At 65.5% G+C, this 54,573-nt stretch carries 57 protein-coding genes (2 of these 57 cut by a window edge); 30 read left to right on the forward strand and 27 right to left on the reverse strand.

What is annotated here, in order from left to right:
• Positions 1-85, reverse strand: partial view of a LysR family transcriptional regulator gene (locus tag I4484_RS03700; protein WP_197449676.1) — the start only. Its footprint begins 833 nt before the window's first position; only the first 85 of its 918 coding nucleotides appear in the window; the start codon lies at positions 83-85; its stop codon lies off the left edge, out of view.
• A 186-nt stretch (positions 86-271) separates the two neighbouring features.
• On the opposite strand from I4484_RS03700, the gene I4484_RS03705 reads away from it, so the two are divergent.
• Positions 272-538, forward strand: a complete 267-nt coding sequence (locus tag I4484_RS03705; protein WP_197449677.1) for an EF-hand domain-containing protein — start codon at positions 272-274, stop codon at positions 536-538.
• A gap of 115 nt (positions 539-653) precedes the next feature.
• Here I4484_RS03705 and I4484_RS03710 read toward each other — a convergent pair whose 3' ends face one another.
• Both I4484_RS03710 and I4484_RS03715 read right to left on the reverse strand, forming a co-directional pair.
• Positions 654-1,004: a VOC family protein gene (locus tag I4484_RS03710; RefSeq protein ID WP_197449678.1), complete on the reverse strand. Its 351-nt coding sequence runs from the start codon at positions 1,002-1,004 to the stop codon at positions 654-656.
• 102 nt (positions 1,005-1,106) lie between these two features.
• Positions 1,107-2,603: an SLC13 family permease gene (locus tag I4484_RS03715; RefSeq protein ID WP_254799124.1), complete on the reverse strand. Its 1,497-nt coding sequence runs from the start codon at positions 2,601-2,603 to the stop codon at positions 1,107-1,109.
• 254 nt (positions 2,604-2,857) lie between these two features.
• On the opposite strand from I4484_RS03715, the gene I4484_RS03720 reads away from it, so the two are divergent.
• Complete coding sequence (locus tag I4484_RS03720) at positions 2,858-3,697, forward strand: PhzF family phenazine biosynthesis protein (protein WP_197449679.1); 840 nt, start codon at positions 2,858-2,860, stop codon at positions 3,695-3,697.
• Here I4484_RS03720 and I4484_RS03725 read toward each other — a convergent pair.
• Positions 3,694-4,161 carry a carboxymuconolactone decarboxylase family protein gene (locus I4484_RS03725; RefSeq protein ID WP_197449680.1) on the reverse strand — a complete coding sequence of 156 codons (468 nt, stop codon included), beginning with the start codon at positions 4,159-4,161 and terminating at the stop codon, positions 3,694-3,696. The two genes, I4484_RS03720 and I4484_RS03725, sit on opposite strands and share 4 nt — an antisense overlap.
• Positions 4,162-4,234: 73 nt before the next feature.
• Complete coding sequence (locus I4484_RS03730) at positions 4,235-5,533, reverse strand: NAD(P)/FAD-dependent oxidoreductase (protein WP_197449681.1); 1,299 nt, start codon at positions 5,531-5,533, stop codon at positions 4,235-4,237.
• Positions 5,534-5,698: 165 nt separating this feature from the next.
• Between I4484_RS03730 and I4484_RS03735 the strand changes: the two genes are divergently transcribed.
• From I4484_RS03735 to arsH, 4 genes are read left to right on the forward strand one after another with little or no spacing between them, the layout of a single operon-like run.
• Positions 5,699-6,589: a helix-turn-helix transcriptional regulator gene (locus tag I4484_RS03735; RefSeq protein ID WP_197449682.1), complete on the forward strand. Its 891-nt coding sequence runs from the start codon at positions 5,699-5,701 to the stop codon at positions 6,587-6,589.
• A 31-nt stretch (positions 6,590-6,620) separates the two neighbouring features.
• On the forward strand, positions 6,621-7,040 hold the full coding sequence (locus I4484_RS03740; protein ID WP_197449683.1) for a PadR family transcriptional regulator: 420 nt from the start codon (positions 6,621-6,623) through the stop codon (positions 7,038-7,040).
• A gap of 49 nt (positions 7,041-7,089) precedes the next feature.
• A complete protein-coding gene (locus tag I4484_RS03745; RefSeq protein WP_197449684.1) occupies positions 7,090-8,256 on the forward strand; it encodes an MFS transporter in 1,167 nt (388 codons plus the stop codon).
• The gene (arsH, locus tag I4484_RS03750) at positions 8,253-8,999 is read left to right on the forward strand and encodes an arsenical resistance protein ArsH (RefSeq protein ID WP_197449685.1); all 747 of its coding nucleotides are present in this window, start codon (positions 8,253-8,255) and stop codon (positions 8,997-8,999) included. Before I4484_RS03745 ends, arsH begins: the two co-directional genes overlap by 4 nt.
• Positions 9,000-9,053: 54 nt before the next feature.
• On the opposite strand, the gene I4484_RS03755 is transcribed toward arsH, so the two are convergent.
• Positions 9,054-9,773 carry an FMN-dependent NADH-azoreductase gene (locus I4484_RS03755; protein WP_197449686.1) on the reverse strand — a complete coding sequence of 240 codons (720 nt, stop codon included), beginning with the start codon at positions 9,771-9,773 and terminating at the stop codon, positions 9,054-9,056.
• A gap of 140 nt (positions 9,774-9,913) precedes the next feature.
• On the opposite strand from I4484_RS03755, the gene gcvA reads away from it, so the two are divergent.
• Positions 9,914-10,834 carry a transcriptional regulator GcvA gene (gene gcvA / locus I4484_RS03760; RefSeq protein WP_197449687.1) on the forward strand — a complete coding sequence of 307 codons (921 nt, stop codon included), beginning with the start codon at positions 9,914-9,916 and terminating at the stop codon, positions 10,832-10,834.
• On the opposite strand, the gene sigJ is transcribed toward gcvA, so the two are convergent.
• From sigJ to I4484_RS03785, 5 genes are all read right to left on the reverse strand, one after another.
• On the reverse strand, positions 10,829-11,701 hold the full coding sequence (gene sigJ, locus I4484_RS03765) for an RNA polymerase sigma factor SigJ (protein ID WP_197449688.1): 873 nt from the start codon (positions 11,699-11,701) through the stop codon (positions 10,829-10,831). The two genes, gcvA and sigJ, sit on opposite strands and share 6 nt — an antisense overlap.
• On the reverse strand, positions 11,701-12,033 hold the full coding sequence (locus I4484_RS03770; RefSeq protein WP_197449689.1) for a putative quinol monooxygenase: 333 nt from the start codon (positions 12,031-12,033) through the stop codon (positions 11,701-11,703). The genes sigJ and I4484_RS03770 overlap by 1 nt, the downstream gene beginning before the upstream one ends.
• Before the next feature lie 125 nt (positions 12,034-12,158).
• Positions 12,159-12,596, reverse strand: coding sequence for a VOC family protein (locus tag I4484_RS03775; protein WP_197449690.1), 438 nt, complete (start codon positions 12,594-12,596; stop codon positions 12,159-12,161).
• Between the two features lie 189 nt (positions 12,597-12,785).
• Positions 12,786-13,136, reverse strand: a complete 351-nt coding sequence (locus I4484_RS03780) for an antibiotic biosynthesis monooxygenase (protein WP_197449691.1) — start codon at positions 13,134-13,136, stop codon at positions 12,786-12,788.
• A gap of 13 nt (positions 13,137-13,149) precedes the next feature.
• The gene (locus I4484_RS03785; RefSeq protein ID WP_197449692.1) at positions 13,150-14,346 is read right to left on the reverse strand and encodes a cytochrome P450; all 1,197 of its coding nucleotides are present in this window, start codon (positions 14,344-14,346) and stop codon (positions 13,150-13,152) included.
• An 88-nt stretch (positions 14,347-14,434) separates the two neighbouring features.
• Here I4484_RS03785 and I4484_RS03790 point away from each other — a divergent pair, with 88 nt between their 5' ends.
• Positions 14,435-15,154, forward strand: coding sequence for a helix-turn-helix transcriptional regulator (locus I4484_RS03790; protein ID WP_197449693.1), 720 nt, complete (start codon positions 14,435-14,437; stop codon positions 15,152-15,154).
• Here the strand turns inward: I4484_RS03790 and I4484_RS03795 are convergent.
• Positions 15,130-15,549, reverse strand: a complete 420-nt coding sequence (locus tag I4484_RS03795) for a VOC family protein (RefSeq protein ID WP_197449694.1) — start codon at positions 15,547-15,549, stop codon at positions 15,130-15,132. The genes I4484_RS03790 and I4484_RS03795 overlap by 25 nt on opposite strands.
• A 301-nt stretch (positions 15,550-15,850) precedes the next feature.
• Between I4484_RS03795 and ada the strand changes: the two genes are divergently transcribed.
• Positions 15,851-17,026 (forward strand): bifunctional DNA-binding transcriptional regulator/O6-methylguanine-DNA methyltransferase Ada, encoded by a 1,176-nt coding sequence (gene ada, locus I4484_RS03800; protein ID WP_197449695.1) that lies wholly within the window; start codon positions 15,851-15,853, stop codon positions 17,024-17,026.
• Here the strand turns inward: ada and I4484_RS03805 are convergent.
• On the reverse strand, positions 16,921-17,475 hold the full coding sequence (locus tag I4484_RS03805) for an Lrp/AsnC family transcriptional regulator (RefSeq protein ID WP_197449696.1): 555 nt from the start codon (positions 17,473-17,475) through the stop codon (positions 16,921-16,923). The genes ada and I4484_RS03805 overlap by 106 nt on opposite strands.
• A gap of 67 nt (positions 17,476-17,542) precedes the next feature.
• Here I4484_RS03805 and I4484_RS03810 point away from each other — a divergent pair, with 67 nt between their 5' ends.
• Positions 17,543-18,697, forward strand: coding sequence for an MFS transporter (locus I4484_RS03810; RefSeq protein ID WP_234283605.1), 1,155 nt, complete (start codon positions 17,543-17,545; stop codon positions 18,695-18,697).
• Positions 18,698-18,759: 62 nt separating this feature from the next.
• Here the strand turns inward: I4484_RS03810 and I4484_RS03815 are convergent, their stop codons facing one another.
• The 3 genes from I4484_RS03815 to I4484_RS03825 form a co-directional block, all read right to left on the reverse strand.
• On the reverse strand, positions 18,760-20,730 hold the full coding sequence (locus I4484_RS03815; RefSeq protein WP_197449697.1) for a tripartite tricarboxylate transporter permease: 1,971 nt from the start codon (positions 20,728-20,730) through the stop codon (positions 18,760-18,762).
• Positions 20,731-20,815: 85 nt separating this feature from the next.
• On the reverse strand, positions 20,816-21,940 hold the full coding sequence (locus tag I4484_RS03820; RefSeq protein ID WP_197449698.1) for a tripartite tricarboxylate transporter substrate binding protein: 1,125 nt from the start codon (positions 21,938-21,940) through the stop codon (positions 20,816-20,818).
• 56 nt (positions 21,941-21,996) lie between these two features.
• The gene (locus I4484_RS03825; RefSeq protein WP_197449699.1) at positions 21,997-23,130 is read right to left on the reverse strand and encodes a 4-oxalomesaconate tautomerase; all 1,134 of its coding nucleotides are present in this window, start codon (positions 23,128-23,130) and stop codon (positions 21,997-21,999) included.
• A gap of 143 nt (positions 23,131-23,273) precedes the next feature.
• Here I4484_RS03825 and I4484_RS03830 point away from each other — a divergent pair, with 143 nt between their 5' ends.
• Positions 23,274-24,182 (forward strand): LysR family transcriptional regulator, encoded by a 909-nt coding sequence (locus I4484_RS03830; RefSeq protein ID WP_197449700.1) that lies wholly within the window; start codon positions 23,274-23,276, stop codon positions 24,180-24,182.
• Here the strand turns inward: I4484_RS03830 and I4484_RS03835 are convergent.
• Positions 24,136-24,942: a helix-turn-helix transcriptional regulator gene (locus I4484_RS03835; RefSeq protein WP_197449701.1), complete on the reverse strand. Its 807-nt coding sequence runs from the start codon at positions 24,940-24,942 to the stop codon at positions 24,136-24,138. The two genes, I4484_RS03830 and I4484_RS03835, sit on opposite strands and share 47 nt — an antisense overlap.
• A 108-nt stretch (positions 24,943-25,050) precedes the next feature.
• Between I4484_RS03835 and I4484_RS03840 the strand changes: the two genes are divergently transcribed.
• Positions 25,051-26,637 (forward strand): MFS transporter, encoded by a 1,587-nt coding sequence (locus I4484_RS03840; RefSeq protein ID WP_197449702.1) that lies wholly within the window; start codon positions 25,051-25,053, stop codon positions 26,635-26,637.
• Positions 26,638-26,667: 30 nt separating this feature from the next.
• Here I4484_RS03840 and I4484_RS03845 read toward each other — a convergent pair whose 3' ends face one another.
• A complete protein-coding gene (locus I4484_RS03845) occupies positions 26,668-27,699 on the reverse strand; it encodes an aldo/keto reductase (protein ID WP_197449703.1) in 1,032 nt (343 codons plus the stop codon).
• 99 nt (positions 27,700-27,798) lie between these two features.
• Here I4484_RS03845 and I4484_RS03850 point away from each other — a divergent pair, with 99 nt between their 5' ends.
• Positions 27,799-28,725, forward strand: coding sequence for a LysR family transcriptional regulator (locus tag I4484_RS03850; RefSeq protein ID WP_197449704.1), 927 nt, complete (start codon positions 27,799-27,801; stop codon positions 28,723-28,725).
• A 16-nt stretch (positions 28,726-28,741) separates the two neighbouring features.
• Here I4484_RS03850 and I4484_RS03855 read toward each other — a convergent pair whose 3' ends face one another.
• Positions 28,742-29,359: a TetR/AcrR family transcriptional regulator gene (locus tag I4484_RS03855; RefSeq protein WP_197449705.1), complete on the reverse strand. Its 618-nt coding sequence runs from the start codon at positions 29,357-29,359 to the stop codon at positions 28,742-28,744.
• 104 nt (positions 29,360-29,463) lie between these two features.
• Here I4484_RS03855 and I4484_RS03860 point away from each other — a divergent pair, with 104 nt between their 5' ends.
• A complete protein-coding gene (locus tag I4484_RS03860) occupies positions 29,464-30,204 on the forward strand; it encodes an SDR family NAD(P)-dependent oxidoreductase (RefSeq protein ID WP_197449706.1) in 741 nt (246 codons plus the stop codon).
• Between the two features lie 52 nt (positions 30,205-30,256).
• On the opposite strand, the gene I4484_RS03865 is transcribed toward I4484_RS03860, so the two are convergent.
• Positions 30,257-30,961 carry an FMN-dependent NADH-azoreductase gene (locus I4484_RS03865; protein WP_197449707.1) on the reverse strand — a complete coding sequence of 235 codons (705 nt, stop codon included), beginning with the start codon at positions 30,959-30,961 and terminating at the stop codon, positions 30,257-30,259.
• A 160-nt stretch (positions 30,962-31,121) separates the two neighbouring features.
• Here I4484_RS03865 and I4484_RS03870 point away from each other — a divergent pair, with 160 nt between their 5' ends.
• Both I4484_RS03870 and I4484_RS03875 read left to right on the forward strand, forming a co-directional pair.
• Positions 31,122-32,051 carry a LysR substrate-binding domain-containing protein gene (locus tag I4484_RS03870; RefSeq protein ID WP_197449708.1) on the forward strand — a complete coding sequence of 310 codons (930 nt, stop codon included), beginning with the start codon at positions 31,122-31,124 and terminating at the stop codon, positions 32,049-32,051.
• A 73-nt stretch (positions 32,052-32,124) separates the two neighbouring features.
• Positions 32,125-32,763: a LysE family translocator gene (locus tag I4484_RS03875; RefSeq protein ID WP_197449709.1), complete on the forward strand. Its 639-nt coding sequence runs from the start codon at positions 32,125-32,127 to the stop codon at positions 32,761-32,763.
• Between the two features lie 15 nt (positions 32,764-32,778).
• On the opposite strand, the gene trpA is transcribed toward I4484_RS03875, so the two are convergent.
• Together trpA and trpB are read right to left on the reverse strand one after the other, a co-directional pair.
• Positions 32,779-33,624 (reverse strand): tryptophan synthase subunit alpha, encoded by an 846-nt coding sequence (gene trpA, locus I4484_RS03880; protein ID WP_197449710.1) that lies wholly within the window; start codon positions 33,622-33,624, stop codon positions 32,779-32,781.
• Positions 33,621-34,826: a tryptophan synthase subunit beta gene (trpB, locus tag I4484_RS03885; protein WP_197449711.1), complete on the reverse strand. Its 1,206-nt coding sequence runs from the start codon at positions 34,824-34,826 to the stop codon at positions 33,621-33,623. Before trpB ends, trpA begins: the two co-directional genes overlap by 4 nt.
• Before the next feature lie 113 nt (positions 34,827-34,939).
• On the opposite strand from trpB, the gene I4484_RS03890 reads away from it, so the two are divergent.
• Both I4484_RS03890 and I4484_RS03895 read left to right on the forward strand, forming a co-directional pair.
• Complete coding sequence (locus tag I4484_RS03890; RefSeq protein ID WP_197449712.1) at positions 34,940-35,836, forward strand: LysR family transcriptional regulator; 897 nt, start codon at positions 34,940-34,942, stop codon at positions 35,834-35,836.
• Between the two features lie 77 nt (positions 35,837-35,913).
• Entirely contained in the window at positions 35,914-40,251 is a 4,338-nt protein-coding gene (locus I4484_RS03895) for a DEAD/DEAH box helicase (RefSeq protein ID WP_197449713.1), read from the forward strand.
• Between the two features lie 3 nt (positions 40,252-40,254).
• On the opposite strand, the gene I4484_RS03900 is transcribed toward I4484_RS03895, so the two are convergent.
• A complete protein-coding gene (locus tag I4484_RS03900; RefSeq protein ID WP_162623035.1) occupies positions 40,255-40,413 on the reverse strand; it encodes a hypothetical protein in 159 nt (52 codons plus the stop codon).
• A 520-nt stretch (positions 40,414-40,933) separates the two neighbouring features.
• Here I4484_RS03900 and I4484_RS03905 point away from each other — a divergent pair.
• From I4484_RS03905 to I4484_RS03930, 6 genes are all read left to right on the forward strand, one after another.
• The gene (locus I4484_RS03905) at positions 40,934-42,043 is read left to right on the forward strand and encodes a TRAP transporter substrate-binding protein (RefSeq protein ID WP_197449714.1); all 1,110 of its coding nucleotides are present in this window, start codon (positions 40,934-40,936) and stop codon (positions 42,041-42,043) included.
• A 121-nt stretch (positions 42,044-42,164) separates the two neighbouring features.
• Positions 42,165-42,689 (forward strand): TRAP transporter small permease subunit, encoded by a 525-nt coding sequence (locus I4484_RS03910; RefSeq protein WP_197449715.1) that lies wholly within the window; start codon positions 42,165-42,167, stop codon positions 42,687-42,689.
• 3 nt (positions 42,690-42,692) lie between these two features.
• Complete coding sequence (locus I4484_RS03915; RefSeq protein ID WP_197449716.1) at positions 42,693-44,018, forward strand: TRAP transporter large permease subunit; 1,326 nt, start codon at positions 42,693-42,695, stop codon at positions 44,016-44,018.
• 183 nt (positions 44,019-44,201) lie between these two features.
• On the forward strand, positions 44,202-45,620 hold the full coding sequence (locus tag I4484_RS03920) for a cache domain-containing protein (RefSeq protein WP_217626097.1): 1,419 nt from the start codon (positions 44,202-44,204) through the stop codon (positions 45,618-45,620).
• A complete protein-coding gene (locus I4484_RS03925) occupies positions 45,553-46,152 on the forward strand; it encodes a response regulator transcription factor (RefSeq protein ID WP_197449718.1) in 600 nt (199 codons plus the stop codon). Before I4484_RS03920 ends, I4484_RS03925 begins: the two co-directional genes overlap by 68 nt.
• A gap of 99 nt (positions 46,153-46,251) precedes the next feature.
• Positions 46,252-46,800, forward strand: a complete 549-nt coding sequence (locus I4484_RS03930; protein WP_197449719.1) for an NADPH-dependent FMN reductase — start codon at positions 46,252-46,254, stop codon at positions 46,798-46,800.
• 82 nt (positions 46,801-46,882) lie between these two features.
• Here the strand turns inward: I4484_RS03930 and nfo are convergent, their stop codons facing one another.
• Complete coding sequence (nfo, locus tag I4484_RS03935; protein WP_197449720.1) at positions 46,883-47,731, reverse strand: deoxyribonuclease IV; 849 nt, start codon at positions 47,729-47,731, stop codon at positions 46,883-46,885.
• A gap of 115 nt (positions 47,732-47,846) precedes the next feature.
• Between nfo and I4484_RS03940 the strand changes: the two genes are divergently transcribed.
• From I4484_RS03940 to I4484_RS03955, 4 genes are read left to right on the forward strand one after another with little or no spacing between them, the layout of a single operon-like run.
• A complete protein-coding gene (locus tag I4484_RS03940) occupies positions 47,847-48,470 on the forward strand; it encodes a hypothetical protein (RefSeq protein ID WP_197449721.1) in 624 nt (207 codons plus the stop codon).
• A gap of 17 nt (positions 48,471-48,487) precedes the next feature.
• On the forward strand, positions 48,488-48,994 hold the full coding sequence (locus I4484_RS03945; protein WP_197449722.1) for an SRPBCC family protein: 507 nt from the start codon (positions 48,488-48,490) through the stop codon (positions 48,992-48,994).
• 59 nt (positions 48,995-49,053) lie between these two features.
• Positions 49,054-50,061 carry a sensor domain-containing diguanylate cyclase gene (locus I4484_RS03950; protein ID WP_197449723.1) on the forward strand — a complete coding sequence of 336 codons (1,008 nt, stop codon included), beginning with the start codon at positions 49,054-49,056 and terminating at the stop codon, positions 50,059-50,061.
• Positions 50,045-51,580: a PLP-dependent aminotransferase family protein gene (locus I4484_RS03955; protein WP_197449724.1), complete on the forward strand. Its 1,536-nt coding sequence runs from the start codon at positions 50,045-50,047 to the stop codon at positions 51,578-51,580. Before I4484_RS03950 ends, I4484_RS03955 begins: the two co-directional genes overlap by 17 nt.
• Before the next feature lie 4 nt (positions 51,581-51,584).
• Here the strand turns inward: I4484_RS03955 and I4484_RS03960 are convergent, their stop codons facing one another.
• Genes I4484_RS03960 through I4484_RS03970 form a run of 3 tightly spaced genes read right to left on the reverse strand, consistent with a single transcriptional unit; the run spans position 51,585 to position 53,416 of the window.
• Positions 51,585-52,331 (reverse strand): GNAT family N-acetyltransferase, encoded by a 747-nt coding sequence (locus I4484_RS03960; protein WP_234283602.1) that lies wholly within the window; start codon positions 52,329-52,331, stop codon positions 51,585-51,587.
• The gene (locus I4484_RS03965) at positions 52,328-52,939 is read right to left on the reverse strand and encodes an FMN-binding negative transcriptional regulator (RefSeq protein ID WP_197449725.1); all 612 of its coding nucleotides are present in this window, start codon (positions 52,937-52,939) and stop codon (positions 52,328-52,330) included. The genes I4484_RS03960 and I4484_RS03965 overlap by 4 nt, the downstream gene beginning before the upstream one ends.
• Positions 52,940-52,951: 12 nt before the next feature.
• Positions 52,952-53,416: a GNAT family N-acetyltransferase gene (locus I4484_RS03970; RefSeq protein WP_197449726.1), complete on the reverse strand. Its 465-nt coding sequence runs from the start codon at positions 53,414-53,416 to the stop codon at positions 52,952-52,954.
• A gap of 215 nt (positions 53,417-53,631) precedes the next feature.
• Between I4484_RS03970 and I4484_RS03975 the strand changes: the two genes are divergently transcribed.
• Positions 53,632-54,546, forward strand: a complete 915-nt coding sequence (locus tag I4484_RS03975; RefSeq protein WP_197449727.1) for a DNA-3-methyladenine glycosylase — start codon at positions 53,632-53,634, stop codon at positions 54,544-54,546.
• Positions 54,530-54,573 carry the beginning of a methylated-DNA--[protein]-cysteine S-methyltransferase gene (ogt, locus tag I4484_RS03980; RefSeq protein ID WP_197449728.1) on the forward strand. Its footprint extends 484 nt past the window's final position, so 44 of the gene's 528 nt are visible here — the first part of the coding sequence; its start codon is at positions 54,530-54,532; the stop codon falls past the right edge of the window. Before I4484_RS03975 ends, ogt begins: the two co-directional genes overlap by 17 nt.

Consider the following 54,573-nt stretch of genomic DNA (forward strand, 5'->3'; position numbering starts at 1 on the left):
GCACGCCGATATGACGCGAAGCCGCCGAGAAACCCTGGTACGTGACCACGGCGTGGAAGTAGTAGAGGTCGTTGAGGTCATGCATTGCATCGCTACCCCGTGGGAGCCGGCGGCTTAATGTTCGTTTCCCTGAGGAAACGATGAGTTGGAAAATGTGGGTCTAGTGCAGGAATTGGTGGCCTATAGAATACAACCATCGGTCGGCATTCAGGAACCCGTCGTGACGAGAATGCCGCACTTCACTCCCTGTATTGGAAACGAGAGAGATACCATGAAAGCAAAATCCGCACTGTTCCTCGCCTTGGCCCTGACCTCGGGTGCCGCCCTTGCCGAAATGGGCGCCGAAGAGCTGGTTCCGCCCAGCGCTTCCTCGTCCGCTTCCGGCCAGAACGGCTTCGAGCAGCTGGATCAGGATGGCGATGGCCGCATTTCTCGTGAGGAGGCCCGGGAGGCCGCGCTGCCGGAGGCCTTCATCATTCTGGACCGCGACCATAACGGCGAGATCTCGCGTCAGGAGTTCAACTTCCGTCCGCGCTGATCGATTCGCCCTGTGTGATTGTCGCCAACGCCCGTCTCGATAAAGGGAAGAAGGGAGGCCCGGTGCCTCCCTTCCTTGTTGCTTGTTTTCTTGTGGCTTGTCTTTGGCCGTCCGGTCATTCGTGCTCGAGGATATTGACGAGCTTCCCGAACGGGTCGCGGACGTAGAAGCGCCGCACGCCCCAGGGCTCGCTGGCCGGGCCGTATTCGATGGGGACACCTGCCTTCTCGCAGCGTGCCAGCGCTGCTTCGATATCGTCGACTTCGATGGAGAGATCGGGCACGGGTGTCCCCGAGCCGCCTTCGCTGCCGAAGCTCACCTGGACCCGCATCGTTTCATCCGAACCGTAGGTTCGAAACCAGCCGTGATCCATGAGCAGGTCGAGACCCAGGATGTCTCCATAGAAGGCCGCCGCCTTGCCGAGATCCGATGTCGCCGTGTTGGCCATGATGCGTTTGACTTTCATGTGCCACCCCGATTGTTTTTAGTGGATTCCTTAACGTTGCGGTGCCTCCCCGGGTACGGCTCTACGCTGGAAGCGGCTTCCGCTGTACTCCTGTTACCATGATCAGAACTGCAGCCCCAGCGCAAAGCCGCCGAGCAGATAGCAGAAGGTGGTGATCAATACGATCCCGATCAGGTTGAGAACGACCCCGCCCCGCGCCATCTGGGCGATAGTGACCGCCCCGGTGCCGAACACGATGGCGTTGGGTGGCGTGCCGACCGGCAGCATGAAGGCGCAGGTCGCGGCGAAGGCGGCCGGGATCAGCAGCGTCATCGAGTCGGCGCCGATGCCCACCGCCACGCCCCCGAGCACGGGGATGAAGGTCGCGGCCGTGGCCGTGTTGCTGGTCACTTCCGTGAGGAAGAGCACGATGGTGGCTACGGCGGCCACCAGCAGCAGGATCGGCAGCACCTCGAGCCCGGTGATCTGCTGACCGAACCAGCTGTCCAGGCCGGTGCCCGCGACGGCGCCGGCGAGGCTCAGGCCGCCGCCAAACAGCAGCAGTACCCCCCAGGGCAGCCCGTCCTCGGCATCCTGCCAGCTCAGCACCATCTGGCTGCGGCCTCTCGCGGGCAGCAGGAACAGGACAATGCCGGCGGCGATGGCGATGGCGGTGTCATCGAGATTGCCCAGCGGCCCCAGCCACTGACCCACCCCGGGGATGTTGCCGAGAACGCCGGGTACGACCCACAGGAATGCCGCCGAGCCGAAGACGAGCATCACCATCTTCTCGCCCTGGCTGAGCGCGCCGAGCTTGCGGATTTCCCCCTCGATCATCTCCTTTCCGCCGGGAATCTCCGCAACGCTGAAGCGGTAGAGCACCCGTGTCATCAGCACCCAGCCCACCAGGATGAAGGTGAAGGCCAGCGGCACGCCGAGCATCATCCAGTCGAGAAAGCCGATGCTGCGGCCCAGCTCGTAGGCCGCATAGCCGGCGACGATAGCGTTCGGTGGGCTGCCGAGCAGGGTGCCGAGGCCGCCCATGCTGGCCGACCAGGCGATCGCCAGCAGCAGGCAGGTGCCAAAGCGCTTGATGTTCACGTCCTGGATGAAGTCGACGTGGCCGGCGCGGTGATGGTCGTGGCCGGCGGCGGCCGTCTCGGTCGATTCACCGCTGCGCTCCGCGACCAGGGCCAGCACGGAGAGCCCGATCGGCAGCATCATCAGCGTCGTGGCGGTATTCGAAACCCACATCGACAGAAACCCCGTGGCGAGCATCATGCCGAGCACGATCCGGTGCGGCGAGACCCCGACCCGGGCCAGCGTCAAAAGGGCGATGCGGCGGTGCAGGTTCCACTTCTCCATGGCGATGGCAATCAGGAAGCCGCCGAGGAAGAGAAACACGATGGGGCTGGCGTAGGGCGCCGTGGCCTGGGCGACGGTCCGCTCCGTCAGCATCGGGATCAGCACGATCGGCAGCAGGGCGGTGGCCGAGAGGGGGATCGCTTCCGTCATCCACCAGACCGCCATCAGGGTGGCGATCGTCGCGACCCAGCGTGCATCGGAAGAGAGCCCTTCGGCATTGCCCATGGCGATCCAGACGATCAGTGCCAGGAGCAACCCGAAGGCGCGCAACCCCCATGTCAGCCTGGCCGATCGTCCCCCGGATTCCCTCTCATTGGACGTGTCCCCATTCTCATCGGTTGGTCGACGTTGATCCGCCATGCTAAGTCTCCTTTATTTCACTAATACAGCTCCCTTCCTGGAGCGTAGCCAAGAGTACAGGACACGGCCTGAACAGGTCGCGGTGGGCCATTGTGTTCCCCCCGGTTCGCCCCAAGATGGGAAGAACCCCTTCACACCAGGAGCTTCCCATGAGCGGCACTCTCTTTCGCCTGGCGGCGTTTACCGATGATCCCAGCGGCGGCAACCCCGCCGGGGTGTGGCTTGGCGAGGCGCTGCCCGACCCGGCGGAGATGCAGCGGATCGCCGCCGAGGTGGGCTATTCCGAAACTGCCTTCATTGCCCCGGCCGAGGGCGAGCGGCGCATTGTGCGTTACTACAGCCCCCAAGCGGAAGTCAGCTTTTGCGGCCATGCCACGGTGGCCAGCGGCGTGCAGATGGGACAGCTGAGCGGGGCGGGTACTTACCTGCTGGAGACGGCGGTGGGCGAGGTGATGGTCACCGTCAACCAGGTGGAAGGGGAGTGGCAGGCCTCGCTGGTGTCGGTCACGCCGGAATTCCGCCCCGCCGAGCCGGCGCTGGTCGAGGAGGTGCGTGAACTGCTCGGCTGGCAGGCCGAGGAGCTCGACCTCGAGATCCCGCCTGTGCGGGCCTACGCCGGGGCCTGGCACCTGGTGCTGGCGTGCAAGACAGAGCAGCGCCTCGCGCGGCTCGAATACGATTTCGAGCGGCTCAAGGCGCTGATGCTGCGCGAGGGCCTGACCACGCTGCAACTGGTGTGGCGCGAGAGCGAAGCGCGCTTCCATGCCCGCGATCCGTTCCCGGTGGGCGGCGTGGTGGAGGACCCCGCCACCGGCGCGGCGGCCGCGGCGCTGGGTGGCTACCTGCGCGATGCGGGCCTGCTCCAGGCGCCCGCCCAGTTGACGATCCTGCAAGGCGAAGCGATGGGGCGGCCCAGCCGTCTGCAGGTGGACATTCCCCTCTCGGGCGGCATCGTCGTGACCGGACAGGCGGTGTCGCTCGAAGCCTAATCGTGATCGCCGGCCTGGTAGCTCCCGGCCTCTGCGCCGAAGCTGATCGACAGGCGGTTCCAGGCATTGATGGTGCAGATCGCCAGGGTGAGGTCGGCCAGGCCCTTCGCGGAGAAGTGCTCGCGGGTGGCCGCGTACAGGGCCTCGTCGATGCCGTTGCCGGCGATCAGGGTATTGGCCTCGGCCCAGGCCAGGGCAGCGCGTTCGCGCGGGGAATAGAAGGGCGTTTCGCGCCAGGCGCTCAGGCCGTACAGTCGCTGCTCGGTTTCGCCGGCCTGGCGGGCGTCCTTGGTATGCATGTCGATGCAGTAGGCGCAGCCGTTGATCTGCGACACGCGGGTGTAGACCAGCGCCAGCAGGCCGTCGCCAAGTTCACCCGCTTCCGCTGCCTGGTGAACGTGGTGCTGCAGGCCGAGCATGGCCTTGAGGCCGGCGGGGCTGGCGGCGTAGTAGTTCATGCGCATGGGTGAGGCTCCGTAAGGGTTGGAAGCCCCACCCTAGCGTGGCGGTTATCGCCTCGATTGTAGATTTTCGACCTCAGTGCAGCTTCATGCGCGGACGGATGAAGCGGTTGAGTCCGTCCGAGAGCAGGATCAGCGCGGTCTTGGCCGTGCCATGGATGGCGCGCTGGTGCATGCGGTAGAGCGAGGCATAGAAGAACTTGGCCAGGCGCCCCTCGATGAACAGGCTGCGCGCCGAGGCGCCACGCATCAGGCTGCCGATCGCCTCGAAGTGGGCCAGCGAGATGAGCGAGCCACGATCGCGATAGCGGAACGGCTTGAGCGGGCCGTTATCGAGCCGGGCGAGCAGGTTCTTGTAGAGCCGCTGGGCCTGCTGGTGAGCGGCCTGGGCCCGCGGCGGTACCACGGAGCCGTCCGGCTGCGGGCAGCTGGCACAGTCACCGAAGACGAAGATGTTGGGGTCGTCGACGCTTTGCAGCGTCGGCTCGACCTTGATGCGCTGGTTGCGCTCCAGCGTCAGGCCCAGGCCGCGCAGCATGTCGGGCGCCTTGATCCCGGCGGCCCAGACGTTGAGGTCCGTTTCGATGCGCGCTTCGTCGGCGGTGACGATGGCGTTCTGCTCCACGCATACCACCCGCGTGTCGGTGTGTACCTGCACGCCGAGGCGTTCCAGTTCGGTGCGCACAGCGCTGCGAATGCGTTCGGGCAGGGCCGGCAACACGTCCGGTGCGGCCTCGATCAGGTGGACCTCGAGGTGGCGGCTGTCCATCTCGGTGAAACCGTAGCTGTGCAGCATGCGCGAGGCGTCGTAGAGCTCCGCGGCCAGCTCCACGCCGGTGGCGCCGGCGCCGACGATACCCACGGTCAGGCGCGGGTGATGCCGCCGCTCGGGGTCGCTGTAGCGCAGGAAGGTATTGAGCATGTCGTGGCGGAAGGCTTCCGCCTGGGCCGGGCTGTCGAGGAAGTGGCAGTGCTCGGCGACGCCGGGGGTGCCGAAGTCGTTACTCACGCTGCCGAGCGCCAATACCAGCAGATCGTAGTCCAGGGTGCGGGCAGGCAGCACTTCCTCGCCGTAGTCGTCGAGCACCGGGGCCAGACGTAGCTGGCGGGTGTCGCGGTCGAGCCCTTCGAGCGTGCCGCGCTGGAAGCGATAGCCGTTCAGCTGGGCGTGGCTCTGGTAGGAGATCTCGTCGATGCTGGAGTCGAGCGCCCCGGTGGCGACCTCGTGCAGCAGCGGCTTCCAGATATGGGTCGAGTTGCGATCAATCAGAGTGATGTCGGCCCTGCCGCGCCGCCCCAGGCGCCGGCCGAGGCGCGTGACCAGCTCCAGCCCGCCGGCGCCGCCGCCGACGACCACGATTCGCGTTCTGTCCATTGAGTGCTCCACTAGGATGAAAGATGAGGTAATGGGAAAATGGTCCCCCTACTCTACAACTGGACGATGAGCAGAGTTGGACTTTTTGCTTATCTACCTGCTGGCTCGGTACGCTCCGAAGGGGCCGCCCAGGGCGGCCCTGCCTTCCACTGAGAGGGGGCGAACGTGGATGCAGTCCTTCAGCCTGACCTGGCTGACCGCACCGGGATTGGAGATTTCCGGCCTGTTGCGCCGGCGCTGACTTCCGGCCTGTCGTTCGAGTGCTTCGCGCCCGGCGCGGCGCTGCGCCCCTACGTGCAGTGCTACTGGCGGGCCCGTGGAGTCAACGTCGGCGGGCCGGCAAGCGTGGAGCACCTGCATCCGGATGGCGCCGCGGGGTTGCTGTTCAACTTCGGCGCTGCGCTCGAGCGCGACGGCGAGCGGGTATACGGCGCTTGCTGGATCGACGGCCCCAAGCGGCGCACGGCCAGGCTGGCGGTAGGTGGCGCGCTCGACCTGCTGGGCGTTCGCTTCCTGCCGGGCATGGCATTTCCCTTCCTTGGCGAGTCCCTATCGGCCCTGGCCGGCGGGGAGCTGACGCCTGCCGATTCCCTGCACCGGCTCGAACTCGAGGCGCTGTACGAGCGGCTGCTTGAGACACCTGCTCTGGCGGGGCGTATCGCGCTGCTGGAGAATTATCTTACTGAGGGATTGCAGCGACACGGCGCGCCGGAAGTGTCGGCCCTGATGGCATCGCTTGCCTGGCTGCAACGCCGCCAGGGCCAGGCCAGTATCGCCGCGCTGGTGGGGGAGCTGCCGTTCGGCCAGCGCCGCCTGGAGCGGCTGTTCCAACAACATGTTGGGCTTTCGCCCAAACGCTACGCCCGTCTGCTGCGTGTCGCCCACAGTCGCAAGCTGATCAAGCAGGGTGGGGCGACAATCTCGCTGACCGATACCGCCTTCGCCGCCGGCTACTTCGACCAGGCCCACTTCATCCACGACTTCAAGGCCGTGACCGGCCTGACACCGGGCGGGTACCGCGAGCATGTCAGACGGCGAGGGTACGGTCGCGCTTGACGCCTCGATCATCGAGGTATAGGTTTCCACCATGACCAAAGCGAAACCCGAAGCGGCCACCGGCCGCCGGATTCCCGACTACAGCGACCCTTCCTACTGGCGCGGCACGATCAAGATGTCGCTGTCGAAGTTCTTCGTGCTCAGCGTACTGCACCGCAAGCCGATGCACGGCTACGAGGTGGTGCAAGCGGTGGAGAAGAGCACCAACGGCTGCTGCAGCCCCTCGGAGGGCACGGTCTATCCGGTGCTCAACGAGTTCGAAGCGGGGGGCTATCTCTCCGCGACGAACGAGGTGGTGCAGGGGCGCTCGCGCAAAGTCTACGCGCTTACGGAGAAGGGGCGGGATGCCTTTCAGGTGGCGGTGGACGCCTGGCTGGAGGCCACGGACTGCATCGTCGAGAGCCGTCGCATGGCCGCTGGGGCAGCGAAACGGGAGGAGCGGGAAGCATGAGCGCGGCGCGTTTTCTCAGGCCCATATACCTCGATGATCGAGGTAGGCGGTGAGCTCGCGTACCGGTGTGGTCGTCGCCCTGGGCATTTCCCAAACGCTTGCCTGGGGCTCGACCTACTATCTTCCGGCCATCCTCGCCGTGCCCATGGCGCGAGACCTCGGCCTTGCCACGGGTACGGTATTCGCGGCCTTCTCCTCGGCGCTGGTGGTATCGGCCGTGCTGGGGCCGGCGGTGGGGCGGCGCATCGACCGCTTCGGTGGGCGCGATGTGCTGGCGGCCTCGAGCCTGGTGTTCGCCCTGGGCCTGGTGCTGCTGGGTCTGGCGGATGGAGCCAAGCTGCTGTGGGCGGGATGGCTGGTGATCGGCGTCGGCATGGGCATGGGGCTGTACGAATCGGCCTTCTCGACCCTGGCGGGGCTCTACGGACGCGAGGCGCGTGGCCCCATCACCGGCATCACGCTACTGGCGGGCTTTGCCAGCACCGTGTGCTGGCCGATCACCGGCTGGCTCAACGCCGAATTCGGCTGGCAGAACGCCTGCTTCACCTGGGCGGCCATACACTTGTTGCTAGGCCTGCCGCTCAACCGCCTGTTGATTCCTTTTGGCATCCAGCCACCCGCGCCGCGTGGCGAGACGGCAACGGACGAAGAGGCGAACTCGACCTGGCTGCCCATGGCGCTGCTGGCTTTCGTCTTCGCCGTGACCTGGTTCGTCAGTACCGCCATGGCGGCGCACCTGCCGTGGCTGCTGCAGATCGCCGGCCTCTCGCCCGCCGCCGCCATTGCCGCCGCGGCGCTGGTGGGACCGGCCCAAGTGGCGGCGCGCCTGCTCGAATTCTCGCTGCTGCAGCGCTTTCATCCCTTGCTTTCGGCCAAGCTGGCGGTGGTGGCGCATCCCATTGGCGCGCTCGGCGTGATGACGCTGGGGGCGCCGCTCGCCACGCTGTTCGTGCTGCTGCACGGCGCCGGCAACGGCATTCTCACCATCGCCAAGGGTACGCTGCCCCTGGCCATTTTCGGCCCCCACGGCTATGGCCTGCGCCAAGGGGTGCTGATGGTGCCGGCACGCTTCGGCCAGGCGCTGGCGCCGCTGGCCTTCGCCCTGCTGATCGAGCGCTTCGGCACCCAGGCGCTGCTGTTTTCATCTGCCCTGGGGCTGGCCGCCCTGGTGGCGCTGCTCGTCCTGCAAACCCACGCCCTGAAGGAGGCGACATGAGGCTTCGCACGCTCAACGACCCCGATGTTCTGCCGGCCCTCGACGAGCGCTTCGCTCTGCGGCAGCCCGGCCAGGGCCTGCCCGATCCGCTGGGCCATCCGCCGCGCATCCTGCTGCTCTACGGCTCGCTGCGTGAGCGCTCCTATTCGCGTCTGGCGGTGGAGGAGGCCGCGCGGTTGCTGCGCCATTTCGGCGCCGAGACGCGGATCTTCGATCCTTCCGATCTGCCGCTGCCGGACCAGGTGCCGGGCGACGACCACCCTGCGGTGCGCGAACTGCGCGAGCTGGCCATATGGTCGGAGGGACAGGTGTGGTGCAGCCCCGAACGCCACGGCCAGATCACTGGCGTAATGAAGACCCAGATCGACCACCTGCCGCTGAGCATGGGGGCGGTGCGGCCCACCCAGGGGCGCACCCTGGCGGTGATGCAGATCAGCGGCGGCTCGCAGTCGTTCAACGCGGTGAATACCCTGCGCCTGTTGGGGCGCTGGATGCGCATGTTCACCATCCCCAACCAGTCGAGCGTGCCCAAGGCGTACCAGGAGTTCGACGAAGCCGGGCGCATGCGACCCTCGCCGCTCTACGATCGCATCGTCGACGTGATGGAGGAGCTCGTGCGCTTCACTCTGTTACTGCGCCCCCACGCCGAAACGCTGGTGGACCGCTACTCGGAGCGCCGCGAAGCGGCCGGCGCCAAGGCCGACCCGGTAACCGACAAGGCGGCGGTCAGCCAGGCCTCATAGCGGTGACATGCATAACGGGGCGCTAGGCGCCCCGGTGTTCGGCCATTGAGGCCCTCAGGCCGGCTGTAGCTGGCGCTTGGCCGTAACTTCACTGTGCAATTTCTCGACCAGCCGGTCGATGCGCACCAGGGCGCTTTCGGTCGAGGCCGCCAGCGCCTCGCCGCCTTCCTCCTGGTGCTCGATAGCAATGCTGTGAAAGCCGCCGATGCCGATGAACTGCAGAGCGGTGCGTGCGCCCGGCTCAAGGTGGTTGAAAGCTGCCAAAAGACCTTGTGGGTCGAAGCCGAACCCACCCCGCGATGAGAGCAGCACCGCATGTCTAGGGCGGTCGGCCAGTAGGGGCACGTAGTGTTCCAGCGGGACGTAGGGGTGGGCTCCGTATTGCATGTCGAAATCGACCGTACGGCTGATGCGGACGATATTGTCGATCCAGGCCTTGAACGCGGCCGGAGGACCAAAGTTGTACAGGGGAGCACCAAGCACCAGGATGTCGGCCCGTACGACTTCGTCGACCAAGGCATCGCTTTCGGCAAGCACGGCTTTCATTGCCTCTGTCCTTTGCTCAGCTGGTGTGAATTCCGCCTCGATCCACTCGACGCTGGTCAATGGAGGCGGGTTGGCGCCGATGTCGCGATAGACGACCTCGGCATCCGGCTCCAGAGTGCGCCAGCGGGAAACGAAGTGATGGGTCAGCCGGCGGGTATGCGAGCCGTGGTCTTGGCTGCCGGCACGGCCGGGGCGTGGGCTGGCATCGAGGTGAAGTAGGCGCGTCATGGGCTTTCTCCTTCGCTGGGTGTAGGATCTATTGGATGAATTGTTCTCAGCCTTGCTTGTGGCTCGTTTCATATAAGCCTGAAGCCAGGTAGGGCGACAAACGACGATTCTTTTTCGATATCGGAAAATAAAACTCAGCCATGATGCCGCGACGACTCCCTTCGCTTTCCGCCTTGCGCGCCTTCGAGGCGGCGGCGCGCCACCTCAGTGCCAAGCGCGCCGCCGAGGAACTCTCGGTCACGCCGACGGCGATCAGCCACCAGATTCGCCAGCTCGAGGAGAGCCTGGGCGTGGCCCTGTTCGTGCGGCGGCCGCGGCAGCTGGTGCTGACGACTCAGGGCCAGTCGCTGCTCACGGTGCTGAGCGGCTCCTTCGATGCCATCGCCGAGACGGTGACCAAGCTTCGCCGGCCGCCGTCGCGACAGGCGGTGACGCTCTCGACCACGCCGGCCGTCGCCTCACGCTGGCTGTTGCCCTGGGTCTGCCTGCTGCGCGACGCCCACCCGCAGATCGACCTGAGCATTCAGGTTTCCCACCAAGCAGTTGCCCTGGACGGCGTCGTTGCCGACATGGCGATTCGCTATGGCGAGGGCCCCTGGCCCGGGCTCGTCGCGGAGAAGCTGTTCGACAATGTCTTCGTGCCCGTCTGCAGCCCCATGCTGAAGCTGCGTGAACCGGCTGAACTGGTGCATCACACGCTGCTGCATTTCTCTTCGCCCGCACCGCTGGACTGGGCGGCCTGGCAGCGCCAGGTCCAGGTGCCGGGGCTCGACGTCAGCGCCGGGCTGATGTTCTCCGACGAGACCCATGGCATCACCGCCGCCCTGGACGGTCAGGGCATAGCCCTGATGAGCCGGCACCTGATCGAGGAGGAGCTGCGCCAAGGGCGCCTGGTACAGCCATTCGGCCCCGAGGTTAAGGCCGCTCCCTTCCAGCTCGTCTACCCGCCTGAGCGGCTCGAGGAGCCGGCCATCGCCGCCGTGCGCGAGTGGATCATCGGGTTGCTGGATACCCAAGCCAGAGAGAGCGGCTGCCGTGCGATAGTCGAGCGCCAGTCATGACGTCAGCCGCGCCAGCTTGTCGGGATTGCGCACGATGAAGATATCCGTCGCCTGGCCTGAGCGGTCGTAGCCGAAGGTCACCGTCGCGACGACATTTCCCTCTCTGCGCATCATGAAGCCGCAGCCCCCGTTGATGTCGGCCTCGCGCCATTCATAGTCGGCCCAGTACTGGCTCAGGCGGCTGGCCAGGAAGCCGAGTACCGCTGTCTGGCCGAGCAGCGGTTCGAGCAGGGTGGGCACCTTGCCGCCGCCGTCGGCACTCAGGCGAATATCGGCCGAGAGCAGATTCGCGAGCCGTGCCGTGGCGCCTTCGGTGATGGCGAGCCGGAAGGCCTCCAGCAGTGCCTGCTGGCGTTCCCGCGGTGGGGTGTGCCGTTCCTCGGCGGTTTGGAGGTTGCTTCGTGCCCGGGATACCAGCTTGCGGCAGGCCGGCTCCTTGATCTCGAGCATGGCGGCGATCTCGGTGTAGGGCGTGTCGAAGATCTCGTGCAGCAGATAGGCCGCCCGCTCCTTGGGCGAGAGGCGTTCCAGCAGCAGCAGGAAGGCGGTGGATAGAGAGTCGGCCAGCTGCATGCTGCGTTCCGCATCGGATACGGCAGCGGTCGGGATGGGCTCGGGCAGCCAGGCGCCGACGTACTCGACCCGAGCCCGGTGGGCGCTGCCCAGCAGATCGAGGCAGCGTCGCGTGCAGGCCGTGGTCAGCCAGGCGTGGGGCGTATCGATAGCCTCACGATCCGCTGCCTGCCACTTGAGAAAGGTGTCCTGCACCGCATCCTCGGCGTCGGCGCGCGAGCCGAGAATGCGATAGGCCAGCCCCAGCAGCATGGGGCGGGCCTCTTCGAAGTGAAGCAAATCGGCGGAAGGCATCAGGCTGTCTCGGAAACCGGAGCCGCCTTGTCCTTGGCCCAGGCCACGGTGGCAGCATGAATCTCGGGCGGATGAGCCAGCAGGGGCGTTACCGCGGCGACATAGGCTTCGTATGCCGGCCCCTGCATGAAGGCCTGTGCATCCGCACCATCGGCGTAGCGCTGGAAGACACGGATCGTGTTGGGATCGCCATCATCGTAGCAATAGAAGTAGGCGTCGTGGACCTGGCGCTCCTGGATGCTCGGCATCAGGTGAGTCTCCCACACGCGCCGTACCTCTTCGCGCTTGCCGGGGAGTACCTTGTGCTTGATGAAAAGCGTGCTCTGGCTCATGTGTCGCTCCTGAATCGGTCGAGAGATGAAGGCCGAGTGGCCGTCACTGTCATGACGATTCAGGAGCGGGACTTGTGACAGGGCAGGCTAATCCATCGCTTCCTCTTGCTGCGGATGGAGCGGCCTTAGGCGGCGGCCTGCTGTTCCTTCTCGTAGTTGATCATCCAGGCAACGCCGAACCGATCCACCAGCATGCCGAAGCGGTGCGCCCAGAAGGTCTCCTCTAGCGGCATCTGCACGGTGCCGTTGTCGGCCAGCGCATTGAAGAGGCGTTCGGCCTCCTGCACGGAGTCGACGCCGATCGCAATGCTCGCCCCCTTGATGCCTTCGTAGGGCGCAGGGCTGCAGGGGGAGTTGTCCGACGCCATCAACAACTGGTCGCCAATACGCAGTCGTGCATGCATGACAAGATTGCCGGCTTCTTCGGGTATCTCCATGCCTTCGCTGGCAGGCATTTCGGCATAGGTCGCCATAGCCTCGAGCTTGGCGTCGAAGCAGCGCTGGTAGAACTCGAAGGCTTCGCGACAGTTGTCGTTGAAGATCAGGTAGGTGGAAAGCTGCATGGTGGGTCTCCAGGAGAGTTATTTGTTGGTGATACTCCCTTCGTCGATTCAACGTAGACGATTTCGACACGCACCGATCATTTTCTTTCTGCCAGACGTTGGAGGCGGGCGGCCTGCTGGTCCTAGCTCAAGAATGAGCGCAGCTACCCGGTAAGTAAGGGCTTACCGGGGCGCTGTCATTTCTAGCCGTCAGGCCCTGTCATGACGCTCGCGGCTATCGGCCGGCGCCTGGTCGCGTTCGTGCATGCCGTAGTCGCGCAGCACCGTAGCCACGCGCAGGCGATAGTCGTCGAAGACCACTTCGCGGCCCTGTGTCTGGGCCGTGCGGTGGCGCTCGAGCTGGCGCCACTGGGCGACGGCCTGCTCATCGCGCCAGAAGGAGAGCGAGAGGATCTTGCCCGGTTGGGTGAGGCTCTCGAAGCGTTCGATGGAGATGAATCCGTCGATCTCATCGAGCAACGGACGCAGGCTGGCGGCGATATCGAGGTAGTGGTCTCGGCGGCCGGACTTGGGGATGACTTCGAAGATAACGGCGATCATGACGGCTCCTGATTCAGGCAGTTGAGGATAACGTTACATGGGACGAGCGAAACAGCGGGATGCGGGCATTGAGCGATTCGCGATACATCACCTCGCCGGCCAGCGCCTCGAGCGAGACACCCGAGCGCAGCAGCTCTGCTACACCCGCCTCGGCGATGGCCAGGGCAAGCGTTTCACCGGGGCATGCGTGGCGCCCCAGGCCAAAGGTAAAGCAGTGCTGCGACTGGCGGGCCGGATCGAATCGCTCGGGGTCGACATGACGGGCTGAATCGCGGTTGGCCGCAGCAAGCAACACCAGGATCGTGTCGCCTGCTTGCATCGACTCGCCGGCGATGATTTCGTCGTAAGCGACAAAGCGTCGCGTGTTCTGAATCGGTGCGTCGTGGCGCAGCACCTCCCGCAGCACGGCAGGCAGCAGCGTTGGCTCTTCGCGGACTCGATGATGAAGATGCGGCTCGCGTCCCAGCGCCATCAGCGTATTGCCGATCAGCCCCGCTGTGGCGTCATGGGCCTGTAGCAGGAAGCCGATGACGTTGGCCGCGATCACTGCGCTGTCGATGCCTCGCGCTCTGGCCTGGGCAGTGAGCTGCGTCAGGAGACTGGGCGATGCCGCAGAATGGGTCTCGAGGAGCCGTGCTGTCATGGCTTGCAGTTCGCGTGCGGCGTGCTGGCCCCTCTCCATCTGGGTAATTGTGGTGCCAGGTGCGATGCAGCGCGCCAAATCTCCTGTCCAGCGCGCCAGCGCCGGCCACTGGTCGGACGAGAAGCCAAGCAGGGCCGCGACGCTGTATGCGGGCAGGCGCAGGGTGAACTCTGTCAGGCCAGCGGGCTCGAGCGGAGCGATTTCCTCGAGCAGATAGGACGCGCAGCCCCTGCTCTGGTCTGCTATGTGGTCCTCTTCGAGCGTGGCGAGCGTCGTCGTAACGACCTGCTTGAGCGGGCAGTGCGACTCGCCATCGGTCATCCTGACCAGACTGCCGAAGAGTTTACCCGCCGGCGTGCCCTGCAGTGCCGTTGGCACCGGCTCGTTGGCTGGGCGCACGCGACAGCCGTGATGTTCCAGCACGGCGGCAACAGACTTGGCGGACGAGGCGATCCACATGTTGAGCCCGCTGTCCCAATAGAGCGGATGCTTCTTCACCAGTTTGGCGTAATAGGAGTAAGGGTCATGATGCGTGACGGCCGTCAGTGGGTTGTCTGGCGTAGTCATGGGTGGCTCCGAGCCGTTGTCTGATCGCTCGATTGTGCTGCGTTGGCCTATGCTTGTCAGACAGAAACAGTTAGGTGGAGAGCTAACGATGGTTGAGCCGGATCTGTCACGCCTAGCCCGCACCATTGGCGACCCGACCCGCATGGGTATGCTCGCCTTGCTGATGGAAGGGCGGGCATTGACCGCCAAGGAGCTGGCCTACGGCTGCGGCGTGCAGCCGGGCACGGCGACTGAGCATCTCAAGCGACTGCAGTGCGATAGCCTGATCGAGTCGACGACCCAAGGGCGGCACAAGTACTACCGGCTGGCGTCGGCTGAAGTGGCGCATGCCGTCGAGGCGCTGATGGTGGTGGCCAAACCGATGAGAGTGGTGCCGCCCTGCAGGCGACCGGCCGGCGCGCTGGGGGCTGCGCGATTCTGCTACGACCACCTGGCCGGGGAGTTGGGCACACGGCTGACGGCAGTACTGCTCGAAAGGGAGTACTTGGTCAAAAATGGCGAGGCCATGGACGTGACGGAGCGAGGCAAGGCCTGGTTTGCCGACTTCGGTATCGATGTCGCTACTCTGCGCAAGCGCCGTCGACGTTTCGCCTACCCCTGCCTCGACTGGAGCGAGCGGCGCGATCATCTTGGTGGTGCGTTGGGGGCCGCCATGACCGAGCGCATGCTGGAACTGGGCTGGATCGGCCGGCAGAAGCACTCGCGGGTGGTGAGCATCAGCGAGCTGGGACATCGGGCGCTGACGAGTGAGTTCGGGTTCGTGATCGATGCGTCGCCGACTGATCAAGCGGTCGCGATCTCGTCGTAACCTCTGTTGAGGAATTGCACGAAACAAAAACCGTGGCCGAAAGGGTCGGCCATCAGCGCCAGCTTGCCCCAGCGATCGGTGACGATGGGCTGCTCCTGGGTGGCGCCGGCGGCGATGGCGCGCTCCACTGCAGCCTCGATATCCTCCACCACCACGTCCAGATGTACCGGCGTCCAGTGACGCGTGTAGTGGCGCTGCGCGCCGGGCACGGGCTCTCCTGCGGCATAGGCCGCTGAGCCGGTGGCCTTGGCCAGCAGGTAGATCGGCGCCGGGCCGCCGATCAGTTCGGCACCGTCATCGCCGAAACGGCGGCCGACCTCGAGGCCAAAGGCGTGAACGTAGAAGTCGATTCCACGCTCCAGGTCGTCGACGTCCAGGTTGACGAGAAAATCCATGCTCTCTCCTCCCAACGTGCCAGGTCGAACTGGCAGCCAAGGATTAAGCCCTACCCAGTGAGTAAGTGCTTACCGGGGCGGTGGCTGTGCCTGACAGGGTAGCAGTGCGTTTGAGGATAAGCCCTCACTCCGCTTATTGCCGCCAACAATCCTGATGCGCTGACGGTGCTATGCTGCGAATGTTGCGGAAATGCTTCGAAGCGTCGGGCCTGTTTTGAAAGCAAGAGACGGAGTGTGCCAGGCGGCTACCGGGCTCATCCTGAACTCACGGAAAACGCTGAGCCCACCGTGGAGGTCCGCCATGATCGAGACAACCAGCGACTCACTTGCTCCCTTCGATTCCGATGAGGCGAAATGGACGGCGGTGCTGGCCCGCGACACGTCGGCGGATGGCGCTTTCGTCTACGCGGTGCGTACCACCGGCATCTATTGCCGTCCCACCTGCCCGTCGCGCCGGCCACGCCGCGAGAACGCCGAATTCCATGCCGATGCGACGGTGGCGGAGCGAGCCGGCTACCGGCCTTGCCAGCGCTGCCGCCCTCAGGATGTCTCGTTGGCTCAGCATCATGCCGAGAGCGTCGCCCGCGCGTGTCGGCTCATCGAAGCCGCCGAGGATCTGCCTTCTCTCGACGTACTGGCACAGGCCGCGGGGTTGAGCCGCTTCCATTTTCACCGTGTGTTCAAGTCGGTCACTGGCCTCACGCCCAGGGCCTACGCCGTCGCCCGGCGGGCGGAGCGCGTACGCGAAGAACTCGCCAGTTGCGAAACGGTCACCGAGGCGATGTACGAGGCGGGCTTCAACTCCAGCGGACGCTTCTATGCCGGTACCGATCGCATGCTCGGCATGACGCCCAAGCGTTACCGTTCAGGAGGGAAAGACATGGAGATCCGCTTCGCCCTGGGGGAGTGCTCATTGGGCACCATACTAGTGGCGAGCAGCGAGAAGGGCATCTGCGCCATTTCCCTGGGCAGCGATCCGGAGCAACTGCTGCAGGAGTTCCAGGATCGTTTCGCCAATGCCACCCTCATTCCCGGAGGGAAGGATTTCGATGCCTGGGTGGCCCAAGTGGTGGGTTTCGTCGAAGCGCCGGGCCTTGGGCTTTCGCTGCCGCTGGACATTCGTGGCACTGCCTTTCAGCAACGGGTCTGGCAGGCGCTGACCGAGATTCCCGTGGGCACCACGATCAGCTATGCAGAGTTGGCGGAACGTATCGGTTCTCCCAAGTCGGTGCGTGCCGTGGCCAGGGCCTGCGCCTCCAACCCCGTTGCGCTTGCCATTCCCTGCCATCGGGTCGTACGCAGCGATGGGGCGCTTTCCGGGTATCGCTGGGGCGTGGAGAGAAAACGCACGCTGCTCGGGCGGGAGTCGGTTCAGCCCGACACGTCCCCGGGTGGCGCCACGAGCGGAGCCTCCTCCAGTGCCGAGGTGATCCCCGCCTGCGGAGTGCGCTCGAGAAAGGTCGATAGCACCACATAGCTGCGCGTGGCTTTCACGCACGGCAGGGCATAGAGTCGGGCAAGCAGTCCCTCCAGCGCGCGACTGCTGGCGCAACGTACCTTGAGCAGCATGCAGGCGTCGCCAGCGACCGAATGAATCTCCTCGACCTCAGGCAGCGCCGAGATCGCCAGCAGTTCCTTGGTCTTGCCCCATCCCGTGGAGTCGACATGCACGAAGGCGAGAAACGGCTTGCCGGTGGCGGGGCCATCCAGTACCGACACCGTGCTGCGGATGCGACCCGACGCGCGCAGCCGCTTCACCCGTTCATGCACCGCCGGCGCCGAAAGGCCGGCGCGATGACCCAGCTCGGCATAGCTAAGCCCGGCATCCACGGCCAGCTCACCTAATATTTTCCGGTCGAAGGCGTCCAGGGGGCGGGGCTCCTGGCCCTTGTCCCGAACGGCTTCTGTATTTTCAAGGTTAGGCATTTCTGCAATTGCTCCGAATGAGATTCCTTTCTTCAATACTAGTGTCGAATTTCATCTGGAGCTAGCCGTGATCAGTCGCCGTCTGTTACTCCTGACCTCCGCCATCGCCGTGATCGGTGCCAACTCGCTGGCGCTGAGCCCCATTGCCGCCACGGTGGCGACATCCTTTCCGGGGCGCAGCGCCGCCGACGTGGTAACGGCCGCGGCCCTCTATGGCCTGGCCACGGCATGCAGTGCGCTGCTGCTGGCGTCGCTGAGCGATCGCATCGGTGCCGAGCGTGCCTTGGTGCGAGCGCTGCTCGGGCTGTCGGCTTCCCTGGGCGTCGCTGCGCTCTCGCCGGCACTGTGGACGCTGGTTGCTGCCCAGGCGCTGGCCGGCCTGGCGGCGGGCGTGGCGTTGCCGGCGATCTATACCCTCACCGCTCAGGTGGCCGAAAAGGGGCGCGAGAGCCAGACCTTGAGCTTCGTGCTGACGGGATGGACGCTGAGTCTGGTGGTCGGCGTCGGCCTGGCGGCGCTATTGGCCGACCTGCTGCACTGGCGTGCCGTCTTCTCTCTATTGGCACTGGCTGCCATCGGGTTGGCACTGGGGGTTTCTCGCTGCCACGATTGGGGGGCGAGAACGGTCGGTGAGGCGCCGAGCTCCACCCTGAAGGCCCTGCGTATTCCCGGCATTCACTCGGTATTGCTGAACGTCGCGGCCTACATGACGGCGTTCTACGGCTTGTACACCTATCTTGGCCCGTACCTGGGTGAGGTGCTGCAACTCCCCGCATCCTTCGCGGGGCTGGCCATCGCCGTCTATGGACTGGGCTTTGGCGCCGCCGCGCCGTTGGGTCGGCTGGTCGACCGCTACGGCGCCACTGCTGCCGCTTGTGTGACCTTTGCCGGCCTGATGCTCGTCTACCTGGGCTTGATGGCGGCTGCCGCACTTCCGCCGGTACTGCTGGGGCTCTGTCTTGCCTGGGGCGTGGCCAATCATCTCGGCTTGAACCTGCTAATGCGCCAGCTTGCCGAGATCGATCCGGCGCAGCGGGGTGCCATCATGGGGCTGTATAGCGCCATCACGTATTTGTGCGTGTTTGCCGGCGCGCTGCTCTATCGGCCGCTCTTCACTCACTTCGGCTTTGCCGCCTGCGCCTGGGCCTCGGCAATGCTGGTGCTGCCGGCCCTGGGCTGGGCGCTGGGGCAGTGGCGCAGGAAACAGGCGGCATTGGAGTAGCGTTGGAGGACAAAGAACGAACCGGCGCTCTTGGAGCGGCGGTTCGTTCGTGGGCAGACCTTTCAGCCGAACAGCAAGGGATCGACCAGTCCACTCGGGTAGGTCAGGGTCAGTAGCTTCGCCATGCTGACCAGAAAGACCGTCACTCCGGCAGCCATGGTGAGGGTCACCCAGGGCTTGAGACGTGCGATGAACATCAGGAAGGTCAAACAGAACAGCGTTGCGGTGGTAATGAGGCCGAACATCAGGATCGCGCCAACCAGGGCGAAGAAACCTGACAACCAGACGGCTTGCTGAAGCAGAGGCTGGTGTTGCCAGATTGGCTTACGGACCAGGCTGCGCACGATCTCCAGCAGACAGGCGATGCCCATGATCGCCAGCGCCAGGCGGGGCATGAGGCCACCGAGCAGGCTGAGAACGGCAAGGTGGAACCAGCCAAAGATGGCCATGCCCAGCAGAGCGGCAAAGATCACCAGGTCGATGCCACCAATTCTGATAGGCCTGCTGCCAGCCGCAGGGGCGGCTCCGGCACCAGCCGCAGGCGCTTGCTCGGTATCGGTCGACCGGAGCTTGCGCCACAGCTGCCGAAACATGGGCAACAACAGGGCGGCGAGGATCATGGCGCCGATGATCAGTACACCCGGGCGCATGAAGGCAGCGCTACCCTGGAACTGCACGGCCTGATAGAAGTAGGTTTCAGCACCAGGAGCCAGCACGAAGCCGATCAGGAAAGCGGGACGTGACCAGCCGGCCTGCTTGAACAGCACGCCGAGGACCCCGGTCGCACCGAGGGCCAGGAGGTCTCCCGGGGAGCGTGTGGCCTGGAAGGCCGCGAACATGATCAACACCGTGATCAGGGGCGCCAGGATGACGAAGGGCACGCGGGTCAGGCTGGCGACCGGGCGGGCCAGGCCCAGGCAGAGCGCCGCACCGATGATGTTGGCCAGGGCCAGCGACCAGATGATGGTATAGGTCAGGTCGAGATTGGTCTCGATCATGCTGACGCCGGGCTGCAGGCCTAGCAGCAGCAGGCCGCCGAGGAAGACGGCAGCGGTGCCCGAACCGGGCACGCCGAACAGCAGGGTGGGCACCATGGCGCCACAGGCGCAGGCATTGTTGGCGGATTCCGGTGCGATGACGCCGCGGATGTCGCCCTGGCCAAACTGGGACTTGTCCTTGGCGCTCTGCACGGCATGGCCATAGGTCATCCAGTCCACCACCGAGCCGGCGAGGCCGGGGATCGTGCCCAGCAGACTACCGATGCCCGCGCAGCGCGCCACGAGTCCACGATTCTTGCCGACATCCTGGATGCCCTGCCGCCAGCCCTTGCCGAGCCGAGCGGGCTCTCCGGCGATGGCGCCGCGCTTGACCAGCAGATCGATAATCTCGGGCAGCGCGAAGATGCCCAGGCCGATGACCACCAGCGGTATGCCGTCGTAGAGATAGTCGATCTCGAAATTGAGACGGAACTCCCCGGTGGCGGGCGCCATGCCGATGGTGCCGACCAGCAGACCCAGGCCGCAGGCAGCGAGTCCCTTGAGCAGGTCGCGTCCGGAGAGTACCGCCACCATCGACAGCCCGAGCAGGGTCAGCATGAAAAGCTCGGAGGAGGAGAACGACAGCACCACCGGCCGGGCGATGAGAATGAACCCCGTCAGCACGGCGGCGCCGATCAGGCCGCCGATCATCGAGGCGAGGAAGGCACTGGACAGGGCCCGTGCGGCCTGGCCGCGCTTGGCCAGGGAGAAGCCGTCGATGACGGTGGCCTGGGAGGCGCTGGAGCCGGGAATGCCCAGCAGCACCGAGGCGAAGGTATCGCCGGTGGGGATCACAGCGACCAGGCCCATCAGCATGCCGAGGGCGACGCTCGGTTCCATGCCATAGAGGAAGGGCAGCAGCAACGCCATTCCCGCGATGCCGCCGAGACCGGGAATGATCCCGACCACCAGACCGACCAGCACGCCGACGACCATGTAGAGCAGGTGGTGCAGGGTGAACAGCTGCTCCAGGCTGGAGAGAAGGATATCGAACATGGAGTGGCTCTCGTGTTATTCGATGAGTGAGCCCGGGCATTGGCTCTGGACCCTGGGGCCAAAGATCAATGCCCGATGTCTCGCGTCAGATACTGGCGCCGTGCTTCGTTTTCAGCCAGTCCGAGAGCCACTCGCGGGTAGCGTCATCCAGGGACATGGCGTCCTCGAGATGTCGCTTGACGATGTCGCCGACGATCGGGGCGTAGGGCCCCAGTTGGGCATCGGCCTCCTGCTTGAACTCTTCGGTATCGATGAACTCGAGGGCTGCCTCCCGGTAGGTCTCGACGAGTGCCTCGGGGGTATCCTTGGGCACCATGATCAGCTTCTGCAGGGTGAAGCCCGAAGCGAAGAACTTCTCGTAGGCGTCGTTGGCGGTACCGTTCGGGACCTCGCCATGCACCTCTTCATAAACCTCGCTGAAGGTGGGCAGGTCGGGAAAGGCCGGGTCGCGCACGATCTCGCCGGCGTCATTCATCACGCCGAGCGAGAAGAGCGGGACGGCGCGGCCCGACTCCACTAGGGGGGCCACACTGCTCAGGTAGGCGGAGGTGGTCTGAAAATCGATGTCCGCTTCGCCACGCTCAAAGGCCAGGCGGCCTTCGCCACGGCTCTGCATGCCGGAGACGGCCTGAACCTCGACACCCAGCATGTCGAGGGCGATCAGTACCGGCAGTTCGAGCCCGGTGTGACTTTGCACGGCTAGCTTGACCTGCTTTTCCAGCAGGGCGGCAAGTGCGTTCTCGCTGTCCTCACCCAGGCTGGCCTGGGCGTAGACGACACCACCGGTTGGGGTCGCCAGGATCGGTGTCCAGGCGGAGTAGTCGTAACGTACCCGCTTGTCTCCCAGCATCGCGGGATACTGAGTCGAAGCGGAAGCGCCCAGCCAATCGCTACCGTCGCTCTTGGCACGCATGGCAAAGAGGTTGGAGCCGTTGATGGAGCCGCCGCCCGGCACGTTGTCGATCATGATGGTGGGCTGGCCGGGAATGTGCTCACTGAGCCAGGGTGCGAAGAAGCGGGCCCAGACATCGGTGCCGCCGCCGACGCCGAAGGGAATGGTCCACTTGATGGTTCCTGGCACCTCCACGTTCTGTGCTTGTACGGATGCGGAGGCCGTCAGACCGAGCCCGGCGATTGCCAGGCCCAGGGCGGCGACTCTTTTCAGGCGATCGAGCGAAGTGCGAGCTGTCGTGGTCTTGTGGAGGGTCATGGCATGCTCCTGGTTGTTGTCGTTAGCGGGTGGCAAGACACCCGGGGTCGTGATGATCAATTGGCCTGCATAGCAGGGATTGTCTCACCGGGTGGCGTGGAATCGGTGTAGAAGATCGTGCCACTCATGATCTTTCTGGCGGTACGAATCAGCGACACGCGCGCGATATCGCTGGCATTACCTTGGCGGTGCTCGACGTCGAGGTCGATGAAGCCCGAGGGATGCTCCAGTCGCACCTGGGCCAGACACTCTCCTGCGGACATTCGCCCGCTTTCTACTGCGATGCGGTGGGCGATGGTGCCGGGAACACTGACCGCCGAGGCAACGGCAATGGCACCGGTGACGGCGATGGCCTTGTGGCAGCGGTGGGGTACGAAGTATCTCGTGCGCAGGGTACTGGCGCTGTCACGCGCTGCACAGACCAGCACCGGCTTGGGCAAGACACTCTGGCTGACATCGCCCAGACCCATGCTGGGTCCTGCCTTGCGACGAATGCTTTCGAGCCGTTCGAGAAGGGCGCTATTGCCATCCAGTTCGGCGGGGGACTCATCTCCGCTCAGGCCAAGATCCGCAGCGTCGAGCATGATGATCGGCGTCGCTGCGTCGAGGCAGGTAACGTCGATACCTTCGATCGAGTCGCACACCTTTCCGGTCGGCAGCAACGCGCCGGTCTTGGAGCCCATGATGTCGAGGAAGCTGAGTTGAATGCCGGCGGCACTCCCGGGCACGCCGCTGATGGACGTACTGCCCTCATAGCAGACCTGGCGGCCCGGTGTGGGGACGTGACACTCGATCAGGCGCTGGGTATTGAGGTTGCGTACCCGCACGACGGTCTTGCCGTCCTGGGGTTCCACCAGGCCCGTCTCGATTGCGTAGGGGCCGACCGCCGAGAGCATATTGCCGCAGTTCGGGGTGAAGTCGACGCGGCGATTGAGAATATCGACCTGGGCAAACAGGTAGTCGACATCGGCACCCGCAAGGGAGGAGCGTTCCACGATGGCGATCTTGCTGGTCAGGGGGTCCCCGCCGCCGATGCCGTCGATCTGCAGGGCGTGGCCCGAGCCCATCAGGCTGAGCAGGATCTCGGCTTGGGCGTCCTGGCCGCTGGGAAGATCGCTCATGCGCAGGAAAGGGCCTCGGGAGGTGCCGCCGCGCATGATCATGCAGGGAATGCTGTTTATCATCGTCATGCCACATCGCGTTGGGAAGTCGTGATGTGAGCATGTCAGTGGGCAACTGATGCTTCAAATGCAAATAAATACCATGATTGATGCGTTTTTAGGATTAATGCGCTAAGCTTATCAATGCCAACGTGTCATGCAAGAGTGCATCAATGCTACATCGCCTCGAGTTCCTTGATCTTCAAGCGTTTATCCTGGTCGCCGAGCTGGGTTCTTTCCATGAGGCGGCGCAGCGCCTGCATCTTTCACAGCCGGCGCTATCGCGACGCATTCAGAAGCTCGAGGAGCTTTTGGAAGTCGAGTTGCTCGAGCGGACCACTCGAAGGACGCAGTTGACACCTATCGGGGCGGATTTCCTGCCACGCGCCAGGCGTATGATCGAGGAATACGAGTCATCGATTCTGAACATACGAGAGCTGGCGACGCATCAAAAGGGGACGGTCACGATCGCCTGCCTGCCCACCGCCGCCTTTTACTTCCTGCCGAGCGTGATTCGTGGGTTCAGCGAGGCCTGGCCGGGTATCCGCATTCGCATTCTCGACGTCAGCGCCAACGAGGGTCTGCAGCGGGTCATCAATGGTGAGGCCGACTTCGGCATCAACATGTTCAGCGCCCAGAGCCCCGAGGTCTCCTTTACACCACTATTGCGAGATCCCTTCGTGCTGGCCCTGAGGTCGGACCATCCACTGGCGGTAAAGGAGAGTATCGAATGGGCGGATCTCGAACAGGTCAGGCTGATCACCGTCAGTCGCGATAGCGGCAATCGCACCTTGCTGGACAATGCCCTCTCTGCCGAAGGCATCCGGCTGAACAGCTTCTACGAAGTTCAGCACCTTTCCACCTCGCTTGGCCTGGTCGAATCCGGGCTGGGCGTGGCGATCCTGCCCAAGATGACGATGCCCGGCCCGGACCATGACACGCTCTGTTCGCGTGAGCTTCCCGAACCCCGCATCCAGCGAACCATCGGTCTGGTCAGAAGCAGTTCCCACAGTATTTCCAGCACGGCCCAGTTGTTCATCGACATGCTGCTCGAGCATTGGGGAAGTACACCACCATCCTGAGATGCCGGTGCTCGTCCACCAGCAGTGTGGTGTGTTGATACTCCCTCTGATTCGAGTCGGCGTCGAGAAGCGTGCCGATGCCGTAGCGATAGGCTTCATGATTGGGCTGCTCCCACCAGCGGCGAAAATCCGGCGACAGCTTGGCGAGCGCTTCTGTCAGCTCCTGCATAGCGGGGTCTTCGGGGGCGGCGGCCGAGTCGCAGCGGAACTGGGCCAGCAGGCGGGAGGCGTCCTGGCGCCAGTCGGGGAGGCGCCTGCGCAGCGCCGGGTCGGCGAACAGCAGGCGCATCATGTTGCGCTCACCGGGCTCCCTGTCGCTGAAGCCGAGCAGGACATCGGCGATGGCGTTCCAGGCGATGATGTCCCAGCGCAGGTTCATCACATAGGCGGGCCTTGGCATGTCGTCCATCAGCGTCTGCACCAGGGGCGGAATTTCCTGCCACTGGTAGGCCTCCACCGGCGGTGGGCGGCGATGGGCAAGCAGGAACAGGTGGCAGCATTCGGCGTCGTCGAGCTTGAGCGCCTTGGAGACTCGCAGCACAAAGCTCTCCGAGACGTTGATATCGCGCCCCTGCTCGAACCAGGTGTACCAGGTCAGTCCCACCCCGGCGAGGGTGGCCACTTCCTCCCGCCGCAGTCCGGGGGTACGCCGGCGCCCGGTGGAAGGCAGGCCAACGTCGGCCGGTGTCAGCTTGTTGCGATGATGGATCAGAAAGTCGGTGAGTTCGCTGCGGGTTCTGTCGAGGCTGCGCCCGGCCATGGCAGTGCTCCAGGTAGTTACCTGTAGTAATAGGATAACTGGCTATATTGTAACCCTATCAGAATGCACCAAGACTACCATGCCAACCCTATGGAAAGGAGGCATGGCATGGTTTCCCTCAGTGAAGCGCAAGACTCACGTATCGCCCGGCAGCGTGCGGGCTTCAAGGAGTGGGCCGGCTTGGCGGTATTGGCGTTGCCTACCGTGCTGCTCGGTCTCGATGTCACCATTCTCTATCTGGCCTTACCCGCCCTGGCGGCGGATCTGCAGCCGAGCAGTACCCAGGCGCTGTGGATCATGGATGCCTACGGCTTCATGATTGCCGGTTTTCTGATCACCATGGGCACCTTGGGCGACCGCATCGGCCGTCGCCGGCTGTTGATGATCGGCGCCGTGGCCTTTGGCATCACCTCGGTGATCGCGGCCTACTCCACCAGTGCGGCCATGCTGATTGCGGCCCGCGCGGTGCTTGGTGTCGCCGGCGCGACGCTGATGCCATCGACCCTGGCACTGATCAGCAACATGTTCGGTGACGTGCGCCAGCGCGCCCTGGCCATCGGTGTGTGGGCCACCATGTTCGCCCTGGGCATGGCGCTGGGCCCGGTGGTGGGCGGCCTGCTGCTGGAACGCTTCTGGTGGGGCTCGGCCTTCCTGGTGGCGGTGCCCGTGGTGGCCGTACTGCTGATTGCGGTGCCGATCCTGCTGCCGGAGTATCGTGCGAAGCGCAGTGGGCGACTGGATCTCACCAGCGTAGCGCTCTCGCTGGCGGCCGTGCTGCCGGTGGTCTATGGCGTGAAAGAGCTCGCCAAGTTAGGACTCGAACCGATTCCGGTACTGGCCCTGGTGCTGGGTGTGCTGATGGCGCTGATTTTCGTACACCGCCAGCAGCGCCTGACCGACCCGCTGCTCGATATGCGACTGTTCGGCAGCCGAACCTTCAGTGCCGCGTTGGTCGTGCTGCTGGTGGGCCTGGTCGGTGTATCAGGCGTGATGCTGCTGGTGTCTCAGTATCTGCAACTGGTGGCAGGGCTCACACCGCTGGCGGCGGGGCTCTGGATGGGGCCGCCGGCGCTTGCCATGGTGCTGGCGGGCATCATGGCGCCGCTGGTAGCTCGCCGCATTCGTCCCGGTTACGTGGTGGGCGCGGCCCTGGCGCTCTCCACGCTGGGCTACTGGCTGCTGGCCGCCGTCGAAGTGAACGCCAACGGGGTGGGCATGGCGATCGCCGGGTTCTCGCTGGTCTATCTTGGCCTGGGCACTATCGCCGCACTGGGTACGGACCTGGTAGTGGGTGCGGCGCCGGCGGAAAAGGCCGGTTCGGCCTCGGCCATGTCGGAGATGGTGCAGGAGCTGGGCGTGGCGCTGGGTGTGGCGCTGCTGGGCAGCCTGGCCACCTTCGTCTATCGTGCCCAGGTCAGCGCGACGATAGCCGATGGCGAAGCTGCCGAGGCGGCGGGCATCGTGGAGGAGAGCCTGTGGGCCACCGTGTCGGCCGGCGAGCGCCTGCCCGCAGGCGTACTGCTGGAAGCCCAGCAAGCCTTCACCGCCGGGCTGAACGTGACCGCCACGGTGGGCGGCATTGCCATCCTGGCGCTGGCGGTGGTCTCCATCGTCAGCCTGCGCCATGTCGGCGCGATAGGTGAGAGCACACTCAGAGAATCCGCGGATGGGTGTGGCTCTTGTTCCACACTTTAGTGGCCGCTTGGTCGAGCGATTCGAACAGGCCTATACGGGAGGTGGATTGCGCTCGGCGAACTGGCCATTCCAGTAAGGGTAGTAAGGATAAGACGGCGTCACGCGGCTGGCTTCGTCGAGCCGCCTTGTCTGCTCCTCGTCGAGCCGCCATCCGCTGGCACCCAGGTTCTCGCGCAGTTGGGCTTCGTTGCGCGCACCGATCAGCACGCTGGAAACCGTGGGGCGGCCGAGCAGCCAGTTGATGGCTACCTGCGGGATCGACTTGCCCGTCTCCTCGGCGATGCCGTCGAGCGCATCGACGATCCGGTACAGGCGTTCGTCGTCCACTGGGGGCGCGAAGCTGGCGGTTTCATGTAGCCGGCTGCGGTCGGGAAGCGCCTGACCGCGTCGAATCCTGCCGGTCAAACGCCCCCAGCCGAGCGGGCTCCAGACGATCGCTCCCAGGCCCTGGTCCTGCCCCAGCGGCATCAGCTCCCACTCGTAATCGCGCCCGACCAGCGAGTAGTAGGCCTGGTTGGCGACGAAGCGGGAGTAGCCGTAGCGTTCGGCCACCGCCTGGGACTTCATGATCTGCCAGCCGGAGAAGTTCGAGACGCCGAGGTAGCGCACCTTGCCGGCGCGCACCAGGTCGTCCAGCGTCGCCATCACGCTCTCCACCGGCGTCATCGCATCGAAGTGGTGAAGTTGAAGGATGTCGATATGGTCGGTATCGAGCCGCTTCAGCGCTTGGTCCGTCGCCTTGAGCAGATGATGACGAGAAGCGCCGACGTCATTCGGCTCGTCGCTCATGCGCAGCGTCAGTTTGGTGGAGAGAACGACACGATCGCGCCTGCCCTTGATGGCGGCCCCGAGAATCGACTCGGACGCTCCCTCGGAGTAGACGTCGGCGGTATCGAACAGGTTGATTCCGGCGTCGAGACAGATATCGATGAGGCGGGTCGCCTCCTTGACATCGGTGTTGCCCCAGGCGCTGAACAGCGGCCCTGTGCCGCCGAAAGTTCCTGCGCCCAGCCCGAGTGACGAAACCTTGAAGCCCGATTGGCCAAGATAGCGATATTCCATGGTTCGACTCCTGTCGGTGGATTGCCGAAGGAGCATAGAACGTTGCGCTTTCAAGATAATCGGCTTAAAACAATAGAGACATTCAACAAGACATTGATAATGAGCCGAGTCGACGACCTCTCATTGTTCCTGCGTATCCTCGACCTGGGGTCGATCAGTGAAGCGGCGCGCAGCCTGGACCTATCCGTGGCCGTCGCCAGCCAGCGCTTGAAGCGCCTCGAACGCGAGCTCGGCGTGCGCCTGCTGCAACGCACCACCCGGCAGCTACGGCCGACGCCGGAGGGCAGGAGCCTGGCCGAACAGGGGCGCGAGGCGGTGGAGGATCTCGAGGCACTGATGAGCGGGTTGCACCAGTCGACGCGCGAGGTCACGGGCACGCTTCGCCTGACCCTGCCGCCGACGTTTGGCCGACTCTATGTTTCCCCGCTGCTGCCCCGATTCTTGCGCCGGTATCCTCGGCTGCGCCTCGATCTCGACCTGTCCGATCAGCGTAGGGACATCGTGGGGTCGGGGTTCGACCTGGCCATTCGCATCGGCTCGCTAGCGGATTCCAGCCTGGTGGCACGCCGGCTGGCCACGAATCGCCGGGTGCTATGCGCCTCTCCCGCCTATCTGAAGCGCCACGGCATTCCACGCACCCCCGAGGAGCTGACCCGGCATGAGTGTCTGGTATTGACCGGTGGGGAGGTGGGGGCCGGCACTTGGCGCCTTCGGGACATCAACGGTGAGTGGTTCGCTGTCAAAGTGGATGGACGCATCCGTAGCAGCCAGGGCGAACTCCTGCGCGACGCCGCGGTGGCGGGGTTGGGCATCGTGCAGCACTCCACCTGGCATGTATGCGACGACCTGCAAGCCGGCCGATTGCAGCAGGTTCTCTCGGACTACGCATTGCCCGAGACGGGCATTCATGCGGTCATGCCGCAGCGTCGCCTTGCGCCGCCGAGGGTGCGCGCCTTTATCGACTTCCTCGTCGAGCAATGGGAGCCTGTGCCGCCCTGGGAACGGCATAAAGAAGACACCAGATAACCGGGGCGCTGATGCTCTAGGCTTGCTGTGCGGAGCCGGTGAGTGCGTCCCAGCCCGCCATGGCGCAGTCGGCGATCGCCAGCAGCGTTTCGCGCGAGGCGCCGTCGCGGGCCTGGATCGACATGCCGTGTTGCAGGGTGACGACGTAGTTGGCCAGTGCGCGGCAGTCCGTCGAGGCGGGCAGCTCGCCTTCCTCGACAGCTCGCTGCAGGCGCCGTTCCAGCAGGTAACCGTTCGACTGTCGGTAGGCTTTCAAGGCATCGCAGACCTGGGCGTTGGCACCCTGCATCTGCGGCGCGGCAAGCACGATCATGCAGCCACGTGGAGAGGGGCCGCGGGTGAAAGCCACGGCCGTGGTGCGCAGTACCTGTTCGATGGCGGCGCGCGCCGTCGGTGCCGTTTCCACCTGCTCCCAGATACCGCTGCCTTCCGTGCGTACGTAGAGTTCCACCGCTTCCTGGAACAGCACCTCCTTGCTGCCGAAGGTGGCGTAGAGGCTGGGTGCGTTGATGCCCATGGCACGGGTCAGATCGGCAAGCGAGGCGTTGTCGTAACCCTGGACCCAGAACACTTCCATGGCCCGGCGCAGGGCCTCTTCCCTGTCGAAGCGGCGGGGTCTACCACGCTGGGGCATGTCTTACTCCTTTTTGTATCGATGACTACAAAATATCTTGACAGTTGCGTGCATGTCTAGCCATCTTGATTTTTGTATCGATCACTATTTAAATGGAGTAAAGCATGCAGCGACTGAACGGAAAGACAGCGATGATCACCGGTGGCAGCCGCGGCATCGGTGCCGCCATCGCCCGGCGTCTGGCGGCGGAAGGGGCTGGCGTGGCGGTCACTTACGTCAACGGCGAGGCTCAGGCGCAGTCGGTCGTGGATGGGATCACGTCCGCAGGCGGCCGGGCGGTGGCCATCCGCGCGGATAACGTCGATGCCGCAGCGATCGAGGCGGCCGTGGAGCGCACGGTAGCCGAGCTGGGCGGGCTCGATATCCTGATCAACAATGCGGGAATCTTCCTGACTGGAACGATCGAAGAGGCCACGCTGGAGGAGCTGGACCGCACCATCGCGGTCAACCTGCGTGCCCCGGTCGTGGCGGTGATGGCGGCGGCGGCCCATCTTCCGGAGGGCGGACGCATCATCACCATCGGCAGCAACCTCGCGGTTCGAGTGCCCTGGCCCGGCATCAGCCTTTACGCCATGAGCAAGGCGGGCCTGGTGGGGCTGACCAAGGGCATGGCCAGGGATCTTGGAACGCGTGGCATCAACGTCAACATCGTGCACCCAGGCTCTACCGATACCGATATGAACCCCGCCGACGGCGAACTCTCCGACCCCCAGCGTAGCTTGATGGCCATCCCTCGATATAACGAGGCCGACGACGTGGCCGGCCTGGTGGCTTGGCTGGCCGGCCCCGAGGGCCGATCGATAACCGGGGCGGAGTTTACCATTGATGGTGGTGCCAATATCTAAGAACACTCGACTCTGACTAGCGTGCCGGCTTGCCGCCGGCACGTAGGGTTCATCATGCCGGGTTGAAAATTCGGCTGGTCGTATCCAGCTTTTCCGTTAGCTCTGCCACCAGTGCCTCGATGTCTTGCTCGGCCTGGGCCAGCGAGGCCTGCAGGTGCTCGCCGCCGAACTCGTCGTATTCCACGGCGACAGTGTGCACGTCGTCGATACCCAGGTAGCCGAATACGGTGCGGATATGCGGCTCGACGTGGTTGGCCTGGGCCATGCGCTCGCCTGGCGCGTAGCCGTAGTCGCCCCGGGCGCTCAGCACCACCAGGCGCTTGCTCATCTCGGTTAGCATCGGCCAGTAGGGCAGCCCCTGGCGCGAGCGATCGAAGCCGAAGGTGCGCCCCACCCGCACGATGTTGTCGATATAGGCCTTGAAGCCGGCGGGCACGCCGAAGTTGTACATCGGCACGCCAGCAACGATTACATCGGCCTCCAGCAGTTCGTCGACCAGCGCGTCGCTCTCGGCCAGGACGTCGTGCATCCAGGGCTCGCGCGTCTCCGGCTTGGTGAAGGCGGCATGGATCCACTCTCCGCTGACGGGGTGAGGCGGGTGTTGGCCCACGTCGCGATAGAGAATGCGATCGCCGGGGCGGGCCTTTTGCCATTGCTCGACGAAGCGGGCGCTGAGACGACGGGAATGGGAGCCGTGGGGGTCGATCCCGGAACGACCGGGACGGGCACTGGCATCGATGTGAAGTAGCGTGGTCATGAGCGTCTCCTGACAAGTAGAATTCAACTTGGTTGGTGCGTGGAAGACAGCATCAACCCATGATAAATGGCTGACAAACGACCATTTCTTGTGGGATGGAATAGATGAACTTGTCTATGATGGACTTGGCCCTGGCTGGGTTCGCAACGAGGAGACGCCAGTGAATCGACGCACGCTGCCGCTATCGCAACTGCGCGCCTTCGAGGCGGCGGCGCGCCACCGTAGCTTCAAGCAGGCCGCCGAGGAACTGGCCGTGACACCGGCGGCCATTAGCCACCAAGTGCGCGAATTGGAGGCGTTGCTGGGTGTGGCGCTATTCGAGCGGCGTATTCGCCAGGTGGTGCCGACAGCAGCCGCAGAGCATCTGTTCCCGGTACTGCGCCGTGGTTTCGACTCCTTCGCAGAGACCTTGGAAGCGCTGCGTGAGCAGGGCAACAGCGGCAGCGTGACGCTCTCCTGCACGCCGGCCTTCGCCAGCCAGTGGCTGTTGCCGCGGCTGGCCGATTTCAATGCCCGACACCCCGATATCGACTTGCGCATTAACGCCAGCGAAGCGCCTCTGGACCTGTCGCGCAGTGCATCGCTGGCGATTCGCTACGGCATGGGACCCTACCTGGGGCACGAGGCCGAGGTGTTGGCCGAGGATACCTTTGCCCTGGTGGCCAGCCCGCGGCTGGCGCTGGCGGGGTATGGGGATCTGCAGACGGTGCGGCATATCGTCTTCGACTGGTACAGCTCGTCGCTGGGGCTGCCCTCGTGGCAGCACTGGTGCCAAGCGGTGGGCGGCACCACTGCCGACTTAGGGGCGAGCTTGACCTTTTCCGACGAGAGCCATGCCATCCAGGCCGCCATCGCCGGCCAGGGAGTGGCGCTGCTGAGCCTCACGCTGGTGAAGGCGGAACTCGAGAGAGGCGTACTACAGGTGCCCTTCGGGCCGAGGTTGCCGGGACTGCGCTATCAGCTGGTTCGGCATCGGCGTTTTGCCGGACATGCCGAGCTGGAGCAGGTCGCGGCGTGGCTGCGAGGTGCTTTTGCCGGGATGGCCAGCGAGCAGAGCGATGCTGCAAAGAGGGGGCCTGCCCATCATTGATTTTTCTTGTCGGGTGCCGAGGTGCGGCGCATCCTGACATGCGTCGATGACAAGAGATGACGAGGAGAAAGCCGTGCTGCCGTTGTCCGATCTGCTGCTTTTCGCCCTGGCCGCCTTGGTCGTGGTGCTGACCCCCGGGCCGAACATGATCTACCTGATCTCGCGCTCGATCTGTCAGGGGCGGGCCGCGGGCGTGATCTCGCTGTTCGGCGTGCTGGCCGGTTTCCTGGTGCACATGCTGGCGGCGGCCGTTGGCTTGACCGCGCTATTTCTCGCCATACCGCTGGCCTACGAGGTCCTCAAGTGGGCTGGCGCGCTGTACCTGCTCTTCCTGGCCTGGCAGGCGGTCAGGCCAGGCGCGCGCTCGCCCTTCGAGGCGCGCGCGCTCCCTGCGGATCGGCCTCGCAAGCTGTTCCTGATGGGCTTTTTGACCAACCTGCTCAACCCCAAGATCGCCGTGTTCTACCTGGCGATCTTCCCGCAGTTCGTCTCGCCCGAGCATGGCCCCGTCTTTCTCCAGAGCCTGGTGCTGGGCTTCACCCAGATCGGGGTGAGCTTCACCGTCAATCTGGCGATTGCCCTGTCGGCGGCGGGTATCGCCGGCTGGTTTCAGCAGCGTCCCACCTGGCTGGCCGTGCAGCGTTACGTCATGGGCGGCGTGCTGGCCGGCATGGCGGCCAAGCTGGCTGCGGAGCCGCGGCAGGGCGTCTAGGTTCCCAAGCCAGCATTACGCGTTGGCAGCCCGGCGCACGCCTGCGGCCAGGTCACGCACCAGGCCATGAACCGCCTCGACGGCGCCGCGCCGTGTACCGGCGCTTTCGATACCTTCCACCAGCGCCGAGCCGACCACCACGGCATCGCTGAATCGGCCAATCGCTTGCGCCTGTGCGGCAGTGCGAATGCCGAAACCGACCGCAATCGGCAGGTGGCTCTGCTCGCGCAGCCGGCCCACCATACGTTCGACATCCTGTAGCGGCGGGGCGCTACCACCCGTGATGCCATTCACCGAGACGCAATAGAGGAAGCCTGAGGTGTTATCCAGCACCCGGGGCAGCCGCTTGGCGTCGGTGGTCGGGGTGGCGAGGCGGATGTAGGCAATACCGTGCTCCCTGGCGGGCAGGCACAGCTCGTCGTCATGCTCGGGCGGCAGGTCGACCACGATCAAGCCATCGACACCGGCACGGGCCGCATCGGCCAGGAATCGCGCCACGCCGTAGCGGTGGATGGGGTTGTAATAGCCCATCAGCACCAGTGGCGTTTGCGAATCCCGTTGGCGGAAGGCGTGCACCAACTCGAGCGTCCGGGTCATGGTCTGTCCGCCCTCCAGGGCGCGTAGCGCTGCCTTCTGGATCGTGGGGCCGTCGGCCATGGGATCGCTGAACGGCATGCCGATCTCGATCACGTCGGCGCCTGCCGCGGGCAGCCCCTGGAGGATTTCCAGTGAGGTCTCGAAGTCGGGGTCGCCGGCAGTGACGTAGGTTACCAGGGCCGGCCTTTGTTCCGCCTTGAGCGCGGTAAAGCATGCATCGAGGCGAGTGGCGGCGTTCACGGGGTTCTCCTTGGCGGCGTTCATTGGAAGTTCTCTCCCAGGTGTTGGGCGACGCTCATCATGTCCTTGTCGCCGCGTCCGCTCAGGTTGACCACCATGAGGTGGTCGCGGGGTAGCGTCGGCGCGCGCTTGGCGACCTCGGCCAGGGCGTGGGCCGACTCGAGCGCGGGAATGATCCCTTCCTGACGGCAGCAGCACTGGAACGCCGCGAGCGCCTCGTCGTCGGTGATCGAGACGTACTCGACGCGCCCCTGCTCATGCAGCCAGGCATGCTCCGGGCCGATGCCGGGATAATCGAGCCCGGCCGATATCGAGTGGGCATCGATGATCTGGCCATCCCCGTCCTGCAGCAGGTAGGTGCGGTTGCCGTGCAATACGCCGGGCGCACCGCCGATGAGGCTCGCCGCGTGCATGCCGGTCTCGATGCCCTTGCCACCGGCCTCGACGCCGATCATCTGGACCGACTCATCAGCGAGGAAAGGGTGGAACAGCCCCATCGCATTCGAGCCGCCGCCGATGCAGGCGACGAGAGAGTCGGGTAGGCGTCCTTCCTTCTTGAGGATCTGCGTGCGGGTCTCGCGTCCTATCACCGCCTGGAAGTCACGCACCATGGCGGGGTAGGGGTGCGGTCCGGCCACGGTGCCGATGATGTAGAAGGTGTCATCGACGTTGGTCACCCAGTCGCGCAGTGCCTCGTTCATCGCATCCTTGAGCGTGCCGGTACCCGTCGTGACCGGAATGACCTCGGCGCCGAGCAGCTTCATGCGAAACACGTTGGGCTGCTGGCGTTCGATATCGGCCGAACCCATGTAGACGACACAGGGCATGCCGAAGCGTGCCGCGACGGTGGCAGTGGCGACGCCATGCATGCCGGCGCCCGTTTCGGCGATGATGCGGGTCTTGCCCATCCGCTTGGCGAGCAGGATCTGGCCGATGCAATTGTTGATCTTGTGAGCTCCAGTGTGATTGAGCTCCTCGCGCTTGAGATAGATCCTGGCGCCGCCAAAGTGCTCGGTAAGACGCTCGGCAAGGTAGAGCGGGCTGGGCCGGCCAACGTAATCGCGCTGGAAGTAGGCGAGCTGGCGCTGGAATTCGGTGTCCTGCCGGGCCGCATCGTATTCGCTCTGAAGCTCACTAATCAGCGGCATCAACGTCTCGGGGACGAAGCGTCCGCCGAAGCGGCCGAACATGCCATGAGCATCGGGCTGCATCGAAAGATCGGTCATGGAGTACCTCGAAGGGTCAGGGAGCTTTCGATGAAGCTAGCGCAGGCAGGCGGGGCAAAAAATCGATAAGATGGCTGCTATATGTGAGCCAGGATCACAGAACGATGCACTCCATGCCTTCTCTCAGCGCCCTGCGCGCCTTCGAGGCCACCGCGCGGTTGGGTAGCGTCACGGCCGCGGCGAATGAACTCAGCGTGACTCACGGTGCGGTCAGCCGTCAGCTGCGGAGCCTGGAAGAGCATTTCGGCGTGGCGCTGTTCACCAAGGCGGGCCGCGGCCTGCAGCTCACGAGTCACGGGGAGCGGCTGCAGCACGGCGTTGGCGAGGCGTTCCTGCGCCTGCGAGACAGCTGCGCGCAGTTGAAGCGTGACGTCGAGGCGGCGCCGTTCATCCTGGCCTGTCCGGGTAGCCTGCTGGCACGCTGGCTCATTCCGCGCCTCGACCAGCTTCATCGTGCGCTGCCGGAACTCAAGCTGCATGTCGTCGCCAGCGAGAGCGAAGCGACCCCGGGAAGGGACGAGGTCAGCGCAACGCTGACATTTGCTGAACCGCCATGGCCGGCCGACCTGGAGGTGATCGAGTTGGCCGCGGAACACATCGGCGCAGTGGTGAGCCCGCAGCTGGCCGCCCGGTTCGATCCCCAGCGGCCGGCGACACTGTTTGACGCCAAGCTGCTGCACACAGCCTCGCGGCCTCAGGCCTGGCCGCACTGGGCGCGTGCACATGCGCTCGATTCGGCGCGTCTCGACCGGGCGCTGGCCGAAGGGCAGGGCTTCGATCATCTCTATTATCTGATCGAGGCGGCAGTGGCCGGATTGGGGGTGGCGATAGCGCCCCGGCTGTTGGTCGAGGACGAGCTGCGTCAGGGGCGGCTGATCGCACCGTGGGGCTTCGTCGAGACGCCCGCCCGGCTATGCCTGTGGCTTTCACCCACTGACAATCGAGGGTACAGCGCTCGGCTCATCGAATGGCTCGAGCGTGAGCTGAACGACATGCTCTCTTCGCGGTAACCGGCGACTGCTCCGGGAACATCGCGTATCTCCCCGCACTCGATTACGTTGTAGGAAAGCGATTTCCCGGAGCGCCCATGCCGCTCGACGTCTTCCATCCCGCTGTCAGCCAGTGGTTCACACGCGCCCTCGGTGTGCCCACCGAGGTGCAGGCGCGCGCCTGGCCGGCCATCGGCGCGGGCGGCCATGTGCTGATCGCCGCCCCCACCGGCTCGGGCAAGACCCTGGCGGCCTTCCTTGCCGCCATCGATGGCCTGGTGCGCCGTGGGCTCGACAGTGAGCTGCCCGACGAAACCGTGGTGCTCTACGTCTCGCCGCTGCGCGCGCTCTCCAACGACATCCAGCGCAACCTGCAGGCGCCGATTCGCGGCATCGCCGAGGGGCTTGAGGCAGACGGCCGGGAGTCGCCGGAGATACGCGCCTGGGTGCGCACCGGCGACACCACCTCGTCGGAGCGCGAGCGCATGCGCAAGCGCCCGCCGCATATCGTGGTCACCACGCCGGAGTCGCTCTACGTGCTGCTGACGTCCGACTCGGGGCGGCGGATGCTCTCCAGCGTGCGCACGGTGATCGTCGACGAGATTCATGCGGTGGCCGGCACCAAGCGCGGCTCGCACCTGGCGCTGTCGCTGGAGCGGCTGGCCGGGCTCACCGCGCGCCCGCCGCAGCGCATCGGGCTCTCGGCGACGCAGAAGCCGGTGGAGGCGGTGGCGGCGTTCCTTACCGGCGGCAGTGAGTGCACCATCGTCGACACCGGGCACGTGCGCCGGCGCGACCTGGCCATCGAAGTGAGCGGTTCGCCGCTTACCGCGATAATGGCCAACGAGGTGTGGGAAGAGGTCTATGACCGCCTGGCAGAACTGGTGAGAGAACATCGCACCACGCTGATCTTCGCCAATACCCGGCGGGTCTGCGAACGGGTGGCACGTCACCTGGCCGACAGGCTGGGGGATGAGTGGGTAACCTCGCACCACGGCAGCCTGGCCCGCGAACACCGCCTGGACGCCGAACAGCGCCTCAAGCAGGGCACGCTGCGTGCGCTGGTGGCCACCGCTTCGCTGGAACTGGGCATCGACATCGGCGAGGTGGACCTGGTCTGCCAGCTCGGCTCGCCGCGTTCCATGTCGGCCTTCCTGCAGCGGGTGGGTCGCTCCGGCCATGGGGTGGGGCGCGTGCCCAAGGGGCGGCTGTTCCCGCTGACCCGCGACGATCTGGTGGAGTGCACGGCGCTGATGGGCGCGGTGCAGGCCGGCGAGCTCGATCGGCTGCACATTCCCGAGGGGCCGCTCGACGTGCTGGCGCAGCAGATCGTCGCCGAGGTCGCCGGAGCGGGCGAGACCGACGAGGCAGAACTGCTCGAGCGTATCCGCGCCGCCTGGCCCTACCGCGCGCTGACGCAGGAGCGCTTCGACGCGGTGGTGCAGATGCTCGCCGATGGCTACACCACCCGGCGCGGGCGGCGCGGTGCCTACCTGCACCGCGACCGGGTCAACGGCCGCCTGCGCCCGCGGCGCAATGCGCGGCTCGTCGCCCTGACCAACGGCGGGGCGATTCCCGACCACTTCGACTACGACGTGATCCTGCAGCCCGAGGAGATTCGCGTCGGCACCGTCAACGAGGATTTTGCCTTCGAGAGCATGCCGGGCGATATCTTCCAGCTCGGCAACCAGGCCTATCGCATCCTCAAGCTCGCCACCGGCAAGCTCTACGTCGAGGACGCCCGCGGCGCACCGCCCAGCATCCCGTTCTGGTTCGGCGAGGCGCCGGCGCGTACGGAAGAGCTCTCGCAGGCGGTGTCGCGGCTGCGCGAGGGGATCGACCGGCGGCTGGCCGAAAGCGACGAGGCCGAGGCCCAAGCGTGGCTGGAAGCCGAGTACGGCCTGGCGCCGGCCGCCGCCGAGCAGTTGGTGCGCTACCTGGCCGTGGCGCGGGCGGCGCTGGGTGTGATTCCCAGCCAGCGCCACCTGGTGCTGGAACGCTTCTTCGACGAGGCCGGCGACATGCACCTGGTGCTGCACTCACCGTTCGGCTCCAAGCTCAACCGTGCCTGGGGCCTGGCGCTGCGCAAGCGCTTCTGCCGCAAGTTCAACTTCGAGCTGCAGGCGGCAGCACTGGAGGACAGCATCGTGCTGTCGCTGGGGCCGACCCACAGCTTCCCCCTCGACGAGGTGTGGGGTTATCTCAACGCCAGGACGGTGCGCGAGGTGCTGATCCAGGCGCTGCTCGATGCGCCGATGTTCGGCCTGCGCTGGCGCTGGAACGCCTCGGTGGGGCTCGCCGTGCCGCGTACCCGCAACGGCAAGCGGCGCCCGCCGCAGCTGCAGCGCCAGGACTCCGAGGACCTGCTCTCGGTGGTGTTTCCCGACCAGCTCGCCTGCGCCGAGAACCTGGCGGGGGCGCGGGAGCTGCCCGATCATCCGCTGGTCGACCAGACCCTGCACGACTGTCTGACCGAGGCCATGGACATCGACGGCCTCGAGCGCCTGTTGGCGCGCCTCGAAGCCGGCGAGATCGCCGTCAGCGGGCGCGACCTGGCGGTGCCCTCGCCGCTGTCGGAAGAGGTGGTCAACGCGCGCCCCTACGCCTTCCTCGACGACGGCGCCCAGGAGGAGCGGCGCACCCTCAGCGTGCGCACCGGCGGCGCGCTCGACGTGGCCGAGGCTGCCGCCTCGGCGCGCTACGCTCCCGAGGTGGTCGCCCGGGTGCGCGAGGAGGCCTGGCCCGCCCCCCGCGATGCCGACGAGCTGCACGACGCGCTGGTCGTGAGCGGCTTCATCGCCGGGCGCGAAGCCGCAGAGGAGTGGCGGCCGTGGTTCGACACGCTCGCCCGGGACAGGCGTGCCGCGGTCGTCGCGCCACCCGACGGCGAGCCGCTGTGGACGGCAGCGGAACGCCTCGGCGAGCTGCTGGCGCTCCATCCCGGTGCCAGCGTCGAGCCGCCCATCGAGGCGGCGGGCGAGGCGCCGGAAACCCCCGACGAGGCACTGACCGAGCTGCTGCGCTCGCGGCTCGAGACGCTGGGGCCGGTCACCGCGGCCAGTCTCTCCACGCCGCTCGCCATTTCGCTCGAACGCACCATGGCGGCGCTGGCACGTCTGGAGGTCGAAGGCTTCGTGCTGCAGGGAAATTTCCTAGGTGGCAGCGAGGTGGCCTGGTGCGAGCGGCGCCTGCTGGCGCGCCTGCATCGCTATGCCATCGACCGCCGTCGCGCCGAGATCGAGCCGGTGAGCATCCAGCACTACCTGCGTTTCCTGCTCGACTGGCACGGCCTGACCGAGCCCCCGCAGGGGCCGGAGGCGCTGGCCGCGGCGGTGGAGCGGCTGGAGGGCTTTCCCGTGGCGGCAGGCGCCTGGGAGAGCGACGTGCTGCCGGCGCGGGTGGCCGATTTCTCGCCGCACATGCTCGACCAGCTGCTCGCCAGCGGACGCTTCATCTGGCTGCGCCTGCTGCCACCCAGAATCGCCGAGGGTGACGAACGCCAGCGTCCCGGTCCGCTGCGCAACACGCCGGTCGCGCTCATCGATCGCCAGGCATTGCACGACTGGCGTCAGGCGGTGCCGGCCCCCGAGCTGGAGGAACTTCCGCTCTCCGGCGGGGCCCGCCGGGTGCTCGAGGCGCTGCAGGGCGGCGGGGCCATGTTCTTCGCCGACCTGCTCGGCCCCGCCCACATGCTGCGCACCCAGGTGGAGGAGGCGCTGGGCGAGCTGGCCTCCTGGGGGCTGGTCACCTCCGACAGTTTCACCGGCCTGCGGGCGCTGATCGCCCCGGCCAGCAAGCGTCCGCCCATCGCCGCGGGCGGGCGTCGGCGCAGGCGCTATGCGCCGGGAGTGGACGCCGCCGGGCGCTGGTCGTGGCTGCCGGCACCCGAGCGTGAGTCGCCCATCGGGAAGCGTCGCATCACTACCGACATGGAGAGCCTGGAGCATATCGCCTGGGTGCTGCTGGAGCGCTACGGCGTGGTGTTTCGCCGTGTGATCGAGCGTGAGCCGGCATTGCCGCCCTGGCGCGAGCTGCTGTATGTCTACCGCCGCCTGGAGGCGCGCGGCGAGATCCGCGGCGGGCGGTTCGTGCAGCAGTTTGCCGGTGAGCAGTTCGCCCTGGCCGAGGCGGTGGGAGGGCTCAAGGCCATGCGCCGCCGGGAGCCGGACGGCACCCGCGTGGTGGTGGCTGCCGCCGACCCGCTCAACCTGGTGGGCATTCTCACGCCCGGCACGCGGTTGCCGGCGGTGTCGGGCAATCGCCTGCTCTATCGCGACGGTGTGCCGGAGGCAGTGCTGCAGAATGGCGAAGTGCACTTTTTCGAGACGCTGCCCTCCGAGGCGAAGTGGCAGGTGCAGCAGCTGCTGCGGCGCGGGCCGGGGCATGAAAAACCCCCGACACCAGAGGTGCCGGGGGCTGCGATATCGATGCGGTGACGTTCAGTCGTGCCGCGAGCGATTCCGGTAAGAATCGCGTTCATGCTCCTCGATACGCACTTCCTTGCGGATGGGGTGCCTCTGCTTCTCGCTCGCAGCGTAGGCCAGAGCCAATAGCGCCACGGCGGCCACGCTCACGGTCAGCATTTCGATGATACCCATGTGCATGTCCTCCTGCGGGTGAATGGGGCGACCCTCGGGACCTCACTGTCCCTACGAGAGGCGTGCCTGTCACTTGAGGGTGGCAGTTTTCTCGCCGGCCGACAAATGCTTTGACCCGAAGGAGTGGACTAAGTTTTAACGCTTCGCTGGTTGGTCGCCGAACCCTTGCGCTCTGGCGCTCCGAGCGCCTCCTCTCGCTCGACGCTTCGTTCGGCCCCTGGCTTGGAGCCGCATCGCTATTGCTTTTTTGACGGCTTTGGTGAAATATATTTCCAAATATATACTTCTGGCTAATACCCTGGCGGTTTTACGTAATTCTACGGATGCAATATCCGTATGGATAACTAAGGGATAACTGCAGGAAAATTTACGCAAGCCTCCGGATTTATTTTATTTCCCTCCGTTTTATTCTCCCCAGGTCAGTTCGCTGACCAGCTCAAGTTTCACTTATTAAAATAAACAAGGGCGTGGATCGATCGCTCCTTGAACGTCATCGAGCCCGCCGGGAGAACGTATTTCCATGAGCGTCAACAGGCGTAATTTCCTCAAGTACGGAGGTGCTGCCGCGGTGGGTACCGTGATGGCGCCGAGCATCGTCAAGTCCCAGGAAACCTTCAACTGGCGCATGACCACCAGTTGGCCCTCCGGTTTTCCGTTCTTTCAATCGGGACCGGGTTCCGCCACGGATTTCGCCAAGCGGGTCGAAGAGATGTCCGGTGGGCGTATCCGCATCCGGGTCTACGGCGCCGGTGAACTCATCCCTGCCTTCGACGGTTTCGATGCGGTATCGCGCGGGCAGCAGGTGCAGCTGAACCATGCCTGCTCCTACTACTGGGCGGGGGAGTCGTTTGCCGCCCAGTACTTCACCACCGTGCCGTTCGGCATGACCTTCCAGGGCTTCAATGCCTGGCTGGCCCACGGCGGCGGCTACGAGCTGTGGAAGGAAACCTACGAGCCCTACAACCTGATCCCGCTGGCCGTGGGGTGTACCGGGGCACAGCCGGTGGGCTGGTTCCGCGAGCCGGTCACCAGCGTGGCGGATTTCCGTGGCCTGAACATCCGCATGCCGGGGCTGGCCGGGGACGTCTACAACGCCATCGGCGCCAATGCCCGCCTGCTGCCCGGCGGCGAAATCTTCTCGGCGCTCGAGCGCGGCGCCATCGATGCCGCGGAGTGGGTGGGCCCCTACCTGGATCGTGCGCTGGGACTGCACAACGCGGCCAAGCACTACTATTCCTCGGGCTGGCACGAGCCTTCCACCACCACCGAGGTCATCGTCAACAAGGAGGCCTACGAGTCCCTGCCCAGCGACCTGCAGGCCGTGCTTCACAACGCGGCAGCGGCCTGCAACGTCACCTCCCACACCTGGCTCGAGGCGCAGAACGGCGAGGCTCTGGACGACCTGGTCAACAACCACGGGGTGCGCTTCGAGACGCTGCCCGACGACGTCATCCGGGCCCTGTTCGAGGCCACCCGAGACATTCTGGCGACCGAGGCCGACAAGGACCCGCTGGTCAAGCGGATCAATGACAGCTTCTGGGAATTCAAGAAGAAGCACGACGGCTGGCAGATCAACAGCGAGGCCGTGTTCGCCAACACCATCAGTCGTTACGGCCAGGGCATGATCTGACCCGGCCCGACCCTCGGCTCCGGTTCTCGTAGCCGAGGGGCTTTCCCGACCCGCCTTGCAAAGGCGACCTCTACCTCGCTTCAGACGTCCACCGGGGGCCAGCCCGGGGGAGGGAGATTGCATGCTGCGTTTCTGTATTTCGCTCGAGCGGCTGCTCGAGCGCATCACCGGTCTGGCCGGCTTCATCGGCTGCATGGCCATGGTCATCATGGTTGCCCTGATCTTCGGCAACATGCTGAGTCGTTATGCCCTGGGCCTGGGCGCGGTATGGGCCCAGGAGCTGGAGTGGTACCTGCTGTCGGTCATGGCGATGATGGGCATCGCCTACGCCATGAAATTCGACGATCACGTGCGCGTGGACATCCTGTCGAGCCGCTTCAGCCCCGTCGGCACGATGTGGCTGAACCTCATGACCGCACTCCTGGTGGCGCTGCCGTGCGCGCTGCTCATCATCCATTACAGCCTTCCCTTCGCCGAGACCGCGTTCCTCCGCGGTGAGCGCTCGCCCAACTCGTCCGGCCTTCCCTGGCGCTGGATACCCAAGGCGCTGGTGATCGTCGGCTTCGTCTTCGTGGCGACCGAGTCGGTTCGCCAGGCGCTGGAGAACGGCAGGCGCCTCGTCCAACACTACGCTGGGAGAGCCTGACCCATGCCCCTGGAATATTACGCGCTGGCCATGATCGTCGCCTTCTTCGTGCTGGTGATGACCGGCATCCCGGTGGGCTTCGTGGTCGCGTTCGTCGGCTTCGTATTCGGCTTCATCGGCTTCGATGGCTGGCTGTTCGAGCTGCTGCCGTCGCGGATCTACGGCGTCGTGGCCAACTACACCCTGCTGGCCATACCGCTGTTCGTGTTCATGGGCGTGATGCTGGAACGCTCGAAGATCGCCGAGCGCATGCTCGACGTGATCGGCCACCTGTGCGGGGGCCTGCCGGGCGGCATGGCGTTGGCGGTGATCATCGTGGGCGTGCTGCTGGGCGCGGCGACCGGCATCGTCGGCGCGGCCATCGTCACCCTGACGCTGATGGCGCTGCCCACCCTGGTGCGCCGCGGCTACAAGAAGACGGTGGCGTGCGGCACCATCTGCGCCGCCGGCACCCTGGGGCAGATCATCCCGCCCAGCCTGGTGCTGCTGGTGCTGGCCGATATCATGAACCTTTCCGTCGGCAGCCTGTTCGCCGCGGCGCTGGTGCCCGGCCTGCTGCTGGCCGGCATGTACCTGGCTTACCTGCTGCTGCTGGCCTTCTTCTTCTCCGCCGACGTGCCTGCCATCGACGAGCAGGAGCGTGCCGCGGTCTCCAAGAGGGAGCTGGGCATGGATTTCCTCAAGGTCGTGGTGCCGCCACTGCTGCTGATCTTCGCCGTGCTGGGCTCGATCATCGGTGGCGTGGCCGCGCCCACGGAGGCGGCCTCGGTGGGGGCCGTGGGGGCCCTGCTGCTGACGCTCGTTTCCGGGCGCATGACGCTGCCGGTGCTCTCCGAGACCGTGAAGACCTCCCTGCGCATCAGCTGCATGATCTTCTTCGTGCTGATCGCCTCGCAGGTCTTCGCCCTGGCGTTCCGCGGGCTGGACGGGGAGTTCCTGATCGAAGCAATGTTCGAATGGGTGCCGGGCGGCATGTACGGCACGCTGATCTTCATGCTGCTGCTGATCTTCTTCCTGGGCTTCTTCCTCGAGTGGATCCAGATCTCCTACATCGCCGTGCCGCTGTTCCTGCCCTTCCTGGCAAGCCAGGGAGACATGTCCATGGTCTGGGTGGCGATCCTGATCGCCATGAACCTGCAGACGTCGTTCCTGACGCCGCCCTTCGGCTGGTCGCTGCTGTTCATGAAGGGGGTCGCCCCGCCGGGGATTACCACGGCAGATATCTACAAGGGCGCCGTGCCTTTCGTGCTGATCCAGATCCTTACCCTGGCGTTGATCATCGTCTTCCCCGACGTGGTGCTGTGGTTGCCGGCGGTGGTAGGATGGTAAATCACCCCGAGAGTTGTACTCGAGTTTGAATCAGGCCCTGCCAAATCTCGTTCGTATCGGGGTCGGCGGGGCTTTCGGGGCACAAAATAATAATGCATCAGGTAGACGCCAGTGTTCACTTTCAGAACCAAGTTGACACTGCTTACCTTGCTCCCTCTGTTGGTTCTCATCGCCGGTGTGACGGTGTTTGCCATCCATCAGAGTGCGCGTTTGAGTGGGGTGCAGTCGGAAATACTCAAGGAGGGGTTGCTAGAAGCCAAGAAGGCGGAACTGAAGAACTACATGGAGCTCGCCTATACGGCGATCCGAGATATCTACGAAGACCCTTCCTTACCCCGAGACGTGGCGCAACGCCGCGTGGCGGAGGCGTTTCATCGGATGGAGTATGGCTCCGATGGCTACTTCTTCGTTTATGACTACGACGGCCTGAGCATCGTCCATCCACGGCTGGATCACCTGGTGGGGCAGAATCTGTGGAACTTCCGCGACGAGGACGGAAAGCTGCTGATCCAGAGTCTCGTCCAGCGCGCCCGGGAGGGCGGGGGCTATACCGAATACCGCTGGGACAAGCCTTCAGGCGGCGAGTCGTTGCTCAAGCTGGGCTACTCCATCGGCATGGACGAGTGGGGCTGGATGGTCGGCACCGGCCTCTACCTGGATGACATCGAGCAGGTGGTCGGCCAGATGGAGCGGCACATGGTGGGAAACGCGCGCAAGACCATCCTGCTGATGGCGTTCTTTACCGTCTCCTGCCTGCTGGTCATCGCCGTGATCGGGCTTGCGGTCAACCTGAGCGAAGCGCGGGTGGCCAATCGCAAGCTGGTCAGGATGGCCCAGAAGACCTTCAGCTTCCTGGAGAAGGAGCGGCGGCGGATCTCCCGCGAGCTGCACGACGGGATCAACCAACTGCTGGTGTCGGCACGTTTCAAGCTGGAGCGCATCGATGACGCCCTGGGCCGTGGCGACCACCTGGATGCCTCCTCTTCCCTGGCCGCGGCCGATCGCATCCTCGAGACGGGGATCCAGGACCTCCGCCGGCTGGCCTATGACCTGCGCCCGAGCGTGCTCGACGATCTGGGATTGGTCGCGGCGCTGGAGAGTCTCTGTTCGGGCCTGGTGGAACGCAAGCCGCTGCAGCTTCATTTCGAGTCGAACATTGACAGTGGTGAGTGCCAGCCGGTGCTGGCAACGGCGCTGTATCGCATCACGCAGGAGAGCCTGCACAACATCGAGAAGCACGCCGGCGGGGTTCGCCTGGTCAGGGTGAAGGTATTGCGGCGTCGCGGCTGGGTGTATCTGGAGATCGCGGACGATGGCGAAGGCTTCGCCTGGCATCCCGATCAACGCCGCGAGCAGGATGGCACCGGCATGGGGCTGCGCAACATTCAGGATCGGGTCGACCTGCTGGGGGGACGCCTGACCATCGAGGCGGCACCCGGCAAGGGCGTGCGTATCAGGCTCAAGGTGCCGTTCCAGCGTGTTGCCGGCAAGACGAGCGGAGAGAGAATCGATGGGAAGGTCTATACGCGTACTTTTGGCGGACGACCATCCGCTGGTGCTGGAGGGGCTGCGCTACCGGTTGGAGGCGCAGCAGGGCGTTGATCTGGTCGGGGTGGCCAATTCAGGCCAGGAGCTGCTGGCACTCGCCCAGACGCTGCGGCCGGACGTGGTGGTCACCGACATCACCATGCCCGGCCTGTCCGGCCTCGAAGCGTGCAAGATCCTGGGCGAGACCTGCCCGGACATCCGCGTGCTGGTGCTGACCATGCATGACAACGAAGAGTACATCCGGCGCGCGGTGGCCTGCGGGGCCGCCGGCTATGTGCTGAAGGACGCTTCTGCCGAGCAGATGGTGTTTGCCCTGCGCGAGGTGGCGAGCGGGCGCAGCCACTTCGGTTCCAGCGTTTCCCGGGTGCTGCTCGAGGAGAAGGAGGGAAGGCTGACCCAGCGCGAGACCGACATCCTCAAGCTGATGTTCGAAGGCATGAGCAGTCGCGACATCGGTGAGGCGCTGGCCATCAGTACCCGCACGGTGGAGTCGCATCGCAGCAATATCTACCGCAAGCTCAACACCAACTCGCTGGCGGGCCTGTTTCGCTACGCGATGCGCCATGGGCTGATCGAACTGGAATAGCCAAACCCTATCGAAACCATTGATACGTTGGTCTTTGACCTCAACTTTGCTTGAGGTCGTATCGTTCATCGCATCTTCATCCAGCCAGGAGAACCAGCAATGAACGATGCGATCAAGGTGGCCGTGATCTATGGCAGCGTGAGGGAAGGGCGCTTCGGCGACACCGTGAGTCGTTGGGTCGTGAAGCAGATCCAGCGCCGTGAGGCGTTCGCCCCCGTAGTGATCGACCCTGCCGCCGAGCCTGCTTCAGCGTTCGCCGAGCGTCTCGACGAAGCGGATGCCTTCGTCGTGGTCACGCCGGAATACAACCACTCCTACCCCGCCGCGCTCAAGGCGCTGATCGACGCCTACAAGGCGGAGTGGCAGGCCAAGCCCGTGGCCTTCGTTTCCTACGGCGGCGCTTCGGGAGGGCTGCGTGCGGTGGAGCACCTGCGCCATGTCTTCGCCGAGCTGCATGCGGTGGGCATTCGCGATGGCGTGATGTTTCCCAACGCCTGGGAGCAGTTCGACGAGCAGGGGCAGCCGTTGCAGGCCCAGCGTTATGAGCGCGGCATGCAGACCGTACTGGCGCGGCTCGCCTGGTGGGCCGAGACCCTGCGTCAGGGCCGGGCGGAACGCGACTATGCCCAGGCAGTCATGCTGGATTGAGCGGCGCGAGGAGAGCCGGCGCGCCATGCGCGAGCGCGCCGTGGCAGCCGGCCGGGAGCCCACCTAGCCGGGGGGCAGCACCTCAGCCGTCTGTCACCTGGGCGCGTAGCCAGGCGATTTCCTCGGCCCAGATCTCGGGCTCGATGGTTTCCAGCACCAGCGGGATCTCGTCGATACGCGGGTCGCGCATGATGGTGGTGAAGGCATCGAGGCCAATGTTGCCCTGCCCCAGGCTGTGGTGGCGGTCGACGCGGCTGGCGTATTCGCTCTTGGCGTCGTTGAGGTGCATGCCGCGCAGATACTCGAAGCCCACCACCTTGCCGAACTCGTCGAGGGTGGCCGTGCAGGCCTCGGGCGTGCGCAGGTCGTAGCCGGCGGCGAAGGCGTGGCAGGTGTCGATGCATACGCCGACCCGCGACTTGTCGTCGACCTGTTCGATGATGTCGGCCAGGTGCTCGAAGCGCCAGCCCAGGTTGGTGCCCTGGCCGGCGGTGTTCTCGATCACCGCGACGACGCCGCGGGTCTCGGCCAGGGCATGGTTGATCGAGTCGGCGATGCGGGTCAGGCACTCGCTCTCGCTGATTTTCTTGAGATGACTGCCGGGGTGGAAGTTGAGCAGGGTGAGACCGAGCTGCTCGCAGCGCTGCATCTCGTCGAGGAAGGCGGCCCGCGACTTCTCGAGCCCCGCCTTGTCCGGGTGCCCCAGGTTGATCAGATAACTGTCATGGGGGAGGATCTGCCCGGGACCGAAGCCGTGCTCCTCGCAGGCGGCGCGAAAGGCCTCGACGGTGGCCTCGTCGAGGGGCTTGGCCCGCCACTGACGCTGGTTCTTGGTGAACAGGGCGAAGGCGTCGGCACCGATCTCGACGGCACGCACGACGGCCTGGTCGGGTCCGCCGGCGGCGCTGACATGGGCTCCGAGGTATTTCATCTGGCCTCTCCATGGTTGGCGTGCCACAACGATAGCATGCGCGGCCAATCCGTGTGCCGCCTCGCAGATGCCTGGGCCCTGCTAATCTCAAGGGCATGAGGCCGAGGAGAACCGTATGCTGATGCTCATGCTGGTGGCATTGAGCGCCCCCATCGAGGAGGATCCGATCGCCGCGGCGCTGGCGCGCATCGAGGCGCTGGCGGGGTATCGCCTGACGTTGCGCAGCCAGGGCAGCGGCGGCGAGGAGGTCATTCGCTACAGCTACCAGCGGCCCGGCTATGTGCGCATGGACATGGAGACGCCCTATCGCGGGGCGGTGCTGATCTACCGCCCCGATACGGGCAAGGTCCAGCTCTGGCCCTTCGGTTCGCCCGGCAGGCGCCCGGGGCTCTCGCTGCGTCCCACCAACCGCATGGTGCGCAGCTCGCGCGGGCATCGCGTGGATCAGTCGGACGTCGGCACGCTGCTGCGCAACGTTCAGCGATTGCAGCAGCACGGCAGTGCACGCCTGCTCGGGCCGACGGAACTCGAGGGGCACCCGGTGCAGCACGTGGTGGTGGAGGCCGAGCCCGGCCGGGCCGTGCACGAGGTGGCGCGCTACGATCTGTGGCTGGATGGCGAGACGCTGTTCCCACGCCGCGTGATCAGCTACGACCGGCGGGGCGAGCGCCTCGAGAGCGTGCACCTGGAGGATGTCGAACTCGAGCCGACCTTCCCGCCCGATCACTTCGCGCCCTAGACCCCGGCTGTGCAATCATGGCGAAATTCGCGTTCGACACCACCTGGGCCCTCGATGCCCCGGTCGAGGCCGTGTTCGATGCCCTGGCCGACCCGCTGCACTGGCCCGACTGGTGGCCCGGGCTAGTGGAAGCTCGCCAACTCGAGGCCGGCAACGAGCAGGGCATCGGGCGTATCCAGCACTTTGTCTGGAAGAGCCGGCTGGGGTACTACCTGCGCTTCGACATTCGCATTACGCAAGTATGCGAACCCAGCCTGATCGAGGGTGAAGCCAGTGGCGACGTGACCGGTTTCGGCCGCTGGCAGCTGCACGGCGAGAAGGCGGGCACTCGGGTTCGCTATCTCTGGCAGGTTCGCACGGTACCGACCCGCCTGGGCTTGCTGTCCTGCATGGCGCGCCCTCTGGTGGTCTGGAACCATCACGCCATGATGCGCGATGGCCAAGCGGGGCTGGCGCGGTATTTGGCAAGTCTTGCTCCATCCAGATGCAAGAGTGGGCGGTTAGCGTCGAGAGAGCGTTGGTAGAGACACGAGAGTAGCGGTATGCTGCATCCAACTTGTCTCGAAAGTGTCGCAGAGATGCCATGAAGGGCTCGCAGGGCAGAATCGATCATGAGCGGCTATCCGGGGAGGCGCATGGCTGCTTTCCCGTCGATCCCTGTGCCGAGGTCCGCCGCGAGCTCGAAGAGGCTCGCGAGGAGATCGCGAACCTGAAGCGTACTCTGCAGCGCATCCAGCATATCGCCCGGCTGGGCTACTGGCGGGCCAGCCTCAAGGCCAACGAACTGTTCTGGTCGGAGGTGATCTACGACATCTTCGGCGTCGATCCCGACACCTTCACCCCCAGCATCCGTGCGTTCAAGGCCATGGTGCATCCCGAGGACCTGGAAAGCGTCGAGGCGAGCATGCTCCGCGCTCAGGAGCAGGGGCAGCACGACGTCGTGCATCGCATCGTGCGGCCCGACGGTGAGATTCGCTGGGTCCACGAACTCGCCGATTACGCTCCCGAGGGTGATGACCAGATCCTGATCGGCACCGTGCGCGATATCACCGAACAGAAGAAGCTCGAGCTGCGCCTGCGCCAGCTGTCGCGCACCGATGAACTCACGGCGCTGTTCAACCGCCGCTACTTCATGCAGCGGTTGGTTCAGGAACTGGCCCGCTACCGTCGTTACGGCAGGCCCACCTCGGTGGTGCTGTTCGACTTCGACCACTTCAAGCGCATCAACGATACGCATGGCCACCCCGCCGGCGACCAGGCGCTGGTGAGCGTGGGCAAGTTGCTGCGCGAAAAGCTGCGTACGAACGATATCCCGGCGCGTCTCGGCGGGGAGGAGTTTGCGCTTCTTCTGCCCGAAACCAGCCTCGAGGAAGCCGTGGGCGTGGCGGAGAAGGTGCGCCAACTGGTAGAGAAGCAGGAGTTCGAGTCGGAGCAGGGCCACCGCTTCGGCGCGTCGATTACCTGTGGTGTGTCGGCTTTCCAAGGCGCCGAGGAGACGGTGGAAGCTATCCTTCATCGCGCTGACCATAACCTTTACAAAGGCAAGCGAGCCGGGCGCAATCGGGTCGTGGCGGATGAACCGGGTCGCTGAGGGCGCGGCGCCACGAGCAAGGCCCCGCCTGGAACGCGCCGACTGGCTGGCCGATGCGCTGGGCCTGGCGCTGGGGGAGCCGTCGAGCCAACCCTTGTCCAGCCGTCTCTATCACACCCTGCGCGAGTGGATCCAGGCGGGTCGGCTGACCAGCGGCCAGCGGCTGCCTTCGACCCGGCAGCTGGCCCGCGAGCTGGGTCTGGGGCGCAACACGCTGCTGGCCGCCTTCGATCAGCTGCTGGCCGAGGGGTTTCTTGCCACCCGCCATGGCGCGGGCACCTTCGTTGCCGACCTGCCGTTCCATCACGTGCAGACGGCCGCGACGAACGGTGCCACTCCAGCGTCTTCCTCGCGCGCTGGTCCCCCGCGGCTCTCTTCACGCGGCACGGCACTGCTCGCCTTCTGCCACTCCCGAGAGGGGCGCTATTCCGCCTTCGTTCCCGGCGTGCCCGCGCTGGATCGCTTCCCCCATGCCGAGTGGCAGCGGCTGCTGCGGCATCACCAGCGGCGCATGCCGTTGGACTGGCTCGACTACCAGGCCCAGGGGGGGGTGCCGGCACTGCGCGAGGCGCTGGCCGACTACCTGTCGCTCGCCCGCTCGGTGCGCTGCCGCCCCGAACAGATCCTCATCGTGCAGGGCGCCCAGCAGGGCTTCGAGCTGATCGTGCGGCTGCTGAGCGACAGCGGCGACGAGGTGTGGATCGAGGAACCAGGCTATCACGGTGCCCAGGCCTGCTTCATGGCGGCCGGGCTCGCCATGACGCCGGTGCCGGTGGATGGCGAGGGCATGTGCATCGAGGGGCTGCCCGGCTCCCGTGACCCGCGACTGATCTACGTCACGCCTTCGCATCAGTATCCCAGTGGCGCAACCATGAGCCTGGCCAGGCGGCTGGCGCTGCTCGAAGTCGCCGAACGATACGGCGCCTGGATCGTGGAAGACGACTACGACAGCGAGTTCCGCTACGGGCAGCGGCCCGTTGCCGCCCTGCAGGGGTTGGTGGATGACTCGCGGGTGATCTACGTGGGCACCTTCAGCAAGGTCATGTACCCCGGCCTGCGGCTGGGCTACCTGGTGCTGCCCGAGGCGCTGGTGGGGCCCTTTCGCCGTGCCAATGCCCGGCTTCATCGCGAAGGCCAGTACGCCGTGCAGGCCGCCGTGGCGGAGTTCATTGTCCGCGGCCATTTCTCGCACCATATCCGCCGCATGCGTGACTGCTACCGCCGGCGTCAGGCGCTGCTGCGCAAGGCGCTGGCGCCGGCGGTGGCCCGTGGCCTGCGGCTATCCGACGGGCAGGCCGGCATGCACCTGGTCGCCTGGCTCGACGAGCCCGAGCACGAACGCATCCTGATGGAGCGGGCTGCGGGGCAGAGGATCTTGCTGTCCCCATTGTCGAGTTACTATCTCAACGCCCCCGGCCACCCCGGCCTGGTACTGGGCTATGCCGGCAGCGTCGAAGCCGAGATCGAAAGGGCAGGCCACTGGCTGGCTCAGGCGTGGTGTGAATTGGCAGACGCCTAGTCGTTCAGCGGCACGTCTGCGTCGACAGTGAGCTTATCTGTCTGCCCTCTCCATCGAAGTTTTCCGGCGCAAGCCAGCGTTCCAGGCGTGTCTCGACGGAAGGCCACTCGCCGTCCAGCAGCGAAAACCAGGCGGTGTCGCGACTGTGTCCATTCTCCACTCGGTGCTGACGGAACACTCCCTCGAAGCGAAAGCCCAGCCGCTCGGCGGCACGCCGCGAGGCGGCGTTGAACGCATCGCACTTCCACTCATAGCGCCGGTAGCCCAGCGCGAAGGCGTGGCGCATCAGCAGCAGCATGGCTTCGGTGGCTGCCGGCGTGCGCCGCAGCGCTGGGGTGAAGTGGATGTGGCCGACCTCGATGCTGCCGTGCTCCGGCACGATATTGAGGTAACTGGCCAGCCCCAGTGCCCGCTCGTCAGCCACCGTGACGATGGCGTAGAACAGCGGGTCGTTGCTTTCCGACCGTGCCTTCAGCCAGGCGCGGTACTGCTCGGCATCGGCGAACGGCATGCCGCCGGAGTAGGTCCAGCGTGCCGCCGGGCCATCGTGCAAGCCCTCGCCCGGCATCATGAAGGCGGCGTGCAGCGCATCGGCATGGCGTTCGGCCGCGAGCGGCTCGAGGCGAACCCTGCGGCCCAGCAGCGGTATTCGATCCGGCCGGCGTGCCGGCTGCCAGTCGGGCAGGGCGGCGCCGACCGGTTGGCCAAAGTCGTTGTGGCTCATGTTGTGGCTCACGTCGGCCAGGGTCATGACATGCTCTCCTCATTGGCCAGTTGTTGCATGTAACGCCACAACTGGCGTGCCTGCGGGTCGCGGCTCTCGGCCAGGGCTGCCTCGACGCCGGCCTGGTCAGCCTCAGAGCGCTGACGGCCTAGCTTGGCCTTGCCCACCAGCGTCTCGATGGGCAGGCGAAAGCCGACCACGCCGGTCTGCATCTTCTCCAGGTAGCCTGGCTCACGGGACAACGAATCGAGCAGGGCGGGCTCAAAGTGCGCCAGGCTGCGATCGAGCAGTTCACGCGTGGCCTCTGTCCCCAGCAATTCGAGGGTACCCGTGGCGTGTACGGCCAGGTAATTCCAGGTGGGCACGGCTGGCTGACTGGCGTACCAGGCCGGTGAGACATAGGCATGGGGGCCGCTGAAGATCGCCAGCGCCCGATTGCCATCGAGCGTTCGCCAGTGCGGGTTGGCTCGGGCGAAGTGGCCGTAGAGCGTGCCCTGCTCGCCTTCGCTGCGTTCCAGCAACAGGGGCAGGTGGGTGGCCTGCAGGTCGGCGCCGACCAGGACGGCGAAGCCGTGGCGCTCGATCAATTCCCAGGCCTGATTGCGCCCGAGCTGCATTGAAGGGGGAGCGTACATGGTGCCTCCGGGTCAGCCTTGGCTCGCTTGCGAATCGAACAGCAGTCCGTAGTGGTAGAAGGTGGTGTCGCGCTGCCAGCCGAGCGATTCGTAGAGTGCCTGGGCGGTGCGATTGGTGATTTCGGTGGCGAGCTTGAGGTGAGCAACGCCATGGCTTTCGGCCAGTTCCCTGGCGGCCTGCATCAGGGCGCGGCCGACACCGCTGCGGCGCGCCTCGGGCGAGACGAACAGATCGTTGAGTAGCCATAACGGCGCCAGGCGCACAGTGGAGAGCAGGGGATAGAGCTGAACGAAGCCCTGCAATTCTCCTTGCGGCCCTTCGTGCACCAGGACATGCGAGTCGCCGCGCGACAGGCGTGCCTGCAGGAAGCGCCGGGCGCCTTCGAGATTTGGCTCCTGGCGATAAAATTGGCGGTAGCCATCGAGCAGCGCGCTGAGCGGCTCCAGGTCGTCGAGGGTGGCAGGGCGGACGGGCATGGTGGGCACCTCGCGTTGGCGGTAGGGGGTAACCCAGTGTGAAGCGAGGATGGTTCCTTGCTAAGAGCCATTTCAAGGGTGTTTTGGAGAGCCACTTTTTCTGCCATTCAGGTCCGAAAACCGGCAGACAATGGCTGCGCCCAGGCTAGAATGGAGCCATGGACCTCTCGACCGAAACCAACCGCGCCAATGATGCGACTCGAATGACCGAGTCAATGTTGCGCTTGTCTTACCGCCCCCCCTATGACTGGCACGCGGTGCTGGCCTTCCTGGCCCGGCGGACGATCCCGGGGCTCGAGCGCATCGACAGCGAGGGGTATCACCGAATCTTCCGTCTGGGCGGAGCGCTAGGTCGCGTCACGGTGCGCCACGCGCCTGAAGAGAATGCGCTGCGGGCGTCGGTCCGGCTCTCTTCGCGTGAGGCCCTCCCGGAGGTGGGTGAACGACTGCGGCGGCTCTTCGATCTCGAGGCCGATCCTGTGGCGATAGGCCGTAAGCTCAGTCGCGACGCCACGCTGGCGCCACTGGTGGCGCAGCGCCCGGGGCTTCGCGTGCCGGGCGGATGGGATTCGTTCGAGGTCGCCGTGCGCGCCATCCTCGGTCAGCAGGTCAGCGTCGATGCGGCCACGCGGCTGGCCGGCCGGCTGGTCGAGCGGCTGGGGGAACGCTTGGAGGGGCAGGCTGGAGTCGGCCTGGAGCGGCTATTCCCTGCGCCCGAGCGGTTCACTTTCGATGAGATCAAGGCGCTCGGCATGCCCGGCGCACGCGCCACCGCCCTGGTGCGGCTGGCAGACACCTACCGCGAGCAGCCACGGTTGTTCGAACGGCGCCAGGATCTCGACGAGACCGTGGCCCACCTTTGCGCCCTGCCAGGTATCGGCGAGTGGACGGCGCACTACATCGCCATGCGCGGCCTGCAGGAGAGTGACGCCTTCCTGCCGAGAGACGTGGCGCTGCAGCGGGCGCTGGCACAGCAAGGTCGGCGCCCCACGCCGCGCGAACTGCTGGCGCGCGCCGAGGCCTGGCGGCCCTGGCGCGCCTATGCCGTGATGCACCTGTGGCAAGCCGATGCGGCCACCACGACGGCAGCAAAACCGCAACGGGAGAAACGCAATGCGACTCTGGCTTGATCGACTGCCGTCCCCCGTGGGCGAGCT

This window comes from Halomonas sp. SS10-MC5 (assembly GCF_015992245.1).
Lineage (GTDB): Bacteria > Pseudomonadota > Gammaproteobacteria > Pseudomonadales > Halomonadaceae > Halomonas > Halomonas sulfidoxydans.

Coding starts and splice junctions, on each gene's coding strand:
- I4484_RS03860 (WP_197449706.1), top strand. CDS start 29,464: ATGCAGCGACTGAACGGAAAGACAGCGATGATCACCGGTGGCAGCCGC.
- I4484_RS03865 (WP_197449707.1), bottom strand. CDS start 30,961: ATGACCACGCTACTTCACATCGATGCCAGTGCCCGTCCCGGTCGTTCC.
- I4484_RS03835 (WP_197449701.1), bottom strand. CDS start 24,942: ATGGCCGGGCGCAGCCTCGACAGAACCCGCAGCGAACTCACCGACTTT.
- I4484_RS03780 (WP_197449691.1), bottom strand. CDS start 13,136: ATGATCGCCGTTATCTTCGAAGTCATCCCCAAGTCCGGCCGCCGAGAC.
- I4484_RS03805 (WP_197449696.1), bottom strand. CDS start 17,475: ATGCCTAACCTTGAAAATACAGAAGCCGTTCGGGACAAGGGCCAGGAG.
- nfo (WP_197449720.1), bottom strand. CDS start 47,731: ATGAAATACCTCGGAGCCCATGTCAGCGCCGCCGGCGGACCCGACCAG.
- I4484_RS03900 (WP_162623035.1), bottom strand. CDS start 40,413: ATGGGTATCATCGAAATGCTGACCGTGAGCGTGGCCGCCGTGGCGCTA.
- sigJ (WP_197449688.1), bottom strand. CDS start 11,701: ATGCCTTCCGCCGATTTGCTTCACTTCGAAGAGGCCCGCCCCATGCTG.
- I4484_RS03850 (WP_197449704.1), top strand. CDS start 27,799: ATGAGCCGAGTCGACGACCTCTCATTGTTCCTGCGTATCCTCGACCTG.
- I4484_RS03940 (WP_197449721.1), top strand. CDS start 47,847: ATGCTGATGCTCATGCTGGTGGCATTGAGCGCCCCCATCGAGGAGGAT.
- trpA (WP_197449710.1), bottom strand. CDS start 33,624: ATGAACGCCGCCAAGGAGAACCCCGTGAACGCCGCCACTCGCCTCGAT.
- gcvA (WP_197449687.1), top strand. CDS start 9,914: ATGATGCCGCGACGACTCCCTTCGCTTTCCGCCTTGCGCGCCTTCGAG.
- I4484_RS03790 (WP_197449693.1), top strand. CDS start 14,435: ATGGTTGAGCCGGATCTGTCACGCCTAGCCCGCACCATTGGCGACCCG.
- I4484_RS03820 (WP_197449698.1), bottom strand. CDS start 21,940: ATGACCCTCCACAAGACCACGACAGCTCGCACTTCGCTCGATCGCCTG.
- I4484_RS03975 (WP_197449727.1), top strand. CDS start 53,632: ATGTTGCGCTTGTCTTACCGCCCCCCCTATGACTGGCACGCGGTGCTG.
- I4484_RS03740 (WP_197449683.1), top strand. CDS start 6,621: ATGACCAAAGCGAAACCCGAAGCGGCCACCGGCCGCCGGATTCCCGAC.
- I4484_RS03905 (WP_197449714.1), top strand. CDS start 40,934: ATGAGCGTCAACAGGCGTAATTTCCTCAAGTACGGAGGTGCTGCCGCG.
- arsH (WP_197449685.1), top strand. CDS start 8,253: ATGAGGCTTCGCACGCTCAACGACCCCGATGTTCTGCCGGCCCTCGAC.
- I4484_RS03945 (WP_197449722.1), top strand. CDS start 48,488: ATGGCGAAATTCGCGTTCGACACCACCTGGGCCCTCGATGCCCCGGTC.
- I4484_RS03960 (WP_234283602.1), bottom strand. CDS start 52,331: ATGACCCTGGCCGACGTGAGCCACAACATGAGCCACAACGACTTTGGC.
- I4484_RS03775 (WP_197449690.1), bottom strand. CDS start 12,596: ATGCAGCTTTCCACCTACCTGATCTTCAACGACAACTGTCGCGAAGCC.
- I4484_RS03710 (WP_197449678.1), bottom strand. CDS start 1,004: ATGAAAGTCAAACGCATCATGGCCAACACGGCGACATCGGATCTCGGC.
- trpB (WP_197449711.1), bottom strand. CDS start 34,826: ATGACCGATCTTTCGATGCAGCCCGATGCTCATGGCATGTTCGGCCGC.
- I4484_RS03965 (WP_197449725.1), bottom strand. CDS start 52,939: ATGTACGCTCCCCCTTCAATGCAGCTCGGGCGCAATCAGGCCTGGGAA.
- I4484_RS03705 (WP_197449677.1), top strand. CDS start 272: ATGAAAGCAAAATCCGCACTGTTCCTCGCCTTGGCCCTGACCTCGGGT.
- I4484_RS03785 (WP_197449692.1), bottom strand. CDS start 14,346: ATGACTACGCCAGACAACCCACTGACGGCCGTCACGCATCATGACCCT.
- I4484_RS03910 (WP_197449715.1), top strand. CDS start 42,165: ATGCTGCGTTTCTGTATTTCGCTCGAGCGGCTGCTCGAGCGCATCACC.
- I4484_RS03720 (WP_197449679.1), top strand. CDS start 2,858: ATGAGCGGCACTCTCTTTCGCCTGGCGGCGTTTACCGATGATCCCAGC.
- I4484_RS03950 (WP_197449723.1), top strand. CDS start 49,054: ATGAAGGGCTCGCAGGGCAGAATCGATCATGAGCGGCTATCCGGGGAG.
- I4484_RS03845 (WP_197449703.1), bottom strand. CDS start 27,699: ATGGAATATCGCTATCTTGGCCAATCGGGCTTCAAGGTTTCGTCACTC.
- I4484_RS03895 (WP_197449713.1), top strand. CDS start 35,914: ATGCCGCTCGACGTCTTCCATCCCGCTGTCAGCCAGTGGTTCACACGC.
- I4484_RS03915 (WP_197449716.1), top strand. CDS start 42,693: ATGCCCCTGGAATATTACGCGCTGGCCATGATCGTCGCCTTCTTCGTG.
- I4484_RS03795 (WP_197449694.1), bottom strand. CDS start 15,549: ATGGATTTTCTCGTCAACCTGGACGTCGACGACCTGGAGCGTGGAATC.
- I4484_RS03930 (WP_197449719.1), top strand. CDS start 46,252: ATGAACGATGCGATCAAGGTGGCCGTGATCTATGGCAGCGTGAGGGAA.
- I4484_RS03755 (WP_197449686.1), bottom strand. CDS start 9,773: ATGACGCGCCTACTTCACCTCGATGCCAGCCCACGCCCCGGCCGTGCC.
- ada (WP_197449695.1), top strand. CDS start 15,851: ATGATCGAGACAACCAGCGACTCACTTGCTCCCTTCGATTCCGATGAG.
- I4484_RS03970 (WP_197449726.1), bottom strand. CDS start 53,416: ATGCCCGTCCGCCCTGCCACCCTCGACGACCTGGAGCCGCTCAGCGCG.
- I4484_RS03955 (WP_197449724.1), top strand. CDS start 50,045: ATGAACCGGGTCGCTGAGGGCGCGGCGCCACGAGCAAGGCCCCGCCTG.
- I4484_RS03825 (WP_197449699.1), bottom strand. CDS start 23,130: ATGACGATGATAAACAGCATTCCCTGCATGATCATGCGCGGCGGCACC.
- I4484_RS03815 (WP_197449697.1), bottom strand. CDS start 20,730: ATGTTCGATATCCTTCTCTCCAGCCTGGAGCAGCTGTTCACCCTGCAC.
- I4484_RS03890 (WP_197449712.1), top strand. CDS start 34,940: ATGCCTTCTCTCAGCGCCCTGCGCGCCTTCGAGGCCACCGCGCGGTTG.
- I4484_RS03855 (WP_197449705.1), bottom strand. CDS start 29,359: ATGCCCCAGCGTGGTAGACCCCGCCGCTTCGACAGGGAAGAGGCCCTG.
- I4484_RS03730 (WP_197449681.1), bottom strand. CDS start 5,533: ATGGACAGAACGCGAATCGTGGTCGTCGGCGGCGGCGCCGGCGGGCTG.
- I4484_RS03830 (WP_197449700.1), top strand. CDS start 23,274: ATGCTACATCGCCTCGAGTTCCTTGATCTTCAAGCGTTTATCCTGGTC.
- I4484_RS03725 (WP_197449680.1), bottom strand. CDS start 4,161: ATGCGCATGAACTACTACGCCGCCAGCCCCGCCGGCCTCAAGGCCATG.
- I4484_RS03840 (WP_197449702.1), top strand. CDS start 25,051: ATGGTTTCCCTCAGTGAAGCGCAAGACTCACGTATCGCCCGGCAGCGT.
- I4484_RS03770 (WP_197449689.1), bottom strand. CDS start 12,033: ATGAGCCAGAGCACGCTTTTCATCAAGCACAAGGTACTCCCCGGCAAG.